At 39.3% G+C, this 56,698-nt stretch carries 62 protein-coding genes and 1 pseudogene; 40 read left to right on the top strand and 23 right to left on the bottom strand.

What is annotated here, in order from left to right; translation table 11 throughout:
* Window positions 1-50: 50 nt before the first annotated feature.
* Together ADHAQ_RS0100365 and ADHAQ_RS0100355 are read left to right on the top strand one after the other, a co-directional pair.
* Window positions 51-686 (top strand): MOSC domain-containing protein, encoded by a 636-nt coding sequence (locus ADHAQ_RS0100365; RefSeq protein WP_026461248.1) that lies wholly within the window; start codon window positions 51-53, stop codon window positions 684-686.
* A 197-nt stretch (window positions 687-883) separates the two neighbouring features.
* Window positions 884-1,279, top strand: a complete 396-nt coding sequence (locus ADHAQ_RS0100355; protein ID WP_026461247.1) for a DUF1801 domain-containing protein — start codon at window positions 884-886, stop codon at window positions 1,277-1,279.
* Window positions 1,280-1,478: 199 nt separating this feature from the next.
* Here ADHAQ_RS0100355 and ADHAQ_RS0100345 read toward each other — a convergent pair whose 3' ends face one another.
* Window positions 1,479-1,913 carry a hypothetical protein gene (locus ADHAQ_RS0100345; RefSeq protein WP_026461246.1) on the bottom strand — a complete coding sequence of 145 codons (435 nt, stop codon included), beginning with the start codon at window positions 1,911-1,913 and terminating at the stop codon, window positions 1,479-1,481.
* Between the two features lie 187 nt (window positions 1,914-2,100).
* Here ADHAQ_RS0100345 and ADHAQ_RS0100340 point away from each other — a divergent pair, with 187 nt between their 5' ends.
* Complete coding sequence (locus ADHAQ_RS0100340) at window positions 2,101-2,523, top strand: hypothetical protein (RefSeq protein WP_026461245.1); 423 nt, start codon at window positions 2,101-2,103, stop codon at window positions 2,521-2,523.
* Between the two features lie 521 nt (window positions 2,524-3,044).
* Complete coding sequence (locus ADHAQ_RS0100335) at window positions 3,045-3,926, top strand: hypothetical protein (protein ID WP_026461244.1); 882 nt, start codon at window positions 3,045-3,047, stop codon at window positions 3,924-3,926.
* Window positions 3,927-3,990: 64 nt separating this feature from the next.
* Here ADHAQ_RS0100335 and ADHAQ_RS0100330 read toward each other — a convergent pair whose 3' ends face one another.
* The gene (locus tag ADHAQ_RS0100330; protein WP_026461243.1) at window positions 3,991-4,290 is read right to left on the bottom strand and encodes a MerR family transcriptional regulator; all 300 of its coding nucleotides are present in this window, start codon (window positions 4,288-4,290) and stop codon (window positions 3,991-3,993) included.
* Between the two features lie 500 nt (window positions 4,291-4,790).
* On the opposite strand from ADHAQ_RS0100330, the gene ADHAQ_RS0100325 reads away from it, so the two are divergent.
* Window positions 4,791-5,051 (top strand): hypothetical protein, encoded by a 261-nt coding sequence (locus tag ADHAQ_RS0100325; RefSeq protein ID WP_026461242.1) that lies wholly within the window; start codon window positions 4,791-4,793, stop codon window positions 5,049-5,051.
* Window position 5,052: 1 nt separating this feature from the next.
* On the opposite strand, the gene ADHAQ_RS24005 is transcribed toward ADHAQ_RS0100325, so the two are convergent.
* Entirely contained in the window at window positions 5,053-5,382 is a 330-nt protein-coding gene (locus tag ADHAQ_RS24005; protein ID WP_051359603.1) for a serine integrase family protein, read from the bottom strand.
* A gap of 662 nt (window positions 5,383-6,044) precedes the next feature.
* Here ADHAQ_RS24005 and ADHAQ_RS26970 point away from each other — a divergent pair.
* The gene (locus ADHAQ_RS26970) at window positions 6,045-6,842 is read left to right on the top strand and encodes a hypothetical protein (RefSeq protein ID WP_051359602.1); all 798 of its coding nucleotides are present in this window, start codon (window positions 6,045-6,047) and stop codon (window positions 6,840-6,842) included.
* A 501-nt stretch (window positions 6,843-7,343) separates the two neighbouring features.
* Here ADHAQ_RS26970 and ADHAQ_RS0100305 read toward each other — a convergent pair.
* From ADHAQ_RS0100305 to ADHAQ_RS23995, 4 genes are all read right to left on the bottom strand, one after another.
* Window positions 7,344-7,535 carry a hypothetical protein gene (locus tag ADHAQ_RS0100305; protein ID WP_026461241.1) on the bottom strand — a complete coding sequence of 64 codons (192 nt, stop codon included), beginning with the start codon at window positions 7,533-7,535 and terminating at the stop codon, window positions 7,344-7,346.
* Between the two features lie 226 nt (window positions 7,536-7,761).
* Entirely contained in the window at window positions 7,762-8,019 is a 258-nt protein-coding gene (locus ADHAQ_RS0100300; protein ID WP_026461240.1) for a hypothetical protein, read from the bottom strand.
* 139 nt (window positions 8,020-8,158) lie between these two features.
* Window positions 8,159-8,533 (bottom strand): hypothetical protein, encoded by a 375-nt coding sequence (locus ADHAQ_RS0100295; RefSeq protein ID WP_026461239.1) that lies wholly within the window; start codon window positions 8,531-8,533, stop codon window positions 8,159-8,161.
* Window positions 8,534-8,890: 357 nt separating this feature from the next.
* Window positions 8,891-9,301, bottom strand: a complete 411-nt coding sequence (locus tag ADHAQ_RS23995; RefSeq protein ID WP_051359601.1) for a T9SS type A sorting domain-containing protein — start codon at window positions 9,299-9,301, stop codon at window positions 8,891-8,893.
* 590 nt (window positions 9,302-9,891) lie between these two features.
* On the opposite strand from ADHAQ_RS23995, the gene ADHAQ_RS0100280 reads away from it, so the two are divergent.
* The 8 genes from ADHAQ_RS0100280 to ADHAQ_RS26965 all read left to right on the top strand — a co-directional run bounded on the left by ADHAQ_RS0100280 (window position 9,892) and on the right by ADHAQ_RS26965 (window position 13,593).
* Entirely contained in the window at window positions 9,892-10,185 is a 294-nt protein-coding gene (locus ADHAQ_RS0100280) for a hypothetical protein (RefSeq protein WP_157433296.1), read from the top strand.
* A gap of 32 nt (window positions 10,186-10,217) precedes the next feature.
* On the top strand, window positions 10,218-10,469 hold the full coding sequence (locus ADHAQ_RS0100275; protein WP_026461237.1) for a hypothetical protein: 252 nt from the start codon (window positions 10,218-10,220) through the stop codon (window positions 10,467-10,469).
* Between the two features lie 6 nt (window positions 10,470-10,475).
* Window positions 10,476-10,607, top strand: a complete 132-nt coding sequence (locus ADHAQ_RS28770) for a hypothetical protein (RefSeq protein WP_281172300.1) — start codon at window positions 10,476-10,478, stop codon at window positions 10,605-10,607.
* An 87-nt stretch (window positions 10,608-10,694) separates the two neighbouring features.
* The gene (locus ADHAQ_RS0100265) at window positions 10,695-10,895 is read left to right on the top strand and encodes a hypothetical protein (protein WP_169727968.1); all 201 of its coding nucleotides are present in this window, start codon (window positions 10,695-10,697) and stop codon (window positions 10,893-10,895) included.
* A gap of 210 nt (window positions 10,896-11,105) precedes the next feature.
* Window positions 11,106-11,285 (top strand): hypothetical protein, encoded by a 180-nt coding sequence (locus ADHAQ_RS0100260; RefSeq protein WP_026461235.1) that lies wholly within the window; start codon window positions 11,106-11,108, stop codon window positions 11,283-11,285.
* Between the two features lie 247 nt (window positions 11,286-11,532).
* Window positions 11,533-12,114: a hypothetical protein gene (locus tag ADHAQ_RS0100255; RefSeq protein ID WP_026461234.1), complete on the top strand. Its 582-nt coding sequence runs from the start codon at window positions 11,533-11,535 to the stop codon at window positions 12,112-12,114.
* A gap of 78 nt (window positions 12,115-12,192) precedes the next feature.
* Window positions 12,193-12,378 carry a hypothetical protein gene (locus tag ADHAQ_RS0100250; RefSeq protein WP_026461233.1) on the top strand — a complete coding sequence of 62 codons (186 nt, stop codon included), beginning with the start codon at window positions 12,193-12,195 and terminating at the stop codon, window positions 12,376-12,378.
* 1,032 nt (window positions 12,379-13,410) lie between these two features.
* Window positions 13,411-13,593: a hypothetical protein gene (locus ADHAQ_RS26965; RefSeq protein ID WP_026461232.1), complete on the top strand. Its 183-nt coding sequence runs from the start codon at window positions 13,411-13,413 to the stop codon at window positions 13,591-13,593.
* Window positions 13,594-14,075: 482 nt separating this feature from the next.
* Here ADHAQ_RS26965 and ADHAQ_RS0100225 read toward each other — a convergent pair whose 3' ends face one another.
* On the bottom strand, window positions 14,076-15,119 hold the full coding sequence (locus ADHAQ_RS0100225) for a replication initiation protein (protein ID WP_026461231.1): 1,044 nt from the start codon (window positions 15,117-15,119) through the stop codon (window positions 14,076-14,078).
* 601 nt (window positions 15,120-15,720) lie between these two features.
* Between ADHAQ_RS0100225 and ADHAQ_RS28280 the strand changes: the two genes are divergently transcribed.
* The 5 genes from ADHAQ_RS28280 (at window position 15,721) to ADHAQ_RS0100195 (ending at window position 20,059) form a co-directional block, all read left to right on the top strand.
* Window positions 15,721-15,867: a hypothetical protein gene (locus ADHAQ_RS28280; RefSeq protein ID WP_169727967.1), complete on the top strand. Its 147-nt coding sequence runs from the start codon at window positions 15,721-15,723 to the stop codon at window positions 15,865-15,867.
* A gap of 184 nt (window positions 15,868-16,051) precedes the next feature.
* Entirely contained in the window at window positions 16,052-16,288 is a 237-nt protein-coding gene (locus ADHAQ_RS0100215; protein ID WP_026461230.1) for a hypothetical protein, read from the top strand.
* 424 nt (window positions 16,289-16,712) lie between these two features.
* Window positions 16,713-17,498 (top strand): ParA family protein, encoded by a 786-nt coding sequence (locus tag ADHAQ_RS0100205; RefSeq protein WP_026461229.1) that lies wholly within the window; start codon window positions 16,713-16,715, stop codon window positions 17,496-17,498.
* Window positions 17,491-17,838, top strand: a complete 348-nt coding sequence (locus ADHAQ_RS0100200) for a hypothetical protein (protein ID WP_026461228.1) — start codon at window positions 17,491-17,493, stop codon at window positions 17,836-17,838. Before ADHAQ_RS0100205 ends, ADHAQ_RS0100200 begins: the two co-directional genes overlap by 8 nt.
* Before the next feature lie 1,855 nt (window positions 17,839-19,693).
* Window positions 19,694-20,059 carry a hypothetical protein gene (locus tag ADHAQ_RS0100195; protein ID WP_026461227.1) on the top strand — a complete coding sequence of 122 codons (366 nt, stop codon included), beginning with the start codon at window positions 19,694-19,696 and terminating at the stop codon, window positions 20,057-20,059.
* Between the two features lie 165 nt (window positions 20,060-20,224).
* Here ADHAQ_RS0100195 and ADHAQ_RS28975 read toward each other — a convergent pair whose 3' ends face one another.
* Complete coding sequence (locus tag ADHAQ_RS28975) at window positions 20,225-20,500, bottom strand: DDE-type integrase/transposase/recombinase (protein WP_425393672.1); 276 nt, start codon at window positions 20,498-20,500, stop codon at window positions 20,225-20,227.
* A 345-nt stretch (window positions 20,501-20,845) separates the two neighbouring features.
* On the opposite strand from ADHAQ_RS28975, the gene ADHAQ_RS0100185 reads away from it, so the two are divergent.
* From ADHAQ_RS0100185 to ADHAQ_RS0100165, 5 genes and pseudogenes are all read left to right on the top strand, one after another.
* On the top strand, window positions 20,846-21,736 hold the full coding sequence (locus ADHAQ_RS0100185; protein WP_026461226.1) for an ATP-binding protein: 891 nt from the start codon (window positions 20,846-20,848) through the stop codon (window positions 21,734-21,736).
* Window positions 21,714-22,715 (top strand): DUF3871 family protein, encoded by a 1,002-nt coding sequence (locus ADHAQ_RS0100180; RefSeq protein ID WP_026461225.1) that lies wholly within the window; start codon window positions 21,714-21,716, stop codon window positions 22,713-22,715. The genes ADHAQ_RS0100185 and ADHAQ_RS0100180 overlap by 23 nt, the downstream gene beginning before the upstream one ends.
* A 76-nt stretch (window positions 22,716-22,791) precedes the next feature.
* Window positions 22,792-23,250: pseudogene (locus ADHAQ_RS28570) on the top strand (JAB domain-containing protein).
* 229 nt (window positions 23,251-23,479) lie between these two features.
* On the top strand, window positions 23,480-23,935 hold the full coding sequence (locus tag ADHAQ_RS0100170) for a LexA family protein (protein ID WP_034256384.1): 456 nt from the start codon (window positions 23,480-23,482) through the stop codon (window positions 23,933-23,935).
* Window positions 23,936-23,939: 4 nt separating this feature from the next.
* Window positions 23,940-25,214, top strand: a complete 1,275-nt coding sequence (locus ADHAQ_RS0100165; protein ID WP_026461223.1) for a Y-family DNA polymerase — start codon at window positions 23,940-23,942, stop codon at window positions 25,212-25,214.
* Window positions 25,215-25,310: 96 nt separating this feature from the next.
* Here the strand turns inward: ADHAQ_RS0100165 and ADHAQ_RS0100160 are convergent, their stop codons facing one another.
* The 5 genes from ADHAQ_RS0100160 to ADHAQ_RS0100130 all read right to left on the bottom strand — a co-directional run bounded on the left by ADHAQ_RS0100160 (window position 25,311) and on the right by ADHAQ_RS0100130 (window position 34,167).
* Window positions 25,311-26,207, bottom strand: a complete 897-nt coding sequence (locus tag ADHAQ_RS0100160; protein ID WP_026461222.1) for a helix-turn-helix domain-containing protein — start codon at window positions 26,205-26,207, stop codon at window positions 25,311-25,313.
* Between the two features lie 68 nt (window positions 26,208-26,275).
* A complete protein-coding gene (locus ADHAQ_RS0100155) occupies window positions 26,276-27,280 on the bottom strand; it encodes an aldo/keto reductase (RefSeq protein WP_026461221.1) in 1,005 nt (334 codons plus the stop codon).
* Window positions 27,281-27,638: 358 nt separating this feature from the next.
* Window positions 27,639-28,786 (bottom strand): IS3 family transposase gene (locus ADHAQ_RS27745; RefSeq protein WP_157433295.1). Its coding sequence is split into 2 segments (ribosomal slippage): window positions 27,639-28,534 and window positions 28,534-28,786, totalling 1,149 coding nucleotides; the frame shifts between segments, so codons are not numbered across the junction.
* A 554-nt stretch (window positions 28,787-29,340) separates the two neighbouring features.
* Window positions 29,341-30,582, bottom strand: a complete 1,242-nt coding sequence (gene dgt, locus ADHAQ_RS0100135; protein ID WP_026461219.1) for a dGTP triphosphohydrolase — start codon at window positions 30,580-30,582, stop codon at window positions 29,341-29,343.
* Window positions 30,583-30,699: 117 nt separating this feature from the next.
* Window positions 30,700-34,167: a class I SAM-dependent DNA methyltransferase gene (locus tag ADHAQ_RS0100130; protein WP_026461218.1), complete on the bottom strand. Its 3,468-nt coding sequence runs from the start codon at window positions 34,165-34,167 to the stop codon at window positions 30,700-30,702.
* A gap of 243 nt (window positions 34,168-34,410) precedes the next feature.
* Here ADHAQ_RS0100130 and ADHAQ_RS0100125 point away from each other — a divergent pair, with 243 nt between their 5' ends.
* From ADHAQ_RS0100125 to ADHAQ_RS28970, 8 genes are all read left to right on the top strand, one after another.
* Window positions 34,411-34,851: a helix-turn-helix domain-containing protein gene (locus ADHAQ_RS0100125; protein ID WP_245590555.1), complete on the top strand. Its 441-nt coding sequence runs from the start codon at window positions 34,411-34,413 to the stop codon at window positions 34,849-34,851.
* Window positions 34,852-34,890: 39 nt separating this feature from the next.
* Window positions 34,891-36,135, top strand: a complete 1,245-nt coding sequence (locus ADHAQ_RS0100120) for a type II toxin-antitoxin system HipA family toxin (RefSeq protein WP_245590554.1) — start codon at window positions 34,891-34,893, stop codon at window positions 36,133-36,135.
* A 726-nt stretch (window positions 36,136-36,861) separates the two neighbouring features.
* Entirely contained in the window at window positions 36,862-37,923 is a 1,062-nt protein-coding gene (locus ADHAQ_RS0100110; protein WP_026461215.1) for a helix-turn-helix domain-containing protein, read from the top strand.
* 159 nt (window positions 37,924-38,082) lie between these two features.
* On the top strand, window positions 38,083-38,403 hold the full coding sequence (locus ADHAQ_RS0100105) for a hypothetical protein (protein ID WP_157433294.1): 321 nt from the start codon (window positions 38,083-38,085) through the stop codon (window positions 38,401-38,403).
* Window positions 38,404-38,649: 246 nt separating this feature from the next.
* Complete coding sequence (locus tag ADHAQ_RS0100100; RefSeq protein ID WP_245590553.1) at window positions 38,650-39,417, top strand: multiubiquitin domain-containing protein; 768 nt, start codon at window positions 38,650-38,652, stop codon at window positions 39,415-39,417.
* On the top strand, window positions 39,392-40,570 hold the full coding sequence (locus ADHAQ_RS0100095) for a ThiF family adenylyltransferase (RefSeq protein WP_026461212.1): 1,179 nt from the start codon (window positions 39,392-39,394) through the stop codon (window positions 40,568-40,570). The genes ADHAQ_RS0100100 and ADHAQ_RS0100095 overlap by 26 nt, the downstream gene beginning before the upstream one ends.
* Window positions 40,551-41,012, top strand: a complete 462-nt coding sequence (locus tag ADHAQ_RS23970; RefSeq protein ID WP_051359613.1) for a ubiquitination-like system serine protease family protein — start codon at window positions 40,551-40,553, stop codon at window positions 41,010-41,012. The genes ADHAQ_RS0100095 and ADHAQ_RS23970 overlap by 20 nt, the downstream gene beginning before the upstream one ends.
* 299 nt (window positions 41,013-41,311) lie before the next feature.
* The gene (locus ADHAQ_RS28970) at window positions 41,312-41,455 is read left to right on the top strand and encodes a DUF3892 domain-containing protein (RefSeq protein ID WP_084523661.1); all 144 of its coding nucleotides are present in this window, start codon (window positions 41,312-41,314) and stop codon (window positions 41,453-41,455) included.
* 613 nt (window positions 41,456-42,068) lie between these two features.
* Here ADHAQ_RS28970 and ADHAQ_RS23965 read toward each other — a convergent pair.
* Entirely contained in the window at window positions 42,069-42,728 is a 660-nt protein-coding gene (locus ADHAQ_RS23965; RefSeq protein WP_281172299.1) for a recombinase family protein, read from the bottom strand.
* Window positions 42,729-42,901: 173 nt separating this feature from the next.
* On the opposite strand from ADHAQ_RS23965, the gene ADHAQ_RS0100080 reads away from it, so the two are divergent.
* Window positions 42,902-43,948: a DUF3800 domain-containing protein gene (locus tag ADHAQ_RS0100080; RefSeq protein ID WP_026461211.1), complete on the top strand. Its 1,047-nt coding sequence runs from the start codon at window positions 42,902-42,904 to the stop codon at window positions 43,946-43,948.
* 117 nt (window positions 43,949-44,065) lie between these two features.
* On the opposite strand, the gene ADHAQ_RS0100075 is transcribed toward ADHAQ_RS0100080, so the two are convergent.
* From ADHAQ_RS0100075 to ADHAQ_RS0100065, 3 genes are all read right to left on the bottom strand, one after another.
* Window positions 44,066-44,521: a DoxX family protein gene (locus ADHAQ_RS0100075; protein ID WP_026461210.1), complete on the bottom strand. Its 456-nt coding sequence runs from the start codon at window positions 44,519-44,521 to the stop codon at window positions 44,066-44,068.
* A gap of 64 nt (window positions 44,522-44,585) precedes the next feature.
* Window positions 44,586-45,152 (bottom strand): Crp/Fnr family transcriptional regulator, encoded by a 567-nt coding sequence (locus ADHAQ_RS0100070; RefSeq protein WP_026461209.1) that lies wholly within the window; start codon window positions 45,150-45,152, stop codon window positions 44,586-44,588.
* A gap of 641 nt (window positions 45,153-45,793) precedes the next feature.
* Window positions 45,794-46,168 (bottom strand): hypothetical protein, encoded by a 375-nt coding sequence (locus ADHAQ_RS0100065; RefSeq protein WP_026461208.1) that lies wholly within the window; start codon window positions 46,166-46,168, stop codon window positions 45,794-45,796.
* A gap of 260 nt (window positions 46,169-46,428) precedes the next feature.
* Between ADHAQ_RS0100065 and ADHAQ_RS0100060 the strand changes: the two genes are divergently transcribed.
* Window positions 46,429-47,544 (top strand): Fic family protein, encoded by a 1,116-nt coding sequence (locus ADHAQ_RS0100060; protein ID WP_211240560.1) that lies wholly within the window; start codon window positions 46,429-46,431, stop codon window positions 47,542-47,544.
* A gap of 27 nt (window positions 47,545-47,571) precedes the next feature.
* On the opposite strand, the gene ADHAQ_RS0100055 is transcribed toward ADHAQ_RS0100060, so the two are convergent.
* From ADHAQ_RS0100055 to ADHAQ_RS0100035, 5 genes are all read right to left on the bottom strand, one after another.
* Window positions 47,572-47,931: a DUF3703 domain-containing protein gene (locus ADHAQ_RS0100055; RefSeq protein ID WP_026461206.1), complete on the bottom strand. Its 360-nt coding sequence runs from the start codon at window positions 47,929-47,931 to the stop codon at window positions 47,572-47,574.
* 119 nt (window positions 47,932-48,050) lie between these two features.
* Entirely contained in the window at window positions 48,051-48,446 is a 396-nt protein-coding gene (locus ADHAQ_RS0100050; RefSeq protein ID WP_026461205.1) for a DUF6010 family protein, read from the bottom strand.
* A gap of 134 nt (window positions 48,447-48,580) precedes the next feature.
* Window positions 48,581-49,198, bottom strand: coding sequence for a hypothetical protein (locus ADHAQ_RS0100045; protein ID WP_026461204.1), 618 nt, complete (start codon window positions 49,196-49,198; stop codon window positions 48,581-48,583).
* 16 nt (window positions 49,199-49,214) lie between these two features.
* Window positions 49,215-49,805, bottom strand: coding sequence for a hypothetical protein (locus tag ADHAQ_RS0100040; RefSeq protein ID WP_026461203.1), 591 nt, complete (start codon window positions 49,803-49,805; stop codon window positions 49,215-49,217).
* A 3-nt stretch (window positions 49,806-49,808) separates the two neighbouring features.
* On the bottom strand, window positions 49,809-50,609 hold the full coding sequence (locus tag ADHAQ_RS0100035; protein ID WP_026461202.1) for an alpha/beta hydrolase: 801 nt from the start codon (window positions 50,607-50,609) through the stop codon (window positions 49,809-49,811).
* A 967-nt stretch (window positions 50,610-51,576) separates the two neighbouring features.
* Here ADHAQ_RS0100035 and ADHAQ_RS0100030 point away from each other — a divergent pair.
* The 6 genes from ADHAQ_RS0100030 (at window position 51,577) to ADHAQ_RS0100005 (ending at window position 56,506) form a co-directional block, all read left to right on the top strand.
* A complete protein-coding gene (locus ADHAQ_RS0100030) occupies window positions 51,577-52,593 on the top strand; it encodes a DJ-1/PfpI family protein (RefSeq protein WP_211240559.1) in 1,017 nt (338 codons plus the stop codon).
* 91 nt (window positions 52,594-52,684) lie between these two features.
* On the top strand, window positions 52,685-53,602 hold the full coding sequence (locus ADHAQ_RS0100025) for a GlxA family transcriptional regulator (protein ID WP_026461200.1): 918 nt from the start codon (window positions 52,685-52,687) through the stop codon (window positions 53,600-53,602).
* Window positions 53,603-53,844: 242 nt separating this feature from the next.
* A complete protein-coding gene (locus tag ADHAQ_RS0100020; protein WP_026461199.1) occupies window positions 53,845-54,306 on the top strand; it encodes a DoxX family protein in 462 nt (153 codons plus the stop codon).
* 90 nt (window positions 54,307-54,396) lie between these two features.
* Entirely contained in the window at window positions 54,397-54,972 is a 576-nt protein-coding gene (locus ADHAQ_RS0100015) for a Crp/Fnr family transcriptional regulator (protein ID WP_026461198.1), read from the top strand.
* Window positions 54,973-55,034: 62 nt separating this feature from the next.
* Complete coding sequence (locus tag ADHAQ_RS0100010; RefSeq protein ID WP_026461197.1) at window positions 55,035-55,805, top strand: MBL fold metallo-hydrolase; 771 nt, start codon at window positions 55,035-55,037, stop codon at window positions 55,803-55,805.
* A 221-nt stretch (window positions 55,806-56,026) separates the two neighbouring features.
* Window positions 56,027-56,506 carry a GNAT family N-acetyltransferase gene (locus ADHAQ_RS0100005; protein WP_211240558.1) on the top strand — a complete coding sequence of 160 codons (480 nt, stop codon included), beginning with the start codon at window positions 56,027-56,029 and terminating at the stop codon, window positions 56,504-56,506.
* The last annotated feature ends 192 nt before the right edge of the window (window positions 56,507-56,698 follow it).

Genomic DNA, 56,698 nt, shown 5'->3' with positions numbered 1-56,698 from the left:
TAAACCGGAACTCATTCTGTTTGTATAGTAAGTAGCTATAAATAAATATTATGAAAATAATCTCTACGAATATAGGAAAACCAACTGTATTTATTTGGAATGGCAAAGAAGAAACTACTGGTATTTATAAAAAACCAACTGGTAAACCTATTTATTTGACAAGAAATGATGTAGTAAACGATGAAGTTTCTAATCGGTTAAATCATGGAGGCTTTTATAAAGCATGTTACCTATTTTCTGCAGAGCAATATCCTTATTGGCAGAAATTATACCCAAACCTAGATTGGAGCTGGGGAATGTTTGGAGAAAACTTAACGGTTTCTGAGTTCGACGAAAGACGAGTATTTCTTGGAGATACCTATAAAGTTGGAGAAGCTTTAGTACAAGTTTCTCAATATAGAGAACCTTGTTATAAACTAGCACATAAATTCGGAACTTCATTAATTATAAAACAATTTATTGAACATGGGTTTGGAGGTACCTATTTAAGTATTCTTGAAGAAGGGTATGTTGATATAAATGACGAATTTACTTTAGTTGAACGACCTAAATTGACTCTCTCCGTCTCCGACTTATTTAATCTAATACATGCCAAAGAAAAGGATCAGAATCTTTTAAAAATTGCTGTAGAAAGTAGAGCCATTCCCCGAAAAAAGAGAGTACTGTTAAGCTCATACCTAAAATAAAAACTAAAGCTAACCCACATCCCGCAAGTCTGCGACTTGTGGAGTACATGCAGCCAGCTTGTAACTGGCACATCAATAGATTAAGTAAAAAAGTAGCCGTGGCCATAGCAGAAATTTTTAGTTTTTTTTATAGTATGGGTTACCCGAAGGAATACAATTTTAAAAAAATTGGTATTGGTATAATGGCTGATTATTAAATATTTAAGAAAACAGAAATTCAGAACTACAACAACGAACAATCAACTGGGGATAAAGTAATATGTGACTTACTTGCCATGACAATTGATAGTGAACTGAGTGAAGCAGAAAATAAAATCTGGCATGCTCACCCTGTTTGGTTTTTAGATGGCAATCCTATTGTTGGTTACAGTAAATTAAAGGCTGGTATCCGGCTAATGTTTTGGAGCGGAGCAGATTTTGAAGAAGAAAAACTTAAAATGGGCACAGGTAATTTCAAAGATGCATCCATCAGTTTTACTTCAATAGATCAGGTTGATACTTCTGAATTAAAAAGATGGTTAAAAAAATCAAGGGAAATACAATGGGATTATAAAAACATTGTGAAAAGAAAAGGGCAATTAGTACGGTTATAAATGATGAATAATACACCCGAACAGGATGCACAAATTGCTAAAGGCAAGAAAAGGAGAAGAAATAAAGAAAGACAGGTAGAAATTGACTTTAGCTCCAATTAAAGACCTTAAGTTGGGCGGGTATAAAATCTATGATTCTTTTTTACTTGGGAAAATTTACCAAGTACCAGCTTTGTATTACAAGGTTAAGCTATTAGCCTTACGGGACATCAGAAAAAAGCCATGCCAAAGCCTCCGCTTTTGAAGTAAAAATTTCCACTTTGGTTTTACCCACTGGCTCTATCTGTCCCTGAAGATCATCTCGTAAACGAAGCATGTCCATCAATTCTAAGGTTAATCTACTGGTTATGCTGGCAATCTTACGGAATTGGGATTCTCTATAAAACATTTTCCTGTTTTTTAATAACCAATTCTGTTCGGCTATCTCCAGGTAGTTAATGGCACGTACATCACTTAAATGGTAGCGGTAGCCTGATAATAAATGATCACTTCCAATTGTAACGGACATTTCTCGGAATTCCTTACCTGAAGGGTGGCGTAACCATTCGACTGAAATAAAATCGTTTAGGTCATCTGTTTGAATCCGAACCAAATCATCTTCAAAAGCCAATTTTAAATGAAACACCGGAGTCATAATGGACTGTTTAGAAAATTCTAAAGGTTAAGGTAAGCTATATATCTTATAATAATAAAAAATTATATAGAAATTAGATAATAAATAAAATTTGAAATAGTTTAGTATTAGTGGCTTTGTGAATTTAAATCCTATGATTATAGTAAATTGACGTATATATTATCTCTTTAATTGTCCAAGTCTTTACATGTTAGACAATTTGCTTCAGGTGTACCAAAATGATTTTGCAACCATAAGTCTGGTTGTAGAAGAGTTCCTGTTAGTTTTAGAATGGCGACGGCATGTTGACTTTGCTGAACGAAAAGAAGGACTTTTAATAGCCTTAACAATTTCAAAGGAAAATAAGATCAATTACTGGATTATTGACGACTTGTACCATGGCTATATTTCATTTGAAGAAAAAGAGTGGTTATTATCAGAATGGATGCAAAGGATTTCCGGTTCTGGAATTCAGAAAATTGCTTATTTGGCCAGGGACTATTTTTCGGCTTTAGCGGTTAATTTAGACTTTAGAGTCAGAATTATAACTGAATATATGGAACGTAGTAAAATAGAGAACGAAATCTTTATTGATTATCCTACCGCTTTAACCTGGTTATTCCCGGAGTAAAAAATATTAATTATAAAAGCCCAAAACAGCGACTGGGGGAATACATGTAGCCAGCTTATAACTGGCACATTCCTAGATCAAGTAAAAAGTAACCCTGGCCATAGCTGGGGTTTGTTGTTTATAACTAGTATGTCTCGGGCAGAAAGTAAAGCGCACGTGCTGACGGAACTAAAGCCTTTGTACACTTTTTTGTATTTGACGATAGAACTCTTTATAAAGGCTGTAATGCTCTTTATATTAGTTTCCGAAAACTCTATTCCTTTTGTCTTTTACTGTTGGATAAATCAGATTTACTAGGTGTTGCTCCTGCCCAGGTAATGACTTTAGAAAAATCTTGCGCGTGCGTAATGACCGTATTAAAATCTTCACCCTCCCCTTTTTTAATTTTTTATATGTACGAAAACACTTGTCTGTTTGGATATTCTTTAAGAGCCAAGGAATTAAATTGAAAAATACCCGGAACTAGGTATCCAGATGGTTGTACTTTTGGGTAATTTTGGGGTTTAATCCAAATATTTTATATGAAAAATTATTTACCCTTAAAGTTCCTTTTAATTTTTATCCTTTTTGCTTCTAACAAATCTTGTACTGTCGAAGAGGAGATTGATGAGGTAAAAAAGAAAGTGACTACCTATATCAAAATATACAAGGAAGTTACAGATGTAGATGAAAGTATAACTGATTTTAATCAAGCATATGTAAAAGATGTATTAATTGATGGAGAAAAAACACACCCTTATTCTTCCCCATTTGATTTAGCTGAGTCTGTTCCATATTCCTTTAATATTTGGGTTTATAATAAGAAAGACAATACCGATTTAACCATGAAATATTCGGGTACTGTTCCTAGGTCAGTTTTTGATGCTGAAAGGAATTCATTTAAAGTAGTGGTAAATACAAATCAACCTACTGTATACGTTAATGATAGGCAAATTCCCACCCCAACAACTTCATATAATGGTCTTATCCCTGGCACTTATGGAAGACCTGGCTCTTGTACTACCTGCCCAGGTACTGGCACGGGGGCAGGAACAGGTGGCAGTACTGCTGGTGCTTGTCCTATTGGTACCTGGAAAACTCATTCTTGTAACGGAGCTGCTAATAAATTTCTGATTTATCACTTTGCTAGCGATGGAACCGGATATGCTTCAAACCCTGATTGCAACGATATTTGCACTCCTATGATATTCAAGTTTAAGTATAGCATTAGCGGCAATAAGATTACTTATAATTTTACCAGTACAGAAGAGGTAAATTGCGGAGGAACGTCTTCTAAACCTAATGTGCCGACCAGCACCCAAACCATAACCTTTACTTGTGGGAATAATGGCAATCAGTTAATAACTGAATCTTCCAATATTCAAACTGGTGTGAGAACTTCCATGACTTTTACCAGGCAATAACAAGTATTCTTATTAGATTCTTAACAACCCTGGCGAAAGCTGGGGTTTGTTGCTTTATAGGATGTTATAATACTTTTTTACATGCACGAAAACACTTCCGTATTGCCTCTTCTGTAATCAAGTACCCACTAGATTCGCCACCATCAACATGGCCAAATTTTCCCATTTTTAGTAGATCGTAAACAGTAGGCATACTTTTTCGTTTTAGTCTTACTGCCGCCTCCTGTGCGGTATAGACTTTACTTAAAGCTTCCTGACGAGCTTTCTCCACGCCGTAAGCTTCGGCCATCTTTTGTAATAAGAATATTTCCTGGCCTTCGGTTAACTGGGAATTGATCGGCTGATCTGGGAGGTTTAAAGACAATATTATACTTGTTAATTAGATTTAGTCATCTAAGTTTAAAAATTACCTCTATAAAATAGATCGACCTTTCTCCTAATTCAGAAACTGCTTTTAACCAGTTGCAAGGTAAATAATATTCAAATAGTATAATATTAATTAAATAGTAGTTTAGAGAATAATATAATAAATCTTATAGGCCGTTAATTCTTAGAATATTTAAATAACTACTTTAAAAGTTCAATTTTATTTAAAATAATAAGTCTATAACTTTGTTTAAGTTAATTATTACTAACAAATAAATATATGGAAGATTTAGATTTATCACTTATTGTTTGCCTTTTAGCTATCCTATTTTGTATTATATCCATTTTCGTTTTGTTAATTAGATCTATTAAAAATACAATATATAAAATGCGTTTAATGCATGGAAGCAGAAGTAAATGGAAATTGACTCTTAATTAATATTTGTTTCTGGGTTCACAAGCCAGCAAGTATAAAATTTGTGCCTTCAAATTTATTTAATGGAAAAGAAGTTAATTAAACCTTGGTTTTCTCGCTTTAATACAGTTAACAAAGGTATTTTAAGAATTTTGGCTATCATATTAGTTGGCGGCGCATTTTATTGCAGCATAATGGGTGGTAACGCTGGTTCTAATACTGACTACCAATTTCTGATAGGAATAACCTTTGGAGGAGCTTTTTACTTCGGCACTGTATTATCTTTTAGGTTGATTCTTTGGATAATAGATGGGTTCAAGGATAATAAAACAGCTAAGGAATAATCTATTTATAAGCTTGCAGCCGTTCATAAATCCGTTGCACTTGCGTAGCCTGGAACTTACCACCCCGCGAAGCTTTGAAGCCGGCAGCATTTAGATTTTCTGCTATCTTCAACCAGGTTAAACCCTGTTCCTTGTAAACCTGGATAAGAGCCGCCGCTCGTTTGTTGTTTTCGTTCGTAGCCGCTTTGCTTCTGAGTACTTGCACCGCCAATGCCTGGGCCTTATCGGTTAAGTTTTCCGGCTTACCTAATTTAAAGCCCTGGGCTTTCTTAGCCTGGAGAGCTGCTTTGGTCCAGCTGCTGATTAATCCGTATATTATGTTATATTTCAAAGGTTGATATGGATCCAAATGTATTCAGGATGCACTACAAATGCACCGCTAATGTATTTTTGACCTATTAAAAAACGAATGTATCGATGGCTTTAGAAGCGAAAGAAAATAAGAAACCAGGAAGGCCCGCCACCATGCAGCCACTATCACCAGGAGGTCCGATTTACACAGATAAATAAGCCGCCAATTTATTAGGCTGTAAACTTCGCATACTCTAGGAGAAATTCAGGACCGGCGAAATAACCGGCTATAAGAAGTTTGGGTAAGTGGTATACGTTGCACCCCGAGATTATCCGGTATTTAAAAAATAATAAATATATATACAATTATATAAGCATTCGTATAATTATTTCGTAGTAATTATATTACTGTATGCTTTGCTTATACTTATTATATTTTATTATTAAAATACAAGAAGAGAGGTTACAAAAAGTATAGAACACTAGGAAAAGAATTTCATTCATATCTACTATTATATTAAATATTGGGTGATCTATGGCTTTTGCTAAATATTAAGAAAGGGGAAGAGGGCATTTTTTGTGCTGGCAGTAGCTCATTGAATTGGCAAAGTCGGGCTCCATTTATAAGGCTAGTATCCGGAGCAAAGTTTCTTTATTCGCTGGGTTTGCGTAATGAATAAAATATAGAATTGAGGTTAAATCATGATAGACAAACGGATTAAAGAATGCTTTGAGAAGGTGGAAGAAAACTTAGATAACAAACAGGTAGAGTTCGCCGATATTAGTTCCCTTGTCAAATTCATTGTAAGTGCATTCATTATATCCAGTATCACTTTAGCAATAATTTTATTTTTCTTAAATATAGAAACCTTTTTTTGGTTTACTAAAGAAGATGGCATTGTAGAATATTCTACCGCACTGTTTTTAATGGTTATTATGTTTCTAAACCTTTTTAAGGCTTTACAATCAAAAGATAGATGCCATATTGCCTTTAGTGCTGTTTGTGCTATGATTTTCTTTTTTGGTTTTGGTGAAGAAATATCTTGGGGGCAAAGAATATTTCAGTTTAATACACCAGAAGAATTGATGAGAATAAATGAGCAGCAAGAGTTTACTTTACATAATCTGAATTTGTATGGTATAAGCTTTAAAAAGGTGTTATTCAGAACAGTATTAAACAGCGTATTTTTATTTTATTTTATAGGTTTCCCTTTTTTTTACAGGAGAACAGCTTGGGTCAACACTCAAGTTGGTAAGTGGGGTATACCTATTCCTACTTCTAGCCAAGCAATACTCTTCATTATTGCATTCTTAAGCCCTATGCTAATTAATGAAGGGAAAAAATGGGAGTTAGTTGAACTAGCGATTTCAGGTTGTTTATTTTTAACCTTTTTATACCCTTACAATAAACAATTGGTATTTAACAAAAGTATCATGCTACCCTATTTGAAAAGTTTACCCGGCCCCGCCAAACCGGTATTAAAGGAGAACCTTCCGTAGTTTTGAGCATGTCTATCTTTAAAACCATTGTGGAATGGCCCCAGGGGAAAATATGGTTTGAAATTTAGGAGAACAAAGGCACTACCTTTAACATTGAGATGCCTAAACCTTAATAATTAGAATAAATACCTATTTGTGGCTCATAAGTATAGCTATGATAATCAGCTAACCTCTATAATGCCAGAATCTAATTTTTTAGGTTCCTTTTCCCCGGATGAAGAAAATGCCGCTACATTTGAGCAAATTAAACTGATAAAGGCAAGAGCTAATCGGCCGGCCAGGAAACAATAAAACCATGATAAGGATTATCAGCCTATCCTAAATGAATAAAGGCAACTAAGGGGCGGATCTTACGTTAAATAAGGTAGGTTACAAGTTAATAAGGATTATAGTATTTAACCTCTTAAAAGGCTGCTGTTGAGTGGCCTTTTTTGTTATCTCTTATTGTGATACAAATGGGCAAAATCTTCATTCAAATCTTCTCCTAAACAGGACGTTTCTTTATTGCTTAATTGATTCGTTTGATTCTTTAATCCTCAACTTCAGTATTTCTCTTTCAAACTTCACTATTAGTTGTATAAGTTCTTTCCTTTCCTGGGCTTCCAGGGTATTGGGAGCAGCAGCAAAGATTTCTTCCAATCTTTTGGCAGCATGTTGATATTCAACTTCAGAACCTAGCGCTAAATAGTTCATGGTTGTAAATTTAACAACAAGCTCCTTATACGCTAATCTTGAAGGTTATTTGTACTGAATTTTTGAGGTGGATTACTTAAGAATTATTACCTAATAATCTATGAAGCAAAAAGCCACTGGTAAGAGTGGCTTCGAGTATCTTTTCTTAGATTAATTTATAGGACCTGTATCTACTTTAGCTTTCTCCTAATTTTGTGATTAACAGTTCCGCTATGATGGATTCTTTTTAGCTTTTTACAGATCGCAACCAATTAATAGCCTCTGGTTCGGATAGAAAAAATTTACTCTGGACGGGATCATGCTGTAGGGCTGTGGCTAACTTTGTCAATAGACCTTCTTTTTCCAGCAAGTTATAGTAGGTTGGAGTAACCAGATATGCCAGATAATAATTTTTATTTACCTGATTGAACAGGAATGGTAGGAATTCCTGAAAGTACCAGTCATGATCTTCTTTTTCGCTCCTGCCTCTCCCTCTTACGTCCATTAAGATGCAACAACTTTGTTGCTGCAAAAAGAAGTCGAATATTTGGTAATTTTATGCACCTTAGGAAGCCTGGATTTAGAAGCGAAAAAACAAAAAAAGCCAGTGCAAAGCTGGCTTTAGGAATTAGGCTATGAAAGGTTTACTCAACTGCTAATAGGTTAGCCTGTTTAGAAGCTAAATAAACGGTAAAGGTTTTCTTTTGTGAGTCGTTCAACAAAGCCATTACTTTGACTGCGTAAGCATCCTGTACCTGCTGAGATAGGATGCTAAGATCACTAGCATCAGTAGCAGTTTGTTTAGCTAATTGTAAGTCAACTAACTCTGCTTCGGTTAATTTCTTGATCTGGATATATTCAAATTCATTGAAGCGGAGCAGTTCCTGTAATTGACGAACTTCTAATCTTACTTCTTGATCTAACGAAGCATCAAAACGTTTGGAATCGATAGAGCCTTTTGCAAATCCTACAGTTGAAAGTACCAGTGTAAGAGCTAAGAGTAGTAAGTGCTTTTTCATATTCTTTATGCTTTTGAATTCCTGCTGTGCTTATTTGATATTCAAAAGTACTTTATAGAATATAGCCTACGGCTATATTTAGCTTAACCTATACTAACTTTCGTTAAACACCCCTTTTTACTCGATGAACAGTTTTTAGAAGTTAAACTATAGTCTATAAGGAGCCTTGGAACAACTAGACTTTAGGGTTCAATGAGATTGTTTTTGCTGTTTACGTTTTCTACCGTACATCATGGCTTTTTTTGCCTTGGCAGCTCTGATTTCTTTTATGCCTATAAAGGCAACGCCCCCAAGGGAAAGTACTATCAAAGCTATGCTAATCAGGTCCAATGAATCTATATATAATAGGCTATAATATTAGTTTTTCAGGAATCTGTTAGTTTGGTTAAAGTTTTCTCCTTCAACAATCAGCACATAAGCGCCATTAGTTAAGCTTTGCACATCCAAAGTAGCTACTTGCCCGGCCGAGATAGTTTGGTTTTTCAGGATAGCACCCGTTAAAGAGGCTACTTTTATAGAGTAAGTTCCGGGAATAAAAGCAGTCAGATCAATGTTTAAGCTGCTGGAAGCTGGGTTTGGATAAAGAGCTACTTTTACCAGGTTGAAGTTATCTGCTTTTACAGCAACTATTTTGCTGTACTCGCTTTTACCGTTAAAATCTACCTGTTTCAGACGGTAGTAGTAAGTGCCACCAGTTACGCTTCTATCAGTAAAGCTGTAAGTTTGCTTTTGATTAGTGGTACCATTTCCTTTTACTGTACCTATCATAGTGAAAGCTTTTCCATCCTGGCTCTTTTCAACCTGGAAGTACCCGTTGTTTTCTTCTGTAGCGGCTAGTATAGAATCCTAGAGCACTCTAATAGAAACACCCCCGGTCATATATAAAGCACCCCCCTGCTCAAAAAAATGGGTATCACCACTATGCGGTGTACCACACCTACTGACCTCCCCCCATCAGAATATTCTCCAAACTAAAACACTTTGCGGTTCCCACTATTTTGCCCTTCATACTTTTTCAGTCTTGCTCTAAGTGTTGGGTAGGCAATAAGTGTTCCATGCAATCCAATGAACACAGGATAAGTGTGTACTTAAATCAATGCAACTCATGAGGGGCGTTACCCTGCGGGTAGCCACTTCTATTCCCCTGTCTTTCGGGTATATTCTTGGATTTGTGATTCCTTGTGTATTATACCTGTAGTAAACAATAGTACGAGAGATTCTTGCTTAGTGTGAGCTACTGTAAGTACTGGTGTATCCTGCCTTACTCCTGCCAATACCCATTGAATTATTCCAAGATAGGCTTGCAGCTTTCCCCTCCATACTATTTTGAATTAATAACTGATTTAATAAGTGTTTATATGAATACATTAGAATTAAACTACCGTGCCGAGTCAGCCAAAGTAGTTGTAGAGCAAGCGATCTTACGCAAGCTAGCTGACTATTACATGAGCAAGTTACAATTCACTAAAGCTCATGAGTTACTTGAACAGGTAGTACACCTGCATGAAGTATTAGAAGTAATGCAACAGGAGTACCAGTTACAAGTGATACTTGATGAGCTGGAGCAACAGCATAATGTGGAGCAAGAGATTGGCTTCGCTACTTATGCTAATTGCAATGAGCCTGAATACTGGTTAGACCTGCCATTCTAGCCTTGCAGTTTTCCCCTTCATATAATTTTGATATGGATAATACAGATATAAATACTGTTCCCGCTACCGATGAGCGGGACATTCCAAACCAAAACACCGAAGAACTTTTCGGTATTGCTCAAAGCATTCATTTAATTGCTCCCGATGAGAAAGTAGAGGACTGGTTAAATGAACGCCAAGCTATTCTAAATGCGCTTTATTCCTGTGGTTGTGGTGGCTGTCTGACCTGCGAGTTTGAAGGCCATCCTGATACCTTAAAATTCGTAACCGTAAAACGTTATTAAGGGATTATGGCAAAAAAGATCAGGGAACAGCGTAAGCACTCCGTTGAAGATGTTTTTAATGTTTGGTTTCAGGAAATTAGAGATATGGTTATGGGCTTAATAATTAATAACCCTAATTACGTTACCGGTTATTACTAAAGTAGTTCCAAACCTACGGATGAACTGATTAGCAACCTGAAAACCATTGCCCACAGCATTAATGATCGGGCAACCCATTTAGAAAGTGTGATTGTGAGCTTTGCCGGATTTGAAAACCCCAACTTTCCGGCGGTATCGGAATATGCAACTTTAATGAACATTGAACCTGATCAAGCCAACCTGTTATTCTATGCCATTGAGCATACCATTCAGGCGATTCCAATAGAAGAGTTTGATAGCCGTTTATTCCTGCAAAAAATACTGGCACGAGTAAGCAAGAGCCTGTAATGGCAATAGAGCGTCATTACAGGCTCTTTGCTGTGAAAGCCTATGTTTACTACAACAAGAGCAGAAGTGCGCTGTAATGCGCTAATTTTAGCCTTATCTGGCTTTATTAGTAGGTATAGGCTTACCTGTGTGCGGTAAACGTGAATTTTTCCCCTCCATTTGATTTTAGGTTTAATTATTCGCGCCAGTTCCCCCCCTTTCCCAAACCAAATGAAAAACGCAGTATTATGTGCAGTTATCGGGATGATGACTGTATCCATTCTCGTGCTTTTGGCTATCCTGCTGGATAACCCTGTAGCGAATTCTTTTATTTCCTTAGCTCTTTTCGCCGGTAGTTATATGCTAGCGGATAAGCTGAAGAATATTACCATTAGCTACGAGAAGCGATAACCTAAAAAGGAGCCTGAGGGCTTCATTTTTTTCCTAAACCCTGATATGAAGCAATACCTGTTAATCCTGTTAGCCCTGCTGATCGTGTTCAGCTCGTGCCTAAGTTCCTGCTCCCAAAGAGCTGTTTGCCCGGCTTATCAAGCAGTCTGAAACACTAGGCAACCCCATTACGTGCATCTTTCCCCTTCATTAATTATTGAATTTAACTTATAAAACCTTATAAACTAACCCTTTAAATTTTAACAATATGCAAAATACAGTAACTACCGCCGCACAGTCTATTTCTTTAGCAGAAGATTTAAAAATCCAGTATCCTTCTCTGAATGATGAGAAAATATTGCGTTATGTAAATGCTATCGAACGCGCCGAGAATTTCCCTGTATTTACCGATGGTACTACGCCTATTCCGGTTGCCGTTGGCCATATAACCCATTATACTGATGCAGCCGGTAATGAGCGGGTAATGATAAACCTTGCTGCTAAAACCCTGAAATGCTACGGCGAGAGCCGTGCCAATGAACGTCGTATGCCAATGGCAAACGCCTCTATTTCCCAACCTGCGGAATGGAAATGCAAATGGCAACAAGGCGACTACGTGGTTGCTTTCATTCAGGACGCCGAAGTAAAAAAACTCCTGCCTTCCACAACCTTAAATGGCCGTTTAGTTACCTCTGGCAACCGCGAAGTAGCCGCAGTTGCGGCGCAGGCCCTTCACGGCGATCAGGTCATGAACGTTGATCCGGAAACCGGCGAAGCAACACCAGCTAAAGCCCCTAAAGCATCTAAAGTATCCGTTGCTGATGCACCGGAGGATGATTTACCATTCTAATTTGCCTGTTTTTTTTTTGGCCGCTATTCCCCAGGAATAGCGGCCTTTTTTTTTCAATCTAAAATTAGCTTTTCAGCCATGCAAAACCCAAATGTAAAAACTGTTTCGGAATTAAAATCTTCCTTCCTTGAAGTGAACCCTTCAGAAGTTCACCGGACTATGGCACACATGAAGTTACCCCAAAAGACTGCCATGCTGTGCATCTACAAGGGCGAACTGCTCACCTATGCGCAAGCCATTGATATGCGCGAAGGTGAGCGGTAACGCTCACTTTGATTTGGAAACTTTGAGTTTCCATTTTGGAAACTCAAATGATTACTCTGTATGCAAGTGCATTGGTATACCCGTCAGGGTATGCCTTTGCGTTTCTTACAGGGTTCTCTGGATTGTTCCCTAATCCGAAATCAAATTCCGAAATCGAAATCGAAATCAACCTGCTGAACAGTTTTTTTTTTTGTACCTAAAAAAAAAGAAGCCTAAGAAAAAAACAGAGCCCAAAGCGTTTGCCGGTACCTATCCAATTTACATTGGCCAAAAGCTAAAGCCGTTGGAATTGCTAACTACCTTAGCTTCGTAGCCACTACCCGACTGTTAGGTACGGTCTGATGCTTAGGCTCTGATTTTTTTTTAAGCCTTTTTTTTTGAGAATAGAATCGGCCAATCCAAAAGCCATTTTGATACCTGAAAAAAAAAAATTTACCCCTGAAAAAACCCCTAAAATTCCCCTAATTAAGAATACTAAGAAGTAAACGTAGATAACTCGCTGATACTCAGTATACCATTTTATACGAATCGTATAATCAAATTATACGATTCGTATAATTTAAAATATAATATGAATACATTTGCCCAACTCTAGTTTAAGCCAAGTCGTAGCGGTTAAAACGCATGAATTTTAACCCCCTTAAAACTTGCTTATGAGTATTCCAGATCAAACGCCAGAAATTCCAATGAAGCAAAAAAAATTAGCATCTGCCCCGGTAGAAGATATTCCCGTGATGGAAACCATTACGGAACCAGCTCTTCGATTATGAATTTGGTGGATACGGCCACAGGTGAAACAGTAGGTCACAACATACTTGTCAAATAAATCAAGGTAGACGAACAAAAGTTTGCTAAACTTTACCTCTCCCATTTTGATATGTTTTGGGAACTGCCCAAGTCGGCTGTCCGGTTCTTTGGCTATGTGATGAAGCAATAAAGCTCCAAAAAGACACCTTCGAGTTTTCGCTGAAGGAAGCCATAGCTTACACCCGGTTCAAAACGCCCAAATAAATCTATGATGGCATTGCCGCCTTGCTCGAAGCAAGTATCATTGCCCGTGGCCCAGATGAATATGTGTACTTCATTAACCCATTGGTTTTCTTTAATGGTGACCGGGTTACCTACGTGGAAGAATACATCAAAGTAAAAGCTGAAGAAGAAACTAGAAGGTTGCAGATACCAGTTGATCCCAACCAGATATCACTTGGGTTATGATTCATAAAATCACGTAGATAACTACCCTATTACCCTTGATGCGATTGTCGGCTCTCTTGCCAGCCACTCCAGTTTAAACGTTTACAAGGACACCGAGGTAGATAAGATTGCCTATATAGCCTCCTTTTCACGTAAGGATTAACAAAAATGGGATGATATGAGGAGTTACTTCTGTTAAATGTGAGAAATAATGAGTCAAAGTACAGAAGTAAATTACACCATTTCCCATCACCCACATTTTGCAGCAGTGGAGAAGTTAGTGGCTTGCGGCTAACTCAGGAGTCAAATATCTTCTTCTGCTCCTTCATTGAAAAATGAGTATAAATTTTTCAACTATGAGAAAAACTAAGTCAGCTAGTAATAAATAAAAGGGGATTCATAAGGTTGTTAAATTTCCAATTTATTATAATAACTAGAGGATTCGATACAATTAAAAAATTTGATGTAATAGACCAACTAAATACAGTTAAAAGTGAGAAATACTAAGTTAAACCGAATTTCTTCTTAAAGATACCGTAGGCGTATGCAGACTTATTTTTAATTGGTTTGCCTAAATTGTTGTAGTCTGTCGTTTTTACTTCATAAATGACTTTATGAATCTCTTTCAGGTTACCTTTATGTAAAATCTGCCGAATTTGGAAATCTGTAAAGCCTAATGTCGATAGTTGGCCATAAACCAATGCTTCCTTTTCACTTAGTTCTTCTCCTTTTTCAGGCGCTTCTTTTACCGTAAGTACCTTTTTGCCACGTGTTAGCACAAACTTAATGGCCGTTACCTTTCTGCCGGTTTTAATGGGAGTAAAGGTAAAATCTATATCGGTGGTAGCAATTTCTTTTTGCGCAGGCTCCAGAATCCAACGCCGCATATCGGAGTACTTTGGGTAAATATGGTAGTCTAACTTCTTGCCTTTACTCAGCTTTTCGGTATAGTCCAGGCATAATTTAAACCGAAACTCATCTATACTCATAACGCGGTGGCCCGCTTTAGGATTATCAAACTGCTTCAGTAGCATATAAATCCGCGAGGTATAGCTGCTGCTGAATTTAATGCATTGTTTCAGCTGGGCTTGTGTAAACTGGTTTTTCAGCTGAAGTAAATGAGGTTTCATATCCGGATGGGGGATTAACTTAACAATCCCTTGCTTTTTGTAGTAGGTAGCGTCCGAAATCAAGTGAGCAAATCTCTCTTTTAGCGGTTCCTCTTCCCAGGTAACCACATGGCTCATTAGGCTTTTAATGTTTTTGCTGACTTCTTCGTACAGGTGGCTCCCGGATTTAAGATCACTTATTTCAATGATGTCCTGAACGCGGATATAATACTCTTTAAACTCAGTATCGTTTTCCTCTATTTGTGCCAGCATGGCGAAGATCAGCCGCCATTCCACATAATTAAGCCTAAATTGCCCATTTAGCAGGATATTGGAGATAACTACCAACGCATTTGGCTTCAGGTGCGGAACCTCACTGGCGGGGTAAATTACACCATTGGGTCCAAGGCTAAACATGGATAGTTGCTCATTTTCCATAGCCTAAAGTACGTACCTGCCGACCTAAAAGCAAACGACACTTAGTATTTCTCATAGTTGGCCTATGTGTGCGAAGCCGGATCTCCCGATCCTTTCGTTTTTTCGTTTTCTGGCTTATCCACATTAATTGATCCCTCCGTAGCTACCTATTAAAATACGTATATTTTAAATATATTTTTAAATCCTATATAGTGTAATAACCTTAAGGCGAGAATTACTAAGTCAAATCTGTTTTATTATGAGAATTACTAAGTCATTTATTAGGAGAATTACTCAGTGACTAAGAGAACTACTAAGTAGGTTAAAATTATGCCGCAGTAAGCTTATTTTGACTTAGTATCTCTCTCCTTTTATTGCTTCTCTAAATAAATTTTGATTAAAGTCATTTCGGCTCAATTGGTCTTTTTTATTTGACTTCAATTCTGTTTCTATGCCCAGTTGAAATGCCCCTATAACCCTAAAACTAATAAGTAATCCCATGAAATGCAATGAATGTAATTCCATAACCATTAACGGGTTAATCTGTCATAAGCGGAAATGCCTCAATACTAACAAAATTAAGATAAAGAAGAACAGAATTGGGCAGAACTCAACTAAGACGATGAAAATATTGGCGACCGCTGCCTGGTGTGCTACAAAGAGCTTATTAATAGTCTTCTGCTTTCCTGAAATAGATGTTCATGAATATAAAGGCGACCCGTTTTTAACTACTAAATCCACTACAAAGAAAGTCCGAAAATCGGATTAACTCCGGAGCTGAAATGATGTAATCAACCTAGCCGCATTTACTTCGGGGTTACACAGATGTCCCGCAGGATCTACAATAGATGACTGAGCTGGCAGAATTCTTTATTTGGCGAACGATTTAGTTTGAGCATTTCTTAGCCAGATAACGGTAAATAGTTGTTTTGTGAAGACTCCCCTACTACCTAATGAGGTATTGGCTAGTTGGCCATAGCTTTCCAAAAAGAGCAGATTTTTTAAAAATTATCTCAAGTACTTTCCCCGCAAACCTGTTATTTGCCTATCTGCAAACCGGCTCCTTTATAATCCTTTGGTACGATAAAGCGCAAATCCGGAACTGGCCAGGCAATGGGGTTCAGCTTTGGGTTCCTGCTATGCTGTATCATTTGCATAATGATTACCTGCATGTATATGCTACCGATTAAACCGGCAGGCCTAATAGCAAAACAAAATGTTTTATTCTGGATCGTGTACATTGCCGCTCAACGGGTTATTTGGGTAACACCAGGTTTAACCGGGAGTCCCCTCCTACTCCATTGATATGGAGGAATGGATTAATGCTTCTGACTAAGTGACTTTTCAGGTCTGACTAAAAAATTCAACCTGTTTAAATTACAAGAGAATTGCCAGGCGGAGGAAATCCCTGACCGGTAAATTCCACCATATTTATGAAAGGATTTAATAACAGTAAAACATTTTTACTGCCTAACTGCAAAATTGTTTTACTGTTATACAGTTTTTCAATTTAACGGTAAAACATTTTTACAATTTTACATTTGTACGCTATAATCGTTTTAGTATATTGCGCTCAAATCGTTTTACAGTTAAACGGTTTAAACAGCAATCCAAATGTCCAAAATTTTTACAATCGCTCAAAACAAAGGTGGAGTAGGCAAGTCCACTACCACCGCATATTTAGGTTCTGCGCTTTCCCGCCTGAATAAAACTGTGCTTTTGGTTGACCTTGATGCCCAATCAAACCTGACCGGCTGCTTTTCCAGTATAATCTACAACCAGGATGAGAACCAGGGAGAAACTAAGCCGGTTCATATCGGCAAGGTATTGACTGGCGAGGCTAACATTGGTGATGTTGTCCGAAAGATAAACGATAATCTTTTTATCATACCATCCGGAAAAGATTTGCTTCAGTATGAGGAAGCCATTTCAAACAAAGCCAGAAGGGAAGATATTCTTAAAAAGAAAATAAAAACCATTGCCGACGAATACGATTATATTCTTATTGACACGCCTCCCCATTTAGGTCTGACAACCAACAATGCTTTGTATGCTTCGGATTTTTACCTGATTCCTATGCAGACAGAATCATTTTCGTTTGATGGTATTGATACGCTCATTGGACATGCCAATTCAGTTGCAGAAGATACCGGCTTACGGCTCGGCGGCACTATTTTAACCCGCTACAATGAAAAGAAAAAGGGCAAAGCTTTACAGGCTATTGCCAATGCTATTAAGAACGATGAGGAATTTAAAACATTCAAGACCTACATCCGGGAGAATAGTAAGATTTATGAAGCGCAGTTAAAGCACAAGGATCTTTTCGTGTATGCTCCGGATAGCAATGCTGCGGAAGATTATAATAATTTAGCAACTGAATTTATTGAGCGATATGGCTAAGAAAGACGACGACTTTTCGGCTGATTTAAGGAGAAACAATAAGCCTACCAATAAGCCGCAGGAAACAAGTAAACCTGTGGATGAAAATGACTTTTCGGCTCATCTGGTAATGAAGAATAAGCCTGTTGAAGGAAATACTCATAATTACCGCACTACCGGCGACAAAGGCCGCAGAAAGACAATTACAGGATTTTCATTGGACCCCATGCTGGAAGATAAGCTGGAACGGGATTCTTACTGGAACCGTAAAGCGAAATCCGCTATCATAAATGACTTGTTGCGAGCCTATTATGAAGGCAAGAACTTCGATGAAATTCCACCGGAGCACCGCAAGAAGTAACTGTTTTACCGTTTTACACCTTAACGGTTTTACAGTTATACGTTTTTGCATTTCAACGTTTTAACAATTTTACATTTTAACGTTTAGGCTGTATATCATTTATACAGCCTTTTTTATACCCCAAACCTTTGCTGACATTTTAAGAAGGAAAACATCAGCTCAGCATTCCCCGGTATTTTACATATATTGTTAAAAGGATAAAACACCTGTTGAGGAAGCAAGGTAAACAACGAGGTAATGGGTAGCAGGGAGTTTGCTGAGTAAAAGAAATCTGGTAAATATTTGTTACCTATAAAATAGTAGACCGATTTTATAATGAGCTAGAAAGCGTATGGGATCCTGCTGAATGCTGTTGCTTAAAATTGCATATTTCATCCAGAAACCTTAACCATTACCAGCTTAACCAATTAGGGGTACAAAAAATGCTGGGAAGATACTTGCGTCTTCATCAGGCAGACATCACAAAGGTAGAATCACCATAAATTTATGAAATATTTAAATTTTATGGCTGGTTGTTAAGTCTTGGCGCAAGGATGTTTATTGGTTTACTAGTTTGCCGTAGACGGAAATCAAAGATAATATAAGAAACTCTAACAGATATCCTCCTCACAGTGCTTAACTTGAAGCAACATAACGTAAGCGTGATATTAGCCGGAATTGAAAATTAAGTAATTCCAGATGACCTTTCCTCACCCGTTGTATACATGGAGCTTCGTCTCTCTTAATAAAAAAAAGGCATCAGCATAACATGGAGAATAGAAACCGGGAAGAATTCTGTATCTAGTACGGAACAGTTGCTTTACTTCCCCTAAACTAGATTGCCGCTCCCTCCTTATGTGCCTGCTGAACCATAAAGCTAACTTAAAAGAGCCTCTAAGACAGTTGAGCCAGACATTTTTAATGTAAAACTGTTATACAGTTTTACATTAAACACTAAAACACTATAACAATATAATTGTATAACACTTTTACGCTTTTTCACTTTAACATTTATTCATTTTTACATTTTTACATTTATATTCTAAGCCTAGAAGATACTTAATAAATTATTATTTGTTAGATCCAGTCCATCCGATAACAATTAAGGCGGTAGGAGCAGGGGGTACCAGATCACAGGTTACTCCCAATTGCCACAAATAAATTATGCGCTCCAGAAAATGGAGCATACAAATTTAAGTTAACAGTTTCAGTTGTCGACCAGACGCGCTAAGCAAATATAGGACGGTAGTTGTTTTAAAATCAGAGATAGGGGAGGGGAGGGCAACTTTACTGGAGAGCCAAATAAATCGCTTCTTTTGCTGTTTCTAGATAAATCTACCATTTCATCTTGATGATAAATGGTTTAATAAGTCAAATGATGTTACTAATATTTTGATTACCTGCATGGATACAGTCCAGGCCTGCAAGGAACGCTTTATCCTATTTTGCCATCCTGCAAAGGAAACTAAACAACATGTGCATCGGCAACTATTTTACTAGCTGGACTTTGGCAATACCCGCAATACCAGACAGATTGTTTCCAATATCGTTTAGAATAATACTCAGCCAATAGGGGAGGAGTTCGATACCAGTAAACGGGTGCCTAATGTTTTTAAATTGTACCCTTTTAGCCAGAGCCAGTAAACTACCCCTGCTGAAGAACCATACTGCTCTATATTGGAAGCCCTAGCAAGGCAGGAATCATATTTTTATACTCTTCTGGTGTCTTTGCGCATAATATTAATGCGATTCTGGTAAAGAGAAAGCATAACCAAGATTTAAGTCGAAATCATGAACAAGCTATGCACTAACAGGTAGGAGTAGACTAATCTGTTATTAATATAAAATTATTTAAAATTTTTAGCTACAAGAAACTATGAATCTATCATCGCCTCATAATAGGGGAGTAGTGGCAAGCACGCCATTCTTTTTTTTAATTACCGCAAAAGGTTATAGTTCACGAACGGGTGACATTCCCGTTCGTGAACTACAGGTAGCCACGAAGATTAGTTTTAGCGGGCTAATCACAGAAATTGGTCCTAATGGAGTTCCCATGGAAACCGCTGCGGCTTATATGATAAAATCTCTAGGCAAAAAAGAGGAAATGCTAATCACGAGCAACGAGTTGTTCCCGATTATTTCCCATGTTCCGGATGGCCTGCCAACATTAAAACTCAAGTTCAATTTTTTAAGTGCAGCGGCTGTCCATGAGTATGCCTTATATAAGATTCATCTTAATTAAGTAACCTATGAGCATTGACGAAGTCTTGTATAGCGCTTCCAGTGGATGGGGTATTTACAATCATTATTTTTTAAGCTCCTAAATTCAAATTTAGACTGAGCTCCTCCCATTCTTAGGACCATTTATCAATATCCTCTAATGCCCACACTTCCGGCGTTATATCACCTAATGAGCTGTGGGCCCGGAAAAGCCTATTGTTAATTTATTTTCATAAGACCACTTGTCCAGTGTCTTCGAGATAAACTCGCTACCGTTATCCACCTGTATACGCTTGGGCAATTTTTTGGTGTCTGGCCTGATACGCTCCAAAGCAGCTACCACATCTTCTCCCTTCAATTTTTGTCCTACTATGATGCCTGGGCACTGGCGGCTGTAATTATCAACTATAGTTAAACACCGGAATTTGCGGCCATCAAAAAGCTGATCAGTTGCAAAATCTATGCTCCAGCATTCAAGCGTTGGGCGCGGCAGCCTTGTTACGCCTTGGCCGCTTTGTCCTCAGGTGCAGGACTTCTTCTTGGTAGAGGCGATGCACACGTTTATGGTTGTCATGAAATGATTTGTGCCTCAGTAAAATTTGATTTCTTCATGGCAATCTATTTTTCGTTAGTACGACTAATTGCCCGTTTCCTCTACTTTACAGCTGTCCGATTTTTCGGGAGGAGGTCACGGTGCTCTCTTTATTCTCCCATAGTATAAACAATAGTACGAGAGACTGACTCCTACATCTTCCCCTCTCTGCGCTTTTGATTTTTACTCTTTTCAAATCCATAAACCATACTTAATATGCAACTACAAACCGCTAAACGGACGCAGGCTAAGATACGCCTGTGCCTGCAGGGACCTTCGGGTTCCGGTAAAACTTACAGTGCCTTACTGGTCGCCCATGGGCTCTGTGGTGACTGGTCCAAAGTAGCCGTCATTGATACAGAAAATGGCTCTGCTTCCTTATATGCTCACCTGGGAGAATATAAGGTGTTAACCCTTAATGCTCCCTTCTCCCCGGAAAGCTATGCTGAAGCTTTACAGGTTTGTGAAAGTGCCGGTATGGAAGTGATTATTATTGATAGCATTTCCTTTGAGTGGGAGTTTCTGCTCGATTACCATGGCAGCTTAACAGGCAACAGCTTTACGAACTGGGCAAAAGTTACTCCTCGTCATAACCGGTTCGTGCAGGCGATGCTGCAATCACCTTGTCACATCATAGCCACCGCCCGTACCAAACAGGATTATTTACTAACCGAAAAGAACGGCCGTACGGTGCCAGAGAAAGTGGGCCTTAAATCGGTGCAGCGGGATGGTATAGAATACGAGTTTACACTGGTGTTTGACCTGGATATGAAAAATCATGCGCTGACTTCCAAGGACCGCACCAGCCTGTTCCAAGGCAAACCGGAGCATAAGCTGAGCCAAGAGACTGGCAAGCAGATCCTGCAATGGTGTCAAAGTGCCCTTCCTGTCACTCTAGGAGATGATGCCCATATCCAGAGCCTTATTAGTCAATGCGCCAGCCTGGAGGAGCTAATGGCTATTTACAGCCAGTGCACGAAAGAGCAACAGAAAATTCTTCTAAAGGACTTTCAGCAGCAAAAGCTACTAATTCAAAAATCAACCTTACTAACCGATCAACTTCTTAACCAAACCATCAACAACAATGGAAACACTACTAACGCTTAATCCTGTTAATCAAAACAGAACTGCATTATCAAATAACACTAAAGAGCTGGACGGACAATCCAGCTCTCGTGCTTTTATAGAGGCCAACACTACTGCTATGTCTTTCCCTGAGATCAGGCAGGAGCATATCATTCCCGTCTTTGTTAAAGACAATGAACCACTGATCAGCCAGTCTGATTTCATCCTGGCTACCCAAGAAGCGGTAACGGATCTATTCCGGGGAGAGCTAATCTTACAACCTCAGATCAGGGTAAGCCACCCGATCAAAGGCCGGGTTCCGGATGCCAGGAATAAACCGGCTAACCAGTTAGAAGATTGGGAAAAGACGATCTACTATGAACGCATGATGTTCTGCATCGAGATACCTACCATCATGGATGATATAGATGGGAATACCCTTACGCTAATGGTAGGTGGGGTGAAAGCTTATAACCAAGATAACCTCTATAACAAGAAAGGAGCCATGGAGCACTTCAAGCTTTTTATTGGCTTTAAGAACCTGGTGTGTACCAATCTTTGTGTACGTACGGATGGGTTAATGACAGATTTAAAGGTGACCGATTTAAATCAGCTTAGTACTGCCATCTATCGTTTACTCGATGGCTATGACCAGCACCAACACTTAAGGCAAATGCAGCAGCTCACAGAGCATTCCATAACCGAGCAGCAGTTTGCGCATCTGTTGGGACGTTGCCGGATGTACAACTATTTGCCGTCCGAAGAGAAGAAGCATATCCCTACTTTGCTTTATGGGGATTCCCAACTTAACTCGGTTTGCCAGGACTACTACAAAGATGTAAGTTTCTGCCGGCAGGAAGATGGAAACATTAATCTGTGGCGCTTATACAACTTGTTTACCGGAGCCAATAAGTCTACTTACATTGACCAGTTCCTGGATCGATCTGTGAATGCACTAGATTTTGCAACCCAGGTACAGCTGGCTCTGGACGGAGGAAAAACCAGCTGGTTTCTTAATTAAAACAATTCAAATCATTACTCATTGCCCATCCTCTTAAAAGCAGGATGGGCATTTTTATTTAAATAGAATCATCAAAATGGAAAAGAAAAACAATACGGTGCGGGAAATCCGCCTGCAATATAAATCAAAACTAAAGCGGATAAACAAACCAGCTGTTACCTCGGCAGAAGGTGCCTATCAGGTTCTCATGGATCATTATGATCTAGATTATTTAGCTATCCGGGAGGAGATGCTGGTACTTTACCTGAACAATGCCAACCAGGTACTAGGGGTTTACAAAGGTTTTAGCGGGGGAATGACAGCAGCCGTAGTAGACATCCGGTTGATTCTGGCAGTAGCTTTATAAGGTTTAAGTACCGGCATCATTATTTCCCATAACCATCCCTCCGGAACACTTGCTCCTTCTGAAGCCGATAAGAAGCTAACGGAACAATTGAGAAAAGCTGCTGAGTTATTTAATATTAAAGTACTGGATCATGTCATTGTTACTCCCTATGATTCCTTCTTTAGCTTTGCGGAGCAGGGTTTATTGTAAAGCAATATTTTAATCCTTAGTACTATTCTTCCTTGGTTCTTTTTAAGGTTTTCTGTCCATAACAGTAAAACCTTTTTTTACCATATACATCGAGTCTGCTTCTACCCGAAGGTGCTTTGTATTTTAGTAAAACTATTATTGTTAGCAACTATGTGCACAAATAGTAGTTATTAACGTTGTACCCAAATGTTTTTATCACGTATTTGCTAAATATTTTAGCATACGCACTATGAAAAACGTTCCATTACTGTTACCCGATGCTTCTTATGTGGAGCTGCTGACGGTAGAATTAGACCAATCACTCTACCTACCCGTTTATGCCTCTCATATCTCGGCGGGTTTTCCCAGCCCGGCTGAAGACTACGTAGAACTGCGGGTTAACATTTCGGAATTCGTTACGGATAATCCTACCAGCACCTTCTTTGTGCGGGTACACGGCGACAGCATGCAGGACGCTCATATTGTAGACGGCTCTATTCTGGCAGTGGATCGCTCCCTCAAACCAACCTCAGGAGATATTATTGTAGCGGTGATAAACAACGAGTTTACCGTTAAGCGGCTCTTCCTGAAAGGCAAGTCAATTCTGCTGGTACCGGAGAACCGGAAATACCAGGCATTGGAGATTACCGAAGAAATGAACTTCCAGGTGTGGGGCAAAGTAGTAACGGTGTTGCATAAGTTATAAGGACATGACCAGCTTATTTGCCTTAGTAGACTGCAACAACTTCTACGCCTCCTGTGAACGCTTATTCCGACCAGGGCTTAATGGCAAACCCGTGGTGGTCCTGTCCAACAATGATGGCTGCGTGATTGCCCGCTCCCAGGAAGCCAAGGACCTCGGCATCAAAATGGGGGATCCTTTCTTTTTGATCAGGGAGGTAATTCAGCAGCACAATATTCATTATTTTAGCAGCAACTATGAACTCTATGGAGATATGAGCACTAGAGTAGTCGATACGCTGCGCACCTTTACGCCGCATGTAGAAGTCCACTCAGTAGATGAATCCTTTTTGGATTTAGGTGAGTTCAAATTCCTCGACCTGGAGGTTTATGCTCGCCATATCAAAGATACGGTTTACCAGAACCTGGGCTTACCGGTTTGTGTTGGGGTAGCACCTACCAAGACCTTAGCAAAAATAGCGAACCGGCTAGCCAAGAAATCCAAAAAAGCAGACGGATGCTTAATCCTGACAGATCCTTATCATATTGAGGAAGGATTGAAACGTACCGCTATTGAGGATGTTTGGGGAGTAGGCCGGCAATACGCCAAGTTTCTGAGCACCTACGGCATTACCACGGCTTATAAGCTCAAGCATACGACGGATGCCTGGATTAAAAAGCATTGCAGCGTGGTGATGCTCCGAACGGTCAAGGAACTGCGGGGAGAACCCTGCTCGGACCTGGAGATAAACCCGGCCCTAAAACAGAATATCTGCACCAGTCGTAGTTTTGGCAAACCAGTAGAAAGTTTCGAGGAGTTGCTGGAAGCCGCCAGCAGCTATGCGGCTAAGTGTGCGTTTAAATTACGGAAGCAAAAGAGCTGCGCCAAGGAAATAATGGTGTTTGTGATGACCAATCGTTTTGCCGATACCCCGCAATACACGAACTCCCGGAAGATCGTGCTGCCTACGGCTACCAACAGCGATCTGGAACTAATCCGCTATACGAAGCTGGCCCTGGAAAGCATTTACAAACCCGGGTACCAGTACAAGAAAACAGGCGTAATAGTAATGGATCTCATTCCCGATACGAATGTCCAGTTAAACCTTTTAGACTCTACGGATCATGGCAAGCAGCAATCGCTGATGCAGTTCCTGGATGATCTGACGGCGAAATTTGGAAAAGATACGGTGAAGGTGGCTTGCCAGGGAACGCAGCAAAAGAAAACATGGAACCTGAACCGGGATTATCTCTCGCCCTGCTATACTACCCGGTTACTAGATATCCTCACTATCCAGATCTAACCTTGATTGCCGCAGCATGAGGACTTTTGGGCAGGCCTGTGTCAGCCTGAGAATCTTAATATATTCATCGTTTTCTCCTGTATCCCAGATAAGTCTTCAATTAAACGTCTGCCGAAACTCCAGAGGGGACATGTTGGTCTTCCTCTTAAAAAGGGTACTAAACGATTGGGCATATTCGAAACCTAAGCCATAGGCAATTTCTCTAACGGACAAGGTTGTCGTAGATAACCTTTCTTTTGCTTGCTGGATTAATTTCTCGTGAATATGTTGTTGCGTGTTTTGCCCGGTATGCACCCGCAACATATCGCTCAGGTAATTAGGCGAAAGGTTCATTTGCTCGGCCACATACTGGACGGTTAACAATCCTTTTTCTGCAGGGCTACTGGCAGAAAAATATTGGTTAAGCAGATTCTCTAATTTCGTAAGGAGCTGGTGGTTGTTGTTTTTACGGGTAATAAACTGGCGTTCGTAAAACCGCTTGCCGTAGTTGAGCAGCAAATCTATCTGGGATAGAATAATATCCTGGGTATGCCTATCGATGTGCGCACATTCCTGGTTTATCTTTAGTAAAATGGTAATTAGGTCTTCTTCTTCGGCTTCGGAAAGGTGCAGGGCCTCGTTTACCGCGTAAGAAAAAAAGCCATATTGGTGAATGGTGTTGGCCAAGGAATGCTTCAACAGGAAATCCGGATGGAAGATGAGCAGGTAACCCGAGCCGCATTCCATATTTTGCAAATCTAATGATTGCACCTGATTAGGGGCCGTAAAGCTGAGTACGCCCTTATCGTAATCATAGTGCTGCTGCCCGTATTTTATTTTACCCTTCGCCTCCCGTTTTAAGGCCACGCAGTAAAACTGGTTTACAAAACCCTTCCATACCTCGTCTTCCAGGAAAGTACTTTCAGTTAGGTTAATAACACTTACCAAGGGGTGCCGCGGTGCCGGTAACGACAACAACCGATGAAATTCCGAAATAGAGTTAATGGCATTCATAATACAAGTTAGACCGTAAAAATTTAAAACGGCGGTACAGGGGAACCATACCGCCGCCAGGAAATAATTTAATCAATCAGCCCCATGCTGAATTCGTCGTACGGTTTACCGGTATCGGTACCCAAAGGTACGATGCTTTCCAACTTAGCTAAATCAACTTCGCTTAATTGAATGGTGGTAGCTGCTAGGTTCTCCTCGAGGTACTTGCGCCGTTTGGTGCCCGGAATGGGAACGAACCCTTTGCTCATGACCCAAGCTAATGCTAGCTGCGAAGAGGTTACTTGCTTTTCGGTGGCCATGGCTTCCAGGGCGTTTACCAACTCCAGGTTTTTATAGAAATGATCTTCCTGGAAACGGGGAATCCCCCTGCGGAAATCATTTTCCGGCAAATCACCGATGCTGCGGATTTGTCCGGATAGAAAGCCCCGACCCAAGGGCGAATAAGCTACGAAACCAATACCAAGTTCCTGTAAGGTCTGCAAAACGCCACGTTCCTCCACGGTACGCTCAAACAAAGAATATTCGCTTTGCACGGCCGTAATTGGGTGAACCGCATGAGCTCTTTTTACGGTTTCAGACGACACCTCTGATAACCCGATATAACCTACTTTGCCTTCTTTTACCAAATCGCTCATGGCTTGTACCGTTTCTTCGATAGGCGTGGTCTTATCGAGGCGGTGCATATAATATAAATCTACGTAATCGGTATTAAGGTTTTTAAGGGAACGCTCCAGGGCTTTTTTTACATAGTCTTTTTTACCATTAATAGCCCAGGTGACGCGGTCGTTATCATCTATTTCCCAGCCAAATTTAGTCGCAATCAGATAACTGTTCCGGTTGCCTTTAACTGCTTTGGCAATGAGCTGCTCATTTTTTAACGGGCCATAGAGATCGGCGGTGTCCAGAAAATTGCCGCCTAATTCGAGCGACCTGTGAATGGTAGCAATCGCCTCCTGTTCATCTGCTGAACCATAAATATTGCCGTCTTCAAAGCCCGTCATGCCCATACAACCTAAACCAATAACTGGCACCGTCAATCCCTGACTACCCAGTTTTATTTTCTTTATTTTCATAGCGTTAATCTTATAACCCAAAATTACCGGAACCGGTACGGGCGATTGTATGCAAAACCCCGAACCTTGTATGTAAATCGGAGGTAGCGGAAATCAAATCAACTTTTATATGGGCATCAGTAATTGTTAGCCAGGAGTTGAAAATCATATTAAACCAGCAGTAAGGGAGGGCTGCTGGAGGTGGCTCGGTTTATAGAGAAAGTGCCGTATGTAGTGGTAAAATAAGGAAATGGTGCAACATGCCCTAAAGTATGCTATTAAAGTATTGGAGATGCCGGAAAAGAATAAAGCTGTTCTGTAAGTACCCCCTTTTTCGGACAGCCTAAAGTAGACTTTTCTATCTTAACTACTACTATAATCAGGAAGTAGGAATGTGGTAAACTTTCGGCGGTGGGATAAGGTACCGGGGTAAGTTTTCCATATTTCCACTTTCATTTTTTGCTGGCCATTGGCTGGGAGTTAAGTTGCCTAATGCTTCATGCGGCCTTCTGGTATTATATTCTTCTACCCACTGCCCCGTTAATTGCCGGACTTCTTCCAGGTCAAAAAACAGATAAGCATCGAGTATCTCCCGGCGATAACTGCCGTTAAAGCGTTCAATATATCCATTCTGCATCGGTTTTCCGGGCTGGGTATATTGTATTTGAATTTCCTCCTTTTTACACCAACTACTGAAATCAGCACTGGTAAATTCCGGGCCATTATCTACCCGGATTGTCGCTGGCTTGCCGCGCCAGTCAATTAGTTGCTCCAAGGTGCGTACCACTCTTTTAGCTGTAATAGAAGTGGCAATTTCGATAACTAATGCTTCTCTATTACAATCATCTATAATGTTCAGTGTCCTGAATTTATTACCCGAAGCTAAGCTGTCACTCATGAAATCCATACTCCAGCTACTATTCAGCACTGCTTGCGCTTGCAATGGCTGCTTGACCCGGGCCGGCAATCTTCTTTTCCCCCTTTTCTTTTTGTTTAGCTTTAAGAGTTTATAAACCCGGTACACCCGCTTGTGATTCCACGTCTTGCCTGCCCTTTTCAGGTAGGCTAGCAGCTTACGAAACCCATAAACCGGATGCTTATCGGCTAATGCTTGTAATGCACTGATGACCTCGGTATCATCTTTACAGCTCTGATAATAAAACTGGGAACGGGCCAGGCTGCTTAACCCGCAAGCCCTGGTAACAGGTAAGCCATAGTCCGAAATTAATTCTTCAGCTAGTTGCTTTTTCCCCCAGGGCCCCAGCCTTTTTTTGTGATAACCTCTTTCAAAATGCTGTGGTCCAGGCTTAAATCAGCAAACATTTTCTTTAGCCGGGCATTCTCTTCTTCCAGTTCTTTCAGCCGCTTTACATCCGAGGCTTCTAATCCCCCATACCGGCTCTTCCATTTGTAAAACGTCGCCCGACTTATTTCCAGCTCACGACAAATGTCCTCGGTCTTCCGACCAGCTTCATTTTCTTTGATAGATTTTACTATCTGACTTTCACTAATTCTGCTCTTTTTCATCTTTTCTAGTTTAAAAATAAACACTTTTTGTCTACTTTTAAACTGTCTCGATTTTAGGGATACTTACAGTTCCACGCAACCAATCCATTAATCGAAGCCAACAAGGGCAGGAGCTTTAAATAATTATTTTTTAGTACATTCAGTTCCTTTAAACCTCAGCCAAAATATATCTAATAGAATTTATTAAGACGGATGCTCCGAAGGTAAGTGCTCCATATTTCGGTTCCTTGCTGGATCGTTAAGAATGGTACGCATGGTTTAGAGCCTTATTGAATGAGAAAGATTTATAGTTTGACGCTTCCAGGTGGTACCGTTGGGGAATAGTGCTATGAGTGAATTTAAGCTCATAAAACCAAGGCTTAACTAGAGTTGCTAAATAACAACGGTCGTAGTAGGTTTGTAAAATTTTACATAACAGCACTTAAAAGCTAATGATACTTCAATTAAAGTTGATGCTGGTTGTAACACATTATGAAATTACAAAAAGGTTAGTTTTGTATTGTAAAAAGAAATAGTTGTTGGCGACCTTGCTTTATTTGGTGTTGCTTACAATTTTATTTAAAATAAATTCCTGCTCTGTCTAACTTACCAAAATATTTTTCATATTGCTGAATAGCATAAATATCCATCATCCCGCCAATATAATCCTGAACCTTTCTATTCCAGTTTTGAGGAATTCTGTAGTTTGCTGGAAGTAAGACCATATTTTTGTTGTACTCTTTATCCGTATATACCTCATATAGCTTTGTCAAAACATGTTTACCTAATTGTTCATATTCAATTATGTCTGACTGTCTTTTTATAGCTTCAAAAGTCAACTTTTTCAAACCACTAACTAGAAGACCTAAATTCTTGTAGCCTAGCTTGCCTTCAACCAAATCAATGTCTCTTACAAATGCATTTGCTAATAATGATGTTAATTCCTTTCTATAAAGCATGGAATATTCTTCAGAAGATTTATGAACATGAGCTCGTTCTGCAAAACTTCTAGCATGTACATTAAATTCTGATAATTCTACAACGACATCTTCATACTCTTTCCTTATAGAAAATTCGTATAAAAGTTCTTCTACTGTAAAATACTTTAATTTTAAAGCATCTTCTAAATCATGAATTGCATAGGTAATTTCATCTGATAAATCCATTATTTCGCAGTCAATTGTTTTATGACTGATTTTGAATTTTTCAAGCCAACTTTTTACTAATTCATAATCTTTATTGTATAAAAACTTTTTATTTATCTCACTTTTTGAATTACCATTCTTATCTATAGTTACTTCACTTTCAGGTTTAAAGTACTTAACTACACCTAGCATTGACCTAATTGTCAGGTTGAGACCATTAAAGTCATGATGACGCTCTTCAATCCTATTAAGTATCCTAAAAGTTTGAGCATTTCCTTCATATGGATATTCTTCACAAACCTGGCTTAAAAAGACCTCTCCTGCATGACCGAAAGGAGGATTTCCAATATCATGCGCAAGTGAGCATGTCTGAACAGTTAAATTATCTTTTAACTTGAGTCTTTTACTTATTGTTTTTGCGAATTGTGCAACCTCAAAACTGTGAGTTAATCTGTTTCTATAAAATACTTGGCTCCTTGGTACAAACAGTTGCATCTTCCCCTGCAATCTCCGACATGAAGAAGAATATAAAACTCTTGAGTAATCTACATCAGCATTGGTTCTAAAATAGTCAACAGTAGCTTTGTGATTGTCGTCAACTCTGCAATCTTTTACTTCATCTAGTTCATTCTCTTTATTTATACAATATTGTTCAAGTTCTTCAGATATCATAGCATTTACTTTATATGTTGTAGGTAATTGGCGGATATAAGGAATAATTTAAGTTATTATAGCTAAGGATAAAATTGGATAAAGCATATTTGTTGGTTTACTATTAATTTTAATAGCTTATTTCACATATTGCTCTTGTTCAGTTTTGCGTAGCAAACCTAAACCATGAAGCGTTTGCAACAGGTTATCAATTTGCCGGAGGCGCAGAGGCTGTTGTGCTTTACCTACAGGCTTAAACTGATAGTACAAATCCTCTGCAGTAGCCGGCCGTTCGTGCAGTTGTAAGGCACGTTGCACAGCTTGGGCCTGCTCCGAAAGTGTTTTTGGCCAGATTAAGGATTCTTTAGCAGTGGCTTTTACAGCTTTGGCTTTGGTTTCTATACCCATATCTGTTTGCTGGGTCCCTTGCGGGTTCTGGTATTCGGGGCGGAGCCAGCGGATGTGGCCGCGTGCTTCTTCGGCGGCACGCTCTTTGTTCAAGGCCACGAGACGCTCGAGTATCTCTTCTTCGGGCAGGTTGGCTCGCCAACCATAGGCGGCGGCAACGGCGGCATCAAGTTCATTATGTAGTTGCAAAAGTATACTTACCAGCCCCTGCTCGTGGGTTTTTTGCTCTTTAGCGGTTAGTGGCTCGCCCGACCGCAGTTTCTCCAGCACGTTATACATGTCGGTGATGGTGAGCGTGGGGTGTTGCGACTGCCGCTGCTTGCGGTGCTCATCCAGCTGCTCGGCTATAATTTGGATCTGTTCCTTATGCGCTTCGGTCGCGGCAGGGAAGGGAAAGGGGTCGAAGCATTTGGAATTATTATAACGAGGAGTATTACCCCCTAAATCGCTACCTGCAGCAAGTGCCCAAGTTTGATGAATACTAGATGATAAAACTCCCAAATTAAAGTAATCATCACTAGCAATAACTATAACTTCACTCTCTACTAGGTTATGAGTATCCAACAGTTGGAAGACTCTATGTTTAGCCGTTCTTGCTGTTGCTATAAAGTTTTTTAAACCTTTTACAGCATCTCGCATCTTAGGTTGATTCTCTCCAAAAAGCCACCACTTTTGTTTTCGGATTTCTCTTGGATTATGATCTCTCTCTGGTTTAACGTGTAAATATACATGCTGATAAACTTCAGGAAAATTTGACATTACTTCCCTTTCATCAAGACCAAACAGATCAATCACAAATTTTGCTTTGACTCCCTGAGCTAGGTCTCTACTCGTTAAATATGGGCGAATAATATAGTAACTATTGCTATTTAAGCTTTGTAATCTATTTGCATTATTAGGGTCTAATACAAAGCCTAAGCCGTGAAGTTTTACTCCCATATTACTCATTCCAATATTAGACTTCAATGGAGCCGATTTGAAGACTTCTGCACCAATAGAAAGATTGGCATGAACTTTCCCTTCCTTTTCGACAAAAGTAACATGAGTTTCTAACCCATCTGTCTTACTCTTACTAGAAGTATAAAGTATTCTTCCTTTAGTTTCGCCCTTTTCTGCGACACTCATAGCAATTTCAACTGCGGCACCGTCAGCACTATCTACCCAAGGATGATCAGGTATAGCAAGTGTAATAGAAAGCGGCGGATTTGCCTGCATTTGTGCTTCTATCACACGACAATTAAAAGTTTGTTTTATACTATTGGTGGTGATGAAACCGAATCGTTCAGCCTTATCGGCACGAACAATTTCAGCTGCTTTGTGCCACCAAAACATCACGAAATCAGCACTTTCAGGCACAGCACCTTTGTATACTTTCCTTAAAGCTTCAGTATACCCATCTCCCAAAGCTTCGCGCATTTTAGAAGTACCAATGAATGGCGGGTTGCCCACTATGAAATCGGCTTCGGGCCAGGAGGCAGGTTTGGGGTCGAAGTAATCATAGACGATGGTGCGGGCGGTCTCATCGGGTACTTCCTGCCCAGTAACCGGGTGCGGTTTGGTGCTGTGGCCGTCCCAGCGGGTAACAAGCTGGTTGTTGGCATCGAGGCGCGGTTTGCGTTCGGAGTAACTCAGCACCGCGTCCTGCTGCTTTATGTTGCCATACTCGCGAAGTATAGGGTTGCTCAGGCGGGTGGCGGAGCCATGCGCCCGGAAGTGCCACTGCAGATACCCGATCCAGAGCACCACGTCGGCAATGGCCGCAGCGCGTGGGTTTACCTCCAGACCTAGCAGCTGCGCCGGTGTTACCGTATAGCCGCCTGTCATGTCGAGACCCAGCTGACCAGGGAAATGTGCCAGGTACTCGTTCACTTCGCCCTCTAACCTTTTGAGGTGCTCCAGGGTTACGTACAGAAAGTTGCCACTCCCGCAGGCTGGGTCCAGCACGCGCACCGAGCACAAACGCCGGTGGAACGCTTCGATCTCTTTACGCGCTCCGGCTTCGTCACCGCTGTCTTCGAGTATAGCCGAGGCGGTACGAGCTGCTTCCCACTCTTCACGCAGTGGTTCAATAACGGTAGGCATTACGAGGCGCTCTACGTAAGCACGCGGTGTATAATGGGCACCCAGTTTATGGCGTTCGCGCGGTTGTAGGGCCCGTTCCAGCAAAGTGCCAAAAATAGCAGGCTCCACGTCCGCCCAATCGGACTTTGAAGCTTCTATCAATAAATCGAGCTGCGCCTCAGTTATTGGAAATGCTTCCGGGTTTTTAAACAGGTAACCATTAAACTGCGGAATATGGGTACGTAGGGCCGGGTCAAACCCACCTTTATCCATACTTTGCCATAACGCTCGCAGCGCATCCGGAAAATATTGGAGGTTCTGCCGGTAATCTTGCAATAGTTGGGTAAAAGAATTATTAGGCAATAATTCTACATCTTCAGCAAACATGGTAAAAAGGCAACGCATCAGAAAACCAGCCACCTGCTCCGGTTGATGCCCGGCCTGCTCCAGGGAGGCCGCTAACTTTGCTAATCGGTCGGCTAGTTCACGGGTAACCCGGGCAGCACGGCGGCTTGGATCCAGCTCCAGGGGGTCGGTAAAGAGCAAACGTAGGCGCTCCCGGATTTCATCCTGGTGTAGCTCCTCCAAAATAATGCGGTAACTAATTGGATTGGGAAAAGGCACATACGTTTTGCCTTGACGGGCAAAGTCAGCATAGAGGTCTATACAGTAGCCTACATCCACTACAGCCAGGAACGGTGGCCATCCTTCGGAGGCAGGCAAAGAACGAGCATACCGCAATGCTTGCTCTTTGGCCTTTTTCATTTCTCGGTCCCAGGTACGGGTATCGCGGGTAGCGGTACCAGTCTTGATTTTTATTTTTTCGGCACCTAATAATTCTGCTTCCGTTGTAGCTGTCTTATCAGAGCCCTGTTTTGCTTCCAGTACAAAACAATCCTTCTTGTAGAGGTCAATAAAGTTAGTACTTGTCTTCCCTTCACCATCGTTAAATATCACCGGACGCTCAAAGGTATAAGTTGCCTCGTGTACTTTATCAGAAGCCGGCCGGGGTTTCTCCACCCCCAGCAACTCGCATAACTCGGTTAAAAACAACTGGTAGTTAGCACGTTCCGAAGCACCGGAGGCTTTCCAGCGGGTGATAAAATTTTGGATAGCTAAAGTAGGGGCAAGACTCATGTAGATAATGTCGTTTGCTTTCAGATAGACTGATTCTTTCTATGATGCAGTTTAGGAAAAAAGCAGGAGAAAGTATAGCGTTATTGCTATTATTGAATAAGACAGAAGGGGGAATAGATACACTTCTCCTTCTGTCATCGCACCCATAAAATAAGTGATGACATGCATCCTATATCGGATAAAGCTTTTCCTTTAATAGGTAGGTGCACTTGCCTTGCTTTGCAAGTTTTTCTGTTATAAAACTTGACAAGTGCCCTGCTACATACTTTGGCAGTACAACATGTGCAAAAAGTGTTCATTTTATACGATAATGTAAAATATATTTTACAAAATCCTGTATATTTGTTAACTATAGTTTACATTATGCCAAAATCAAGACCTTTGTACCCTTCTTGGCAACGGCTATTAGCCGAGCTGGGGGAAAACATTAAGCTGGCCCGGCTGCGGCGAAGGCTCAGCACCGAGCAGGTAGCCGAACGCGCGGCTATTTCTCGGCCCACACTTAGCCAGATTGAGAAAGGAGAGCCCAACGTGGCTATGGGGAACTATTTCAAAGTGTTGGCAGTACTAGGGCTGGAAAAAGACCTGGCGCAAGTGGGGCGGGACGACAAGCTCGGCCGCAAGTTGCAGGATGCCGAACTGCCAGTGCGCGAAAGAGCTCCTAAGCATTCAAGTGATACCTAAAAGAAGATGGCAAAGCATAAGCTAACTAAAGCTATATACGTGTACGCCGACTGGGTTGAACTAGGAGAGCCCAAGTGGATGGGCACGCTGCACGCGAGCTCGGTGCGGGGTAAGGAAGTGTTCTCCTTTAAATATGAGAAAGCTTGGCTAAGCAGTCCCTATGCGCAGGTGCTGGATCCTGACCTACAGCTGTACACAGGGCCGCAGTACCTGGCAGGAGAAGAGAAAAATAACTTTGGTGTATTTCTGGATTCATCTCCAGACCGGTGGGGTAGGGTTCTGATGCGTAGACGTGAGGCTGCAATGGCTCGCAAGGAAGGCCGGCCAGAGCAACGCCTGCTGGAGAGCGATTACCTGTTGGGAGTGTACGACGGCCACCGAATGGGGGCACTGCGGTTTAAACAGGCGCTTGATGGACCTTTCCTGAATGATAACCGCGAAATGGCCACACCGCCCTGGACTGCCTTGCGTGAGCTGGCTTATGCTAGCCAGAAGCTAGAAGAGGATGACATCAGCCAAGACGAGGAGTATCTCAAATGGCTCGGCCTGTTAGTGGCGCCTGGATCCTCTCTGGGGGGAGCCAGACCGAAAGCTGGTGTAACGGACGAGAAAGGAAGGTTGTGGATTGCAAAGTTTCCCAGCCGTAACGATAACCGGGACGTCGGTGCTTGGGAGATGGTGGTGCAGGAGCTTGCCCTGACGGCGGGTATTAACATGGCAGAGGCCAGGGTAGAGCGTTATGCCTCCAAGCAGCACACCTTCCTGACCAAGCGCTTTGACCGCACTGAAACTGGGGAGCGTATTCACTTCGCGTCTGCCATGACACTATTGGGTTATCACGACGGCATCGACTATCAGGATGGGGTAAGCTACCTAGAGTTGGCTGAGTTCATCACCAAACAGGGTGCCGCTCCGGAAAAAGACCTAGAAGAACTCTGGCGGCGAATTTTATTTAACATCTACGTGAGTAACACAGACGACCACCTGCGCAACCATGGCTTTATTCTCACGCCCTTGGGCTGGCGACTATCACCTGCCTATGACCTGAATCCTGTAGAGACTGGGGCTGGTCTCAAGCTTAATATCACAGAGGAAGACAACACACTGAATCCGGAGCTGGCACTCGTCACGGCAGACTATTATCGCCTTTCCCCAAAGCAGGCCGAATCGATACACCAGCAGATTAGAGAAGCTGTGAGTAATTGGCGTAGCGTGGCCAACAAGTATGGTATCCCAAAGGCGGACCAGGAATTGATGGCACCCGCCTTTCGGCTTGTCCCGTAAGGCAGACTACATTCAATGGAATAAAATGAGCAGTCTTCTTATTAAAGTAAATCACATGATCTGGAAAGCTTCCTGTCAAAGACATTAATCCGTGGCAAGAAAGAAGCCCATAACCGATGATAGGCACTTAAGTATTATTGGCTTAAAATATCAGCACCTAACATGAGACAGCTTATGAGAAAGCCAGCAAGTAAGATAATGTTAATAAACTACAACAATACATGAGAAGTAGTAACTGCCTTTTACTCAAGTAGTATTCAAGTTTAAGTAATTCTCTTTGCTCCAATAGCATTCAGGGTAGGCTTTAGATTAGTGGTAATCTACATCTGGTACCTTTACATTGTGAAGGTTATGCAACGCACAGTGCTTAGGCCTCGCTCTGTCCCTATAGTGCCAGTTAAACAGCTTTACCAAGTGAGTGTTTTGGCATGTATTGGCGATGCCTTGTACTTACGCATTAACAGGTTATAGAAATCCTTCAGGCGTTTCTCGCGTGATACTTGCAATGTTTCGGAATACAGCCTCAAGCATTATGGAAGGTGTAGCAGATTTGCCTAACAAGACCAAGCTTGATTTTATTTTAGGTTGTTATGGCTTACAAATTTGTATTAAAATAAGAGAATTTATTAATTAATAAATAAAATACTCTATATAGAGATATTTTTTTAAAAAATATACCGTATACAAATTTAAAAAATATATATTTGTATACGAAAGGTCGAAAAAATGGAAAATATAGTTGCAATCAATCTTACACGAGCCAGGCAATTCCGAGGTTTAACGATGGATCAATTAGCTGGCAAGATTAATTGTTCAAAGCAAGCTATAAGTCATTATGAGAATGGTGTGAGGTATCCTGATAGTAAGACTTTACTAGCTATAGGTAATGCTTTAGATTTAGAGCTAGATTACTTTTATAGTGATAATAGTGTAAAATTTAGCTTACACAACATTAGTTACAGACAAGGCTTTGGCCTTGATTCTAAACAAAAACAGAATGTAGAAGACGAAACAAGCTCATTATTAAGTGACTATCTAGAACTAGAAGCCATTGCAAAAGAACTCGTCGTTTTTCATAACCCTCTTGAAGATCTTGTAATTAGCAGTACGTCAGATGCTGAGAAAGCTGCAAAGCAACTTAGAAAGAAGTGGAAACTAGGAGAAGGCCCTATATCTAATATCACTAATATTCTGGAGAGAAAAGGCGTGAGAATCATTAAGTGTGACTTTGACTTTTTTTATACTCATGAAGGCTTATCAGGTTGGGCTGAAGACAAGAAAGTACCGGTAATTGTCCTTAATTCTAGACAGCAGGACTTGTCTCGAATAAGGTTTACAATTCTTCATGAGCTAGGGCATCTCTTGCTGGTAATGGCTGAGGATGTGGACGAGTTTACTGTAGAAAGAATTTGTGATGCTTTTGCAGGAGCTGTATTGCTCCCCTTTGAAATACTGATACAAGAGTTCGGAAAGAATAGAACAGCTATTACAATGCCTGAGCTTAAGAGAATCAAAGAGCTATATGGAATATCTGTTGCTGCAATCATGGTTCGAGCTTCTGTAACCAAGCTGATTTCATGGGATGCCTATAACAAGTGGAAGCAATCTAATTTCTCTGATTTTGACTATGGGCAGTTTAGTGGCACAGAAGAGCCACAAAGGTTTGAGCAGATGCTGTACCGTTGTCTAAGTGAACGAAAAATTGGTTTTGATAAAGCTGCACGATTGGCCAGAAGAGATGAGGCTGAGTTAAGGAAAATTTATAGTCAACAACAATTAGAGTTTTAGATGGGCCCAATAGTTATAACAGAGATTAATACCGCAGCAACGCTGTACAGGTTGGGTTTGTTGAAATACTTTAACAGCAACAACCTGAGCATACATATAACAGATATCTGTTATAGCCATAAAGGTAGCCATGATGTGTTAACCTTATACAATAACAAAATGCTTGCTAAACAGATGGAAGAACAGGGCTTTCTAAAAATTGTAGAATTAACTGATATCCAGATGAAGCAAGTAGCAAAACTGTATAGTGAATATAAGCCAAAGTTTGTTGTTAAGACTATATCAGCACTTGTTTATGCTCACGAGGAGAACATGAAGGTGATCAGCGAAGATGAGCTACTAAGAGATATTGCTAGAGGTGAATTGAACCTGAAGGTCTACAATCAAGAATGGTTCGTTGATAGTCTGCTACAGGAACTTGTAGCAATGGGCGTTAAAATTGATTCTTCACAATTAAAAAAGATGATTCAGTATTACTAGAGAAATATATTATAGAAGAGTAATAAAAAAAAGCCAGGCATTAACACCTGGCTTGTAGATTCCGGTTAGGGAAAACAAAAGCCTGCTAAGCTTTTGGGTAAATTTTAGTTCGCACCTCAAATATACCTCCTTTAACTGAATTCTGCAAGCTTCCCGGTGATTATAAACTATCTGTTACGGCAGTCATAGATAGGCCTGCATGTTTAATTTTTAAAAGTCAAACAAGCACATGCTTAAAATCACTTATTGGACACAGTTCCAGCTGCTGCAGAAATGATATGTAGCAACCAGTATTATTTGTTAAATATCAAAGTTAAAGAAATGACTTTAGTCAACGGGGCGCCGCATACGCAAAAAACTAAACAGGCTCTGAAATTCATAATCGAAGGGGAGCCTTTTGAAACATTAGATCAGTATAAAACGGGGGCCGAGCTAAAACAGCTTAAAGGTATTCCCCAAGAAGTAGAGCTTTTTCTGTCAATCAAAGAGCCTTACGAAGACGAGTTGATAGGCAACGACACCAAGGTTAACTTGGCAAGGCCTGAAATAGAGCACTTCTTTGTAAAACAAAAGCTGAAGCTCTCCATAAATAATGAGTCTTTTGTATGGTTTAGCCAATTTATCTCAGGCAAACAAATAAGAGAGCTAGGTAAAATTCCTGCAGAATATGAGATATACCTTGACATCAAGGAGCCCTATGTGGATACTCTTATTCAGGATGATACCGTGATCGATTTAGCCAGACCTGGTAAAGAACACTTCTTCTCTAAGGAGCAATCCGTTAAGGTTCTTATCATCAATGGCAGACCGAAGGATTGGGCCAATAAAACAATCTCCTTTGAACAGGTCGTGATATTGGCTTTCGGATCTTTCGATAATAGCCCGAATAAGGTATACACGGTTACCTTTAGTGAAGGGCCAGTATCAAAACCTGAAGGTACTATGGTAAAGGGGTCAGTTGTTGAAGTTAAAAACAAAATGGTTTTCAATGTCTCAGCAACTGATAAGTCATAGTTCTGATCTAAAGCGCCTTAGAGACGAAGGGTATGAGGTAGAAGTGCTTGGTGGATATTTACTTGTCCACCAAGTACCCTATTTAAATAATACTGGAGAGGTTAAGCGCGGAACATTGGTGAGCGACCTAGTATTGTTAAACAATACTACAGTAGGTAAACCTAGTGATCATGTGATTCACTTTATTGGTGAAAACCCCTGCAACGTTGATGGAACGGTTATCTCAGCAATACAACACATGTGTGGCACTAGAACACTTAGAGAAGGTATTACTGTTAACTATTCATTCTCTAACAAGCCTCAAGGTGGTTACCCAAACTACTATGAGAAATTCAAGAGGTATGCTGAGGTGATCTCTGCTCCTGCGAAGTACTTGCATCCAGATCTTACGGAGAAAACTTTCAAGGTAATTCCTTCTAAGAATGAAAAATCAGTGTTTAAATACATTGATACAAATTCTAGTAGGGCAAACATTGACTTTATCAATTCAAAGTTCAAGGGGCAAAAGGTTGCTATCATAGGTATTGGAGGCACTGGAGCTTATGTTTTAGACTTAGTTGCTAAAACGCCAGTGCAGGAAGTGCATGTATTCGATGGAGATCACTTTTTACAGCATAATTCATTTCGCTCACCTGGTGCAGCATCCGTTGAAGATTTAGATAAAAAGTCGATGAAAGCTAAATACTTTGCAGATATCTACTCTAAAATGCACAATGGCATAATTCCTCATCCCTACTATGTGGATGGCTCCAATTATCACGAACTTGATCAAATGGACTATGTTTTCCTTTGCGTTGATAAAAATAGAGTTAGGAAAGGCATTATGGATTATTTACTGAATAATGGTATACCTTTTATTGATGTAGGCTTAGGCGTTAATGTCGTTGATGACAAGTTAATCGGGACTACTAGGGTAACTGCGGGTACATCTTCCAAGAATGATCATCTTAAAGCCAGAGTCTCTGAGGTGGATGATGAGAATAATGAGTACTCGACAAATATTCAGATTGCTGACCTAAATTCGCTTAATGCATCTTTGGCGGTTATCAAATGGAAGAAGATGTGCGGCTTTTATCAAGATTTGATCGAAGAGCACCACAGTGCTTATTCAATTAATGTCTCTAAAATTTTCAATGAAGACCGTACAGCATAAATTTGTTGAGTTCATACCTGATCATTTAAACGAGGGGGTGCTGTACATTTCCTTAAATTATTGCACAGCCATACACAAATGTGTGTGTGGCTGTGGCAATGAGGTTGTTACGCCATTCTCTCCAACGGATTGGTCAATAACATTCAATGGAAAAAGTGTCACCTTAAGACCTTCCATAGGTAATTGGAACTTTGAGTGCAGATCCCACTACTTTATTACTCAAAATAAAATAGAGCGGTGCAGGGATTGGACCAACACAGAGATTGCTGTTGGTAGAAACGTTGATAAAGAAAATAAAGCAAATTTCTATTCAGAGGATAAGTTAGAAACTGATGTAGACAAATTTAAAAGCAAGGTTGATCAGAGTGAAGGAGCTTTGAAGAGGTGGAGCCTAAAGTCCATATTTACAAAACTAAAGTTGAGTGGGACTCGGCGGCAATAGTGCTGCCGAGTTTTTTTGATTTTTTGAAGTGTTCTGTCATTGGGTGCTTTATATCTATATTCTCAATTGTCAATGACATATTGCTGTAACCCAAATCGTAAAATTAAACTTATTATAAACTAAAAATTATGGCCTTATATAGGATATCCGGTGTATGGAAAAACTCAAGCAATGTAATTACTCATTATGCTTTTCATACGGTCGGAGAAGAATCAGTAACAAGAGCAAGTAAAGTATCGAAAGCGCGAGCCATTGAACTTTTAGAAACAAAAGGAAACTCTGCAACCACATGGGCATGAATTTATTATCATTCGAAATGGGGTATTGGAGAAAATGTGGAAGTCGTAAATGGTAGCAATGGTAAGTACTTAAGGTCAAATCCTGATAATAAGATAACCAATAATTTAGCCAATCTTATAGATTTTGACTGGATTGCTCCTTGATTCATAAATTAAAAAACTGGAAACATTGAGTAAAAGGGTGCATCGGCTCTTTAATCAATGTTGGCTGTGATACTATAAATCTTATTGGTCGTAGTTTCATAGAACTCCTTGGCTGTTGCACAAATTTAAAAACATGGGCTTAGGAGAATAAATTAAACCTTTGATTTTAGCAAGAATGGTTTAAAGTGGTGGTAAGTTAACAACGGATGAGTTAAGCGAAATAGATTTACTTTTTCCAGAAGCTGAAGAAAATTACGGAAGGAGAAAAATATTTACAGAATATGAAGAATCCATCCCTTTGAAATTAAATATTCTTGATAGACTGCGAGAACATAATATATTTATACTAAGTAAAGGAGCAATTGAAAAATATTACCCATCTGGATACACCGGCGCTGATAAACCTTTTAAAGCACTTAATGCTCCTGAATTAGCTCGTACGTTTATAAATAATAATCTTTCTCGGTCAAAAACTAAAATACTTGGAGAAGAAAAATGTGAGCTTTCATTTATCATCTATTTTTGAGAGAATATTTATATAGCTCTTTATATTTACTTATCAGCAACTTAATGACTTTATTTAACATAAAATAGCTTATATTAAAAAAGACAATTAATTAGAAGTCCTCAGTAAATGATGCACTGTTCCTTTCATAAAGGCTCTACCATTCCGGGTGATATAGCCATCCTTATTTAATTCATCAGCAATTTTCTGAAAGGTATAGCCTTTCTCCCGGTAAATTTTTATTAAAGTTAGCGCTTGCCTATTCTGTTTATTTTGGCCTGCATTCTGCTGCCGAACCTTTAATCCTTTGGAACGAGCATCCATGGTTAAATTCCCAGGCGTTCCCAATATATGTCCTTGCTCTTTTTTAGCTTTCAAAGCAGCCTTCGTCCGGGATGAAATCAGCTCTCGCTCATGTTGAGCAAGCACTGCAAAAATACCAATGGTGAGCGTATTGGCCTCCGGCATGTCGGCGCAAACAAAATCTACTCCACTATCCCGCAAAGTAAAAATAAAGGCCGCGTTCCGGCTGAGCCGGTCGAGTTTCGCGATAATTAAAGTTGCACCTTTTTTCTTCGCCCGGTCAATAGCCGTAATCAATTCGACCCGGTTGTTTTTCTTACCGCTTTCCACTTCGGTAAATTCTTCCAGGATTAAGTCGTGGTCTTTCACGAACTGGCGGACCGAACTCCGCTGCGCTTCCAGACCCAAGCCGGACTGGCCCTGCATTTTAGTGGACACCCGGTAATAAGCAATGTACTTCCGCAAAATTTCTTCTTTCTTTTAAAAACCTGACAAAAATACCGATAAAAATAAGATTGTCAAGTTTTACAAACGTCCGTTTATAAACCTTGACGATCAATTGGGTAATAAATTCAACGGGTACTCCAAATAGTTTTAGTTCCTTAAAGGAATTTCTAACCTAATCACGAACAATAGTTATGCAACACCTGCACATCTACCTCGACGAATTTGGCAACACCAGCCTGAACCTGGAAAAAGCCGGCACCTTTTCCCATTTCGTACTCACAGCCCTCTTGATTGATGAAAGTAAATTAGAACAGGTCCGGGACTTGCCGAAAGAAATTAGTCGGCGCTATTTTAAAAGACATCCGATTAGATCCAGCCGGATCACCAATGATGAATCCGGTTTTCAAAAGCGGCTGGATATTTTACAGGAACTGCGGCGCCTGGACTTCCTGATCTTAAGTTTGGTTATCAATAAAAGTAAGGTAACCGGGGAAGGGTTGAATCAGAGTGATGTATTTTACAAATACTTTAATCGCATATTTTTAAAACAATTCCCAAAGAATTTTGCCTCTTTTTCCATTCATGCTGATGAGTTGGGTTGGCCGGAGTTTAGACGCAGCCTGCAACACTATATCAATACCAAAGTTATTCAACGTGATTTGTTTACCCCGGACCGTACGTACCGACTCGTGGAAGATTGTCTGGAAGAGCTCTTGGTACAATTGGCTGATTTTATCAGTGGCTGCCTGGGGAAAATATATTGCACGAGTCATAGCCACGAAAAAGCTGCTTATTTATTTGATTTACTGCATGACCGGACTTTTGTCGATTTTTACCCGTTCGAGGAATCGGATTTTTCGCTCGCTATTCCGGTGCAGGATCAAGAGAAAAATGACCTGATTGCCAAGATTGCCGCGGCTTTAGCAGAACAGCATCGGCTTTCCAACGAAGCACAAGCTGTATTGCAATACCTTTACCTAATGTTCCGGACGGCTCCCGACCGACTGATTGAGAAATACGAAATTATCGAAAAGGTTAAAAAGTCCTTTCCTAATTTCACCGAACACCATTTACGGTTATGTATTCAGCAGTTACGGGATTATGGGGTATTAATTTCCAGTATCCAGGGGAAATCCGGCTATAAGCTGCCGGATAGGGTGGAGGACATTGCCGGCTTTTACAATCGCTACCTTAATAGCATAGTACCAATGATTAACTGGTTAGTATATGAAAAGTAGGCGATTTCGAAGCACTAAATTTTCGGATAAACAAAAGCTTTGATACGAGCCAAAAGCCTTGAATTTATTACAGTTCGCCTATTTTTTATATATATTGTTAGCCACTGGCTTTTTTCTTTAAAAGATTCGGATTGAGCAAAAATAAGTCCAAGCAATAAACAGAAATTGTAATGGAATTCTTAACCATAGATAGGAAAGACCATTTCCATTAAATGTCCCTTTTTGATAATCCACATTATTAATAGAAGCATAAACATTCGCTGGTAAAATCAATACTAGAAAAACAATCAAAGTCCATCCACTAATCACTTTTAATTTAGGAATAAGCAAGCCAATTGCTAAAAGAATTTCAAAAATTCCTGTGAGATATACAAGGTTTGTTTTGAAAGGGATAAATTGTGGTATCATCATTGACATTCCTTTAGTAAATGTGAAATGTCCAATTGCCGTAAAACATAACATTATTGACATTGCTATTCTTGCTGATAAAGCAAAATCATAATCCCTATTGACAATTTTTATCACGAAAACTGCAATTACAAAGCTTGATAAAAGTACTACTAATGGTTTCATATTGTCTTCTTTTTATTCGCTTACAAAATTCATAAATGATTTTAGAGTTGACAATGAATCCAAGTTAAGTAATTCGTTTGCGTATCCTACTTAAAGCTTGAGGTGTAACACCAATATAAGACGCAATATATTTTAATGGAATTTGTTTCAATAATTTCGGACGTTCCAAGAACAAGTCCAAATAACGTTCTTCTGCTGTTTTGTTTAGTAGGGAAATTTCTCTTTTCGCCTTTATTAAAAACATGTTCTCCGCCATTCTCCGACCAATTAAATTTCCGCTTTCGGTTTCTTTATAAACCTCTTCAAGGTCTTTGAACGATATTCGCCACAAAGTTGTGTTTGTCAGCGTTTCTATTTGATAATGAGAAGGGGTTTGGGTAATAAAGGAATCATAAGCAGTCACAAATTCGTTTTCAAATAGAAATCCAAAGGTTAATTCATTTTCTTCTTGTGGAATATAAAGTCTTACTATCCCTTCAGATATAAAGGATAAGTAGTTCTCAATCGCTCCCAATTTTATTAAGGGTGAATTTTTATTTAATTTTTCCTTATACAATTTTGAAGAAAAGTAATCCCAATCAGAATCGCTCATTGGATAAATATTGTCAATGAACTTTTTAATTTCTTCCATTCTGTCGATTTTTCAGCTTGTGGCTAACGGATAAATATCTGTAACCGCAAATTAATGGTTAATAGCTTACAGGAGGTAGATCTATTACAAAGCAATTCTACTTTTTCCCTTTTGCATGAATTGATTAAGACGCTGGATAAAGGAAAACAACAACAGCAAATTATTCCTTCACCGCATATACTACCACACCCATCATTTTGAATTAATTATATAGGTTGAAATTACATTAGCCGCTACAATATACAACTGGAATAAGTAACTATTTAATAGCATTTTTATTTATTAGCTAAATTAAATGTGACCGGATAATAGAAGTCTTTGTATTGGGTAGATAGTGTTAAATGATATATAAATTAATATATTAATTTGTTAACAAATCAAAATACAATTAGCTTTATTTCAAACACTTATTATTTTTTAATAAACATTATTTACATTTTGTAATTATGTATTAGCCCTGTTTCTCCTTGTTTTTTATTATTGAAAGGTATATGGTATAACCCCAGAAGAGTGGGCATTAGAGAATATAGATAAACCCGAATTCCCTACTTTTAACATGTCCTAAATATGGGAAGAGCTCAATAAAAACAAAAGCCAGCAAAAGCTGGCTTCAGGTAAAATAGTGGTAGGTAAAGTAAAGGTTATTGAATAGCTAATAAGTTAGCTTGTGTAGCCGCTAAATAAGCAGAGAAGGCTTTCTTTTGCGAGTCGTTTAATAAAGCACTTACTTTTGCAGTATAAGCATCTTTAATTTGTTGTAATTGGATATGTAGCTCGGCAGCATCTGTATATGTTTGTTTAGCTGCTTGTAAATCTGCTAACTCAGCTCCGGTTAACTTCTTAATCTGGATGTATTCAAATTCGTTGAAACGAAGCAGCTCCTGTAATTGGCGGACTTCTACTCTTACCTGCTGATCTAAAGTAGCATCAAATCTTTTCTGATCCACAGTTCCATTAGCAAATCCTACTGTTGAAAGTACTAATGTGAAGGCTAGTAGTAGTAAGTTCTTTTTCATATCATTTATGCTTTTTATCTCTGTTGTGCTTGTTTGATATTCAAATGTACGCTACTTAATATTGCCTGTTTTTATATTTCGTTTAACCTATATGACCTCTAGGTAAACCTGCCTTTTTGCCCGATAAATAAAGTGTTCATATTGCTAATTAATGAGCAAGAATAAGAGCACATGCGGAGAATAACTAGTGTTTTCTTCGCATTTATTATGTAGATAATACTCCTCCATGCGGAGAATATTTGTTATATTTGACGCAAAATATGCGAAGAATGCGTTATATCCACCAACAACCTAATTGGCCGGCATTTACCTGGAACCAGGAAAGCCTAGGTCAACTTTTAGTAAATGTTCGTTATAAACAAGGCCGTTTGCTTGGCCGCATGGAAGGGCTGGGTTTTCAATTACAAGCAGAGGCCTCACTACAAACGCTGACGCAGGATGTTTTGAAATCCAGTGAAATAGAAGGCGAAATCCTGAACCCGGACCAGGTGCGTTCTTCCATTGCCAGACGTTTAGGAATGGAGGTAGCCGGGCTGGTTCCTTCTGACCGGAACGTCGACGGAGTAGTAGAAATGATGTTGGATGCTACCCAGCGTTATGCTGATGAACTTTCGGAGGATCGTTTATTTAACTGGCATGCAGCTTTGTTTCCAACCGGGCGAAGTGGCATGTATAAAATTGTGGTGGGTAACTGGCGCAATAATACCAAAGACGACCCGATGCAGGTTGTATCAGGAGCCATGGGGCGGGAGCGGGTGCATTACCAGGCACCGGATTCCGAATTGCTGGAAACGGAAATGCAAAGTTTTTTACATTGGTTTAATACGGAAAAAGATCTTGACCCGGTGCTGAAAGCCGGCATCGCGCATTTGTGGTTTGTTACCATTCACCCCTTTGATGATGGCAATGGCCGGATAGCCAGGGCTATTACGGATTTACAATTGGCCCGTGCAGATGAAAGCGCCCAACGGTTTTACAGTATGTCGGCGCAAATCCGTTTAGACCGAAATGCCTACTATGATATATTGGAAAAAACGCAGAAGGGTACCTTAGATATAACAGAATGGTTGGAATGGTTCCTGCAATGCTTAGACCGATCTTTGTCGGCGACCGATATAACCCTGGCTAAGGTAATCCGAAAAGCGAAGTTTTGGGAATACCACAAAACAAGCACGCTAAATGAGCGGCAAAAAAGTATGTTGGATAAATTATTGGATGGGATAGAAGGCAAGCTCAATTCTTCCAAATGGGCTAAGATGGCAAAGTGCTCTCAGGATACGGCTATCCGGGATATCCAGAATTTAATTGAACGGGGAATACTGGAGAAGGAAAAAGGAGGAGGAAGAAGTACAAGCTATGCCTTAATAGTGATCTAAAACGGCTATATCAGATTTAAAAAATTTCTAAAGCTTAAATATGTCCTGCAATTCCTTATCTATGGGAAACGGCTTTAAAGGTGGCACATTCGCTCCTCCTGGGTTTCCAATTGGAACCCTTCCTATAAATGATTTTACCCCTCCAAAAATCAGTCTTGGTATTTGGCCAATTATCTCTTTCCTACTTTTAATTTTAATTCCAAATTGTAGCATTTTCCAATGGACATGAGAATGGGCAAATGGATAAAGTTGTCCTATAATATGGGCTCTTTCTAAATGAGTCCAGGCTTTTGTTAGATTTCCTTTTAAACATTCGCTTTTGTAATTATTTAACTCTAATTCGTAGTAAAATTTGAGGCTATTTGGTAATGAAGTATAAAATTTCATATCTGCTTCTTATTTGATGTTATACAACTTAAGGCTAAATGATGTAATCTCATCCTTATTACCGATACTTGCGGCAAACACCTGCTGCCTGGCTTTTTAATTCTTAGTTTCTAGGTTTATTATAGATCAACCCTTTGTGGTTTCTGCGATTCAACTCTTAAATAGAAATAAAAGGCTAAAATAAAATCTATGGTTAAACAAAATATATCATACCCTTCTGGGACGATCGAACTAAAAAGTGGAAAAGTCAGATCCCACAATCCGTGCAGAAGTAAACCAATTATGATAAGGGTAAAATTATTTTTATACCCGAAATAAGCAAGCAATAAAAAGACAGCAACTCCGATAATACTAAATATTAAAGATGGGATATCTTTCCAAGAAAAACCAATATAAATAAAGGCTATCCCAACTAATGTCAAAGCGCCTATTAGCCGTTTTTCTAAAAACCTAAGAACTTCAAGTAACCCAATAATAACAATCGTTGTTATAAGGCCAATGTAAAAATTATTCATTGTTAAAAGTTGGTTACGTTATCATTTATCCTTGGCTAATATTGGCTGCCCCCGTTTTGTATTAGAATGCTTATTTGCCAACCTGCTACATTGAAAACCTTAAATGCTTTTTAGCTATTTGGTTAGGTGTTGATTTATTTCCCAATCAGAACATTGTATTCTTTTGGTATTGTTACTCCGTGAAAATGGTTTGTTAATCCAAAAAATATTACTGTTGTCAAAATAAAGCCTAATAATAAAATCGCAGTTGCTTGCCTGGTTGGTGTTAAAAATAAAATTGTGTGTTTCATTTTTTTGACATGAATCGCTGCTATGTGTCCGAAAAAGGAAATAATGGCAAGTCCGTAGTAAGGAATAAAAAATAAGTTTAGCGGAAAGGTGTTCAACCCAGCCACTCCAAAGTAGAAATTTGTGTCAAGGCGTAAAAAGAAACGTCCTCCTAAAACGGCAGTTAAATGGATAATAAAGAATATTGCTAAATACAATCCCGTCCAAACATGAAGTTTATCATAGTTGTTAGCTACTATCTTTCTGTTGATCCTAAAAAGCTTTAGCCCAGATATTATTTGAATAAGTACAGCACACAATAAAACCGTTTCTACAAAAATGTTCCGGTACATATATCGTAAGGAATGCATTAAGGCAATGTGCTGGTCGGCACCAAAAACGCTCCAAACATGGTTTAATAAATGAAGCCCGATGAAAATCGTCATGGTAACTCCTGAAATGTAGTGAAGTTTCCTTGTTGTCATAGTTTTATTGTTTAGGTTACAATGCTCCAGGTAGCTGGAAACCAATCCCAATTTCTATGTTAGCCGTTTCTAACATATTGGAAATACCATTATTTAAGGGAAGATAGAGCCGACCACTAAAAAATCTCTTTCCTTTACCTTTTTTTAGATTATACAAAATGCCATAATCAGGAGAGAAGGCGGAGGTTTTAGAAGTAAATGCAGGTCCCAGTTGCTCATTTACTAAAGTGCCGGAGTAACTATTATATTTTAATCCGCCGAGTACAAAAAAATTGTGAGAGGCACTTCTTGTAACGATTGCAGTTCCAAGCCCAAACTTCTGAAAAATAGTATAGCTATGGTTTTGTTTTACATCTGTTATGCGGTTGTTGGAAAAGTCGAAAGCTAGTGCACTATGCGAAACTAAAGCAATTTTATTTTTCAGGTTATACTGGATTAGATTCGTGGACCGGATGTCCCTGCTACCTAATAAGGAATATAACTTAGTGCCCATTCCTGGCTCAATAGTTAATTTACGGGTAGGGTATGGTTCAACTTCTTTTTTACTTTGACCATGAGCTATCCGGATGGTTGTAAGAATAATCAATAGAGTTAATAGCTTTTTCATTATTTATCTATTTTCAAAATAATATTTAATTGCTTGCTCGATGCCCGGGTTTCTAGAGGAAATATGATCTTTACCAGGTACTAAATGAAAAGTGGTTTTAGTATTGGTGTAAAATGATTGTAATTGCTGATGGAGAAAGTCATTGCCCGGAATAAGTCCTTTTTCCGTACCTCCTAAGCTTATAAATACCAGTTGTGGCTTTCCCCTGATTGTGGGCCTGGCTTCTTTTTCATATTGGAGTACGATGGAGTTATCATAAAATAAAGAAGGGCTTAACAAAAGATAATTTCCAAAAACATCATTGTGCTTGGTAAAGGCATATGCTCCCAATAGGCCTCCGAAGGAATGCCCAAGTATGATTCGTTTGTTTCTGGCCGGGTCTGCTCTAAACTCGCTTTCTATCTTAGGTATTAATTCTTTTTGAATAAAATTCAGGAATTGGGCACTGCCTCCCTTTCCATGATTAGTAGGTGTTGGCGTGTAGTCCGTATTTCGGGAATTACCACTTCGGTATTTGATACCTACTACTATTACATTCTGCTTGTTAAGGTCTTTACTGGTTTGGTCACATATTTTTGTCACATACTCCTCAACTTGTTCTGCATCTAGAACATACAGGCTCGGATAGCTTCCAGATGATGTATGATAATCTTCTGGTAATTTGACGGAGATGGTATAATCAATTCCTGTTTCTTTAGAGGATAGATTGATTGATTTAACAAGATCAGGATTGACAACTTCTTTTTTACAACCGAAAAAGGTTAATAGTGCAGTTGCAAATAAGAAATAAAGTAACTTTTTCATAATCCTATGCCTAATGTTTATAATTTGGATAGGACAAAATTAGGGATAGGGGGAACCGGGCCTATTATAGAATTTTAGCTATATCTTATAAAATTCAATCCGAAAGAAAGTAAGTGGTTTTATTCTACTTAAAGTTTTCTTGCCGAAATAAAATATTATAGATTTCTATTTTTGGATGCCGGATTAACACCAGCAAATTGTTAATACCAGTAAATACCCATAACAACAATAATGTAAATCCGCCAGGGAACCTACCGGACTACTATGAATGCTATTGAATTAGCAACCGGATATAACTTGCTTTCTAGGCTACCTAATTACATTAAGAATGTTTTAAAGGCAAGGCAGATACTGGGCTTACGCAATAAATCTTGTAAATATTAGGTAATAATAAAGTCAAGGAGCCCTGGCAAAAGCTGGGGTTTGTTATTTATAAGAAGAACAATATATTTACTGGAGTAAGGTATATTTTCTTTATCATTTTTTGGTCGTTTCGTGAGACACAATATTTCAGGACTAGACATACTGCATGTGGGCTGCTTGGGGGTGGTCAGTTTGAACCGAAATCCCCTGCTCTCTTTTGCCCGAATCAGATGGTCAATTTTACCGAAATATCTATGCATACCAGGAATGAAACAGGATTTTACCACAAGTTGTCCGCTATGGACGCTAACCTGTCCTTTCTTCTCCTTCCCAAACGTCTAAATTTGCATCATGCTCTGAGAGGATAACCTTGGTTGGATTTTCTTTCCTAGCAATATGTGTAAGCTTTGATAATCAAACAATGGGAATGAATAAAATACTGGGCGTATCGATTTATAGTATAACCGGCATAATAGTGCTTGGCCTCGTTTTGTACTTGGCTCTTCAACCGGTTATAGCGCAAGACTTGAAAGTTTACCAGGGCAAGCATGACTTTGTCTGGAGTCATCCAAGGGTTGACCCAAAAAAGAAGACCATCTTTATCATGGGGGATAATGACGGTACAGAGATGTTTGACCTTTTGGCACCCTTTTATTTATTTAATGCGACAGAGAAGGCCAACGTATATGTAGTTTCAGAAAAGAAAGCCCCCATTTTACTGGTTAACAGTCTTTTCATTTTACCCCATTTCTCTTTCTCCGAAATAGATTCCCTGGGCCTCACGCCCGATGTGATTGTCATTCCTAATCTAACGGTTCATCTTAAAACGCCGCCAAAAGCAGCGAATGTGAACTGGATCAAGAAACTTTATACCGGAGAAAACACCATACTCGCTATCTGTGACGGAGCTGCGACAGCTGCTGCCACCGGTATTTATGACGGAAAACCTATCACCACCCACTCAAGCGACTGGAAGCAGTTAAAAAAGCAGTTCCCTAATGTGGGCTGGGTACAGGGTGTCAGTTATACCAGGAACAAAAATCTGTACAGTACCGCAGGTGTTTCAAACGCTACAGAAGGAAGTCTGGCTGTCATCGAGGAGCTGTTTGGAGACCAGGTAATGGAAAAAGTCAAAAAAGATGTACGCTATCCCCATCGTGATATTAAAAAAGATCACCAAAACCGGGTGGTAAATATGGCCGCGGTGATAACCATTGTAAAGAAAATTTTATTTAAGCACGATCGCGACGTAGTTTTTCTGCTGCAGGACGGTGTCAATGAATTTGAACTAGCTACGGTGCTGGATACCTATTCCCGCACTTTCCCGGGTTCGCTCAATACCTTTGGGGGTGGCATTCCGATTTTTAAATCCAAATATGGGTTAACTTTACTGCCTACTGCCCAACAACTACCAGATAAGCCTTTAGATGAATTACATATTCTAAGACCGGATGCATTATCCAAAACAGCAGAAAACAGCCTGCCTCACAAGGAGCTTGTCACTTATGACAAAGATTCTTTACAGTATCTGTTTGTAGTTTGTATGGATAGGATTCAACTGCTGTACGGAAGGAATTTTGCCAAAACCGTCAAGCTTATGTTAGACTATGATTTAAACTAAGCTCCTGGAAGGCTGCCCTTCTTTTGCCTTTTTTCACCTCCTTTATTACAGGATATTTGAAACCTTTAAAGTCGAACTTTAAGATGCCCCTATGAAAATAGCTTTTATTATACCCCCTCATGTTGAACTGTTAGATTTGGCGGGTCCCATGCAGGTTTTTACAGAAGCCAAATGTTCTGGCCTGGATGTTAATTTAGAATTTTATTCCTTCCAGGCTAAAAACGTAAGCACTGCTGGATTACCGATGGGAGAGGTTTTGGATTATAAAGCCGCCTCTTTAGAAGAAGGAGACTTTCTTTTTATTCCGGGGATGGAATATGACTACCTGAACAGCCCCGCATTCAAAGCCGAGGTAGGCTTTTTCGATTGGGTGAAAGAAACAGCGAATAAGGGGGTAACTATTTGCTCTGTGTGTAATGCCGCCTATATTTTAGGAGAAGCCGGTTTGTTGAACCACCGGGAATGTACGACCCATTGGCGAAGGGTAAAGGATTTACAAGACCGGTTTCCGCTGGCAAAAGTGATTGGTGATGTATTGTATGTGAAGCAAGATAATATATATACGAGTGCCGGGATTAGTGCGGGTATAGATTTGGCCTTGTCTGTTTTGGAGGACCTGAAGGGTGCCTTTTTTACCCACCAAATAGCGCGCGGGCTGGTAGTATATCACAGGAGAAGCCAAAAACACAAACAAGAAAGCATATACCTGGATTACCGAAACCATCTTAATCCCCAAATCCATGAAGTGCAGGATCATTTAGTAGCGAATTTGGCCGGTGACAATAGCATCGAGACATTGGCATCCCTGGTAGCCATGAGCCCCCGGAACCTGAGCAGAGTTTTTAAGGAGAAAACGGGAACCACTATTTTGGAATACCTTACCCAGTTAAGGTTGGAAAGGGCGAAAACGCTTCTAAACAACCCCTATTATACAGTTGACTACGTGGCTCTCCAGTGTGGTTTCAAAACACCTCGGCAATTACAAAAGATTTTAAAGGAGCAACGATAGCCTACAAGGACTCTGGTATGAATGAGGCAGAAAGCAAAAACCTGTAATCGCAACTGGTAAGGCGAATATACTTTTTTATCATTTACCTATTTAATTAATTTTCAATACCCTAACCAAAAACTGAACTGCCGCCCAAAGTGGATATAAACACCACTGCTGGCGTTTAGCAGTTAGTTAGTGGTCAGGTAACAATCGACTCTGAAACAAGAGACAGATATAAATGACAATAACAAACTAAATAAATGAAACCTTTAATAGTTTTACTTTCAGTATTTGCAGTTTCACTTTTGACGACAAAATTTGTTCGTGGTAATTTTGAACTTGCGTTATCAGGACGAATAGCAATGGCGGCAATGCTTGTGTTTACCGCTGTAGCACATTTTGTATTTACTAAAGGAATGTCAATGATGTTACCCGACATTATTCCATACAAAACAGAAGTAGTTTATTTGACAGGCATTATTGAAATAGCAGCAGGAATAGGACTTTTTATTCCCAATCTCAGAATTGTTACAGCGTGGCTGTTAATTGCATTTTTTATACTAATACTTCCCGCAAACATTTATGCAGCAGTAAAACATATTGATTATCAAAAAGGAACTTATGAAGGAAATGGACTTTCTTATTTGTGGTTTAGGGTTCCATTGCAAATTCTTTTTATTGTTGGGACATATTTTTCAGCTATAAAGACAGACGAAATATAATACAAATAAGAAGCGAGAGGGCTAGTTGACAGTTTTTGCTCCGACACCCGCCCGAACACAAAGCCCGGAACCGTTACTTACAAGCTAAGAATGTCAACCTTCACAGAAGTTTCAAAATTTTTTAAAACTGAATATCCATTAAATCAGCATGGACTAGAAGAACTATTCTCGTTATTTAGGATAGAAAAATATAAAAAGGGAAGTTTATTAATTCAAGAAAATACCAAAGAGAAACAACTTCGGTTTCTCAACAAAGGAATAGTCAGAGAATATTATTCTAATGAAGGAAAAGAAATCAATATTAATTTTTACGTAAAACCTCAATTTATTTCTGATTTATTGGCGTTTAGTCAAAACTCTATTACAAAAAGAAATCAAGAGTGTCTTTCTTCTATAGAAATTTTGAGTATTGAAAGACAACCATTTCTGAATCTATTAGAAAAATATCAATGTGGCAGATCCATTGTTGATTCATCATTTCAAAAATTATTAAAACAAAAAGAAATGCTTGAATATAATCGTACTACGAAAAATCCAGACGAATTATATAAAGAACTATTTATTTATAAACCTGAATGGTTACAATCTATTCCACAGTACCATATTGCATCATACTTGAATATGACTGCGGAAACACTAAGCAGGATAAGGAAACGTATTTCTTGATTTGAATCAATGGAAACGATACATTTTGTAGGGATTTTTGTATATAACTTAAATCCCATAAAATGTTAAAGATTCATCATCTCAGGAATGCTTCTATGATCTTGGAAACAGAGAAAGACGTAATTCTAATCGACCCAATGTTAGGAGAACAAGGAATAATGCCAACTTTTACTCTTTTTAGGCACAAAGCAAGAAAAAACCCTACAGTTCCTCTCCCTAATAATAGCAATTTGATCCTTGAAAAGGTAACACATTGTTTGATAACACACCAACATCCAGATCATATTGATAGCAAAGGAATTAAGTTTTTAACTAGAAAAAACGTTCCTATTACTTGTAGTATAAAGGATGAAAAAGCATTAAAAAAAAGAGGATTGAATGTTGTTCAAGCTTTAAAAGACTGGGATAATCAACCTTTTTTAGGAGGAACCATTGAAGGTATCCCAGCAAGGCACGGTTACGGGTTTGTAGCTAAACTAATGGGAAGTGTTACTGGATTCTATATAAAACTGCCCAATCAAAAATCAATTTATCTAAGTTCTGATACAGTTTATACAGATGCTGTTGATACAGTTTTAAAAACTTATAACCCAGAAATTAGTGTTTTAGCTTGTGGTGCTGCTCAGTTTGATTTATTTAAACAGCTTATTATGAATGTCGATGATATCCTAACGTTTGTAAAAAACACTTCAGGAAAAGTCATTGCAAACCACATGGAATCTATAAACCATTGTCCTTTAACCAGAGAGGAATTAAGAAGAATATTGAAAAGTAATGGATTAATAGATAGAGCCTTCATTCCAGAAGATGGTGAATCAATAACTGTAAATTAAGCCTGTATGTAGGTAACACTTTATAAAAATAATAGCGGTTTTAGTATAATTCGAACTATATATTTTACTATCAAATTAAATATTAGATTGATAAGAAATAATTTAAAATCCGCTACTATTCTTATACTAAACGTTATCTGCCATTTTAAGGCAGACCAAAAGCCGACAATCTATAATGAGTTAAATAACAAATGACAATACAAAATAGTGCACCTGAGGACATGAGCGAAATTCTCAGGCTTTACGAAATCGCTAGAAGCTTTCAAAAGACTAAGGGAGTTGTTCTTTGGCCGGAGTTTGACAAGACACAAATCGAAACAGACATCTTTGAAAGAAGACAATGGAAAATTGTCATTGATAATCAAGTTGCTTGCATTTGGTCGACAACCTTCCATGACCCACAAATATGGGAAGAAAGAAATAAGGACCCTTCCGTTTATATTCATCGAATTGCAACTAATCCAATTTTTAGAGGACAAAATCTGGTTTGCCAAATTGTTAGTTGGTCGAGAAATTACGCAGAAGAAAATGATAAAAAGTTTATCCGTATGGACACTGTAGGTGAAAACAGAGGACTTATTAACTATTATCAAAAATGTGGTTTTGAATTTTTAGGACTTTTGAAGTTAAAAAATACAGATGGTTTACCAGCACATTATAACAATGCGACTGTAAGCTTATTTCAAATTACATTAGACTAAATAACAAAAGTGAAGAAAAAAACGGCAGGTAAAAGAATGTTTAAATTATGCTCGGCTGACGTGCTTCTCGACGTTTTATGACTTTTATTTACTTCAGTGCAGCTCGATAGGGAAGTGCTTTTAAGCGGGCACGATATAAACGCTTAACGTTACCTGCCAATTTATAATTAAATAAAACAATACAATTTATAG

Source organism: Adhaeribacter aquaticus DSM 16391, assembly GCF_000473365.1.
Lineage (GTDB): Bacteria > Bacteroidota > Bacteroidia > Cytophagales > Hymenobacteraceae > Adhaeribacter > Adhaeribacter aquaticus.
Note: the sequence above shows the minus strand (reverse complement) of the source record. Positions and strands in the feature narration are given on the sequence as shown.

Coding starts and splice junctions, on each gene's coding strand:
- ADHAQ_RS0100365 (WP_026461248.1), top strand. CDS start 51: ATGAAAATAATCTCTACGAATATAGGAAAACCAACTGTATTTATTTGG.
- ADHAQ_RS0100345 (WP_026461246.1), bottom strand. CDS start 1,913: ATGACTCCGGTGTTTCATTTAAAATTGGCTTTTGAAGATGATTTGGTT.
- ADHAQ_RS0100340 (WP_026461245.1), top strand. CDS start 2,101: ATGTTAGACAATTTGCTTCAGGTGTACCAAAATGATTTTGCAACCATA.
- ADHAQ_RS0100335 (WP_026461244.1), top strand. CDS start 3,045: ATGAAAAATTATTTACCCTTAAAGTTCCTTTTAATTTTTATCCTTTTT.
- ADHAQ_RS0100325 (WP_026461242.1), top strand. CDS start 4,791: ATGGAAAAGAAGTTAATTAAACCTTGGTTTTCTCGCTTTAATACAGTT.
- ADHAQ_RS26970 (WP_051359602.1), top strand. CDS start 6,045: ATGATAGACAAACGGATTAAAGAATGCTTTGAGAAGGTGGAAGAAAAC.
- ADHAQ_RS0100305 (WP_026461241.1), bottom strand. CDS start 7,535: ATGAACTATTTAGCGCTAGGTTCTGAAGTTGAATATCAACATGCTGCC.
- ADHAQ_RS0100300 (WP_026461240.1), bottom strand. CDS start 8,019: ATGGACGTAAGAGGGAGAGGCAGGAGCGAAAAAGAAGATCATGACTGG.
- ADHAQ_RS0100295 (WP_026461239.1), bottom strand. CDS start 8,533: ATGAAAAAGCACTTACTACTCTTAGCTCTTACACTGGTACTTTCAACT.
- ADHAQ_RS23995 (WP_051359601.1), bottom strand. CDS start 9,301: ATGATAGGTACAGTAAAAGGAAATGGTACCACTAATCAAAAGCAAACT.
- ADHAQ_RS0100280 (WP_157433296.1), top strand. CDS start 9,892: ATGAATACATTAGAATTAAACTACCGTGCCGAGTCAGCCAAAGTAGTT.
- ADHAQ_RS0100275 (WP_026461237.1), top strand. CDS start 10,218: ATGGATAATACAGATATAAATACTGTTCCCGCTACCGATGAGCGGGAC.
- ADHAQ_RS28770 (WP_281172300.1), top strand. CDS start 10,476: ATGGCAAAAAAGATCAGGGAACAGCGTAAGCACTCCGTTGAAGATGTT.
- ADHAQ_RS0100260 (WP_026461235.1), top strand. CDS start 11,106: ATGAAAAACGCAGTATTATGTGCAGTTATCGGGATGATGACTGTATCC.
- ADHAQ_RS0100255 (WP_026461234.1), top strand. CDS start 11,533: ATGCAAAATACAGTAACTACCGCCGCACAGTCTATTTCTTTAGCAGAA.
- ADHAQ_RS0100250 (WP_026461233.1), top strand. CDS start 12,193: ATGCAAAACCCAAATGTAAAAACTGTTTCGGAATTAAAATCTTCCTTC.
- ADHAQ_RS0100225 (WP_026461231.1), bottom strand. CDS start 15,119: ATGGAAAATGAGCAACTATCCATGTTTAGCCTTGGACCCAATGGTGTA.
- ADHAQ_RS28280 (WP_169727967.1), top strand. CDS start 15,721: ATGAAAATATTGGCGACCGCTGCCTGGTGTGCTACAAAGAGCTTATTA.
- ADHAQ_RS0100215 (WP_026461230.1), top strand. CDS start 16,052: ATGAGGTATTGGCTAGTTGGCCATAGCTTTCCAAAAAGAGCAGATTTT.
- ADHAQ_RS0100205 (WP_026461229.1), top strand. CDS start 16,713: ATGTCCAAAATTTTTACAATCGCTCAAAACAAAGGTGGAGTAGGCAAG.
- ADHAQ_RS0100200 (WP_026461228.1), top strand. CDS start 17,491: ATGGCTAAGAAAGACGACGACTTTTCGGCTGATTTAAGGAGAAACAAT.
- ADHAQ_RS0100195 (WP_026461227.1), top strand. CDS start 19,694: ATGAATCTATCATCGCCTCATAATAGGGGAGTAGTGGCAAGCACGCCA.
- ADHAQ_RS0100185 (WP_026461226.1), top strand. CDS start 20,846: ATGCAACTACAAACCGCTAAACGGACGCAGGCTAAGATACGCCTGTGC.
- ADHAQ_RS0100180 (WP_026461225.1), top strand. CDS start 21,714: ATGGAAACACTACTAACGCTTAATCCTGTTAATCAAAACAGAACTGCA.
- ADHAQ_RS0100170 (WP_034256384.1), top strand. CDS start 23,480: ATGAAAAACGTTCCATTACTGTTACCCGATGCTTCTTATGTGGAGCTG.
- ADHAQ_RS0100165 (WP_026461223.1), top strand. CDS start 23,940: ATGACCAGCTTATTTGCCTTAGTAGACTGCAACAACTTCTACGCCTCC.
- ADHAQ_RS0100160 (WP_026461222.1), bottom strand. CDS start 26,207: ATGAATGCCATTAACTCTATTTCGGAATTTCATCGGTTGTTGTCGTTA.
- ADHAQ_RS0100155 (WP_026461221.1), bottom strand. CDS start 27,280: ATGAAAATAAAGAAAATAAAACTGGGTAGTCAGGGATTGACGGTGCCA.
- dgt (WP_026461219.1), bottom strand. CDS start 30,582: ATGATATCTGAAGAACTTGAACAATATTGTATAAATAAAGAGAATGAA.
- ADHAQ_RS0100130 (WP_026461218.1), bottom strand. CDS start 34,167: ATGAGTCTTGCCCCTACTTTAGCTATCCAAAATTTTATCACCCGCTGG.
- ADHAQ_RS0100110 (WP_026461215.1), top strand. CDS start 36,862: ATGGAAAATATAGTTGCAATCAATCTTACACGAGCCAGGCAATTCCGA.
- ADHAQ_RS0100105 (WP_157433294.1), top strand. CDS start 38,083: ATGCTTGCTAAACAGATGGAAGAACAGGGCTTTCTAAAAATTGTAGAA.
- ADHAQ_RS0100095 (WP_026461212.1), top strand. CDS start 39,392: ATGTCTCAGCAACTGATAAGTCATAGTTCTGATCTAAAGCGCCTTAGA.
- ADHAQ_RS23970 (WP_051359613.1), top strand. CDS start 40,551: ATGAAGACCGTACAGCATAAATTTGTTGAGTTCATACCTGATCATTTA.
- ADHAQ_RS0100080 (WP_026461211.1), top strand. CDS start 42,902: ATGCAACACCTGCACATCTACCTCGACGAATTTGGCAACACCAGCCTG.
- ADHAQ_RS0100075 (WP_026461210.1), bottom strand. CDS start 44,521: ATGAAACCATTAGTAGTACTTTTATCAAGCTTTGTAATTGCAGTTTTC.
- ADHAQ_RS0100070 (WP_026461209.1), bottom strand. CDS start 45,152: ATGGAAGAAATTAAAAAGTTCATTGACAATATTTATCCAATGAGCGAT.
- ADHAQ_RS0100065 (WP_026461208.1), bottom strand. CDS start 46,168: ATGAAAAAGAACTTACTACTACTAGCCTTCACATTAGTACTTTCAACA.
- ADHAQ_RS0100060 (WP_211240560.1), top strand. CDS start 46,429: ATGCGAAGAATGCGTTATATCCACCAACAACCTAATTGGCCGGCATTT.
- ADHAQ_RS0100055 (WP_026461206.1), bottom strand. CDS start 47,931: ATGAAATTTTATACTTCATTACCAAATAGCCTCAAATTTTACTACGAA.
- ADHAQ_RS0100050 (WP_026461205.1), bottom strand. CDS start 48,446: ATGAATAATTTTTACATTGGCCTTATAACAACGATTGTTATTATTGGG.
- ADHAQ_RS0100045 (WP_026461204.1), bottom strand. CDS start 49,198: ATGACAACAAGGAAACTTCACTACATTTCAGGAGTTACCATGACGATT.
- ADHAQ_RS0100040 (WP_026461203.1), bottom strand. CDS start 49,805: ATGAAAAAGCTATTAACTCTATTGATTATTCTTACAACCATCCGGATA.
- ADHAQ_RS0100035 (WP_026461202.1), bottom strand. CDS start 50,609: ATGAAAAAGTTACTTTATTTCTTATTTGCAACTGCACTATTAACCTTT.
- ADHAQ_RS0100030 (WP_211240559.1), top strand. CDS start 51,577: ATGGGGGATAATGACGGTACAGAGATGTTTGACCTTTTGGCACCCTTT.
- ADHAQ_RS0100025 (WP_026461200.1), top strand. CDS start 52,685: ATGAAAATAGCTTTTATTATACCCCCTCATGTTGAACTGTTAGATTTG.
- ADHAQ_RS0100020 (WP_026461199.1), top strand. CDS start 53,845: ATGAAACCTTTAATAGTTTTACTTTCAGTATTTGCAGTTTCACTTTTG.
- ADHAQ_RS0100015 (WP_026461198.1), top strand. CDS start 54,397: ATGTCAACCTTCACAGAAGTTTCAAAATTTTTTAAAACTGAATATCCA.
- ADHAQ_RS0100010 (WP_026461197.1), top strand. CDS start 55,035: ATGTTAAAGATTCATCATCTCAGGAATGCTTCTATGATCTTGGAAACA.
- ADHAQ_RS0100005 (WP_211240558.1), top strand. CDS start 56,027: ATGAGCGAAATTCTCAGGCTTTACGAAATCGCTAGAAGCTTTCAAAAG.